This is a genomic window from Natronohydrobacter thiooxidans (assembly GCF_001884735.1).
In the GTDB taxonomy this organism is placed as follows: Bacteria; Pseudomonadota; Alphaproteobacteria; order Rhodobacterales; family Rhodobacteraceae; genus Roseinatronobacter; species Roseinatronobacter thiooxidans_A.
Map to the genome: position 1 here is coordinate 1 of NZ_MJAP01000014.1, position 56,231 is coordinate 56,231.

The window sequence follows — 56,231 nt, forward strand, 5'->3', positions numbered from 1 at the left end:
GGCGCCCCCCCGAGAGTATTTCCGGCAAGAAAATGGGGTTGGGTTGGATGGAGAGAGCCTGAGATGTTCGAGTTTTTGCGCAGGGGCAAGGCCCCGGAGACGGCGGTTCAGGCGGGGGCAGAGGCGAAGGCCTCGGCTGTCGGGCCGCTGACGGCGGGGCGGATTGCCGGGAAGGGCCTGGCTTATGGCGTGGCCGGGACGGGCTGGACGGCGCGCGACGGGGTGTCGCTGGCCCGCGCCGGGTTTCTGGGCAATCCGGTGGGGTTTCGGGCCGTGAAGCTGATTGCCGAGGCCGCATCTGCGTTGCCTTTGGTGCTGCAGGATTGCGAGCGGCGCTATGAGAGCCATCCGGTGCTGGATCTGATCACCAGGCCCAATCCGGCGCAGGGGCGGAGCGAATTGTTCGAGGCACTTTATGCGCAGCTGCTGCTGTCGGGCAATGCCTATCTGGAGGCGGTCACGGATGAGGCGGGCGCGGTGCGCGAATTGCATGTGCTGCGTTCGGACCGGATGAGCGTGGTGCCGGGCGCGGATGGCTGGCCGGTGGGCTATGACTATACGGTCGGCAACAAGGTGCATCGGTTTCATGTGCAGGGCGGCGTCGCACCGATCTGTCATATCCGCTCTTTCCATCCGCAGGATGATCATTACGGGCTGTCGCCGCTGGAAGCGGCGCGGCGGGCGGTGGATGTGCATAATTCGGCGTCGAACTGGTCGAAGGCGCTTCTCGACAATGCCGCGCGGCCCTCTGGCGCGATTGTCTATCGCGGCGCGGATGGGCAGGGCGCGCTGAGCCCCGAGCAGTTCGAGCGCTTGCAGACGGAGATGGAGGCGCATCATCAGGGCGCGCGCAATGCGGGGCGTCCGATGCTGCTGGAAGGGGGGCTCGACTGGAAGCCGATGGGGTTCTCGCCCTCTGACATGGAATTCCAGAAGACCAAGGAGGCGGCGGCGCGCGAGATCGCGATTGCTTTCGGGATTCCGCCGATGCTGCTGGGGGTGCCGGGAGAGGCCACTTACGCCAATTACCAAGAGGCCAATCGCGCCTTTTACCGGCTGACGGTGCTGCCGATGGCGATGCGGGTCACGGCGGCGGTGGCGCATTGGCTGTCGGGGTTCATTCCGGGGGCGGTCGAGTTGAGGCCGGATCTGGATCAGGTGCCGGCGCTCGCGGTTGAACGCGAACAGCAATGGCGGCGCGTGGGCGAGGCCAGCTTCCTGACCGATGCCGAAAAGCGCGTGCTGCTGGGGCTGCCGCCGCTTGTCGAGGGCGCATGAGCGCGCGGCGGGCCGTGGGTGGCTCGCGCTTTCTCTATGACAGTTTCGAGGCGGCGCAGGTGCATCTGGAGGCGCAGGAGCGGCTCTTTGAGGCGCGCAAGGAGGCGCTGGATTTTCGTCTCGGGCGGCTGGAAGGGGCGTTCGAGCGGCTGGAAAAGCGGCTGTGGCTGGCGGTTTATGGCGTGGCCGCAGGCGTGTTGATGCATGGCGCGCTGGCGCTTCTGAGCATCGTGCAGTGAAAGGATTTCGCATGGAATACAAGTATTTGCAGCGTGATGCTGGTGTGGTGCTTGAAGACGGGCACCGGATCTCGGGCTATGCCTCGGTCTTTGGGCGGCGCGACAAGGGCGGCGATACGGTGTTGCCCGGGGCCTATGCTGCGTCTTTGAAGCGTCTGGCGGCGCGGGGCGAGCGGGTGCGGATGCTCTGGCAGCATGATCCGGCGCAGCCGATCGGGATCTGGGATGAGGTTCATGAGGATGCGCACGGGCTGCATGTGACGGGGCGGTTGCTGCCAGATGTGGCCCGCGCCCGCGAGGCCAAGGCGCTTTTGCAAGCGGGGGCGGTTGACGGGTTGTCGATTGGCTATCGCACAATTCGCGCCGAGGCGGTGGCGGGGGGCGGGCGCAGGCTGGTGGAGCTGGATCTCTGGGAGGTCTCGCTGGTCACATTCCCGATGCAGGCCGAGGCGCGGATCGCGTCGAAATCGGATCTGCTGGCCCAGCTTGCGGGCCTGAGCGCCGAGATGCGGGCCGCAAGGCTGCGTGTTGCGCGGCTCTGAGCGGCGCACGCTGGCTTCACCTGATCTTGGGGGCAGCGCGCTATTCTGCCCCCTGACCTGAAATCACCCTATTCCAAGCAGGAGAGACGACCATGACAGACCCCGTGCCCATGGCACCGGGCCAGAGCGGCACGGCTTTGCCCGTCGCCGATGGCCTTGAACTCAAGAGTGCGATGCAGGGCTTCGCGCAGGACTTCGACGCCTTTCAGGCGGAAATCACCCGGAAACTTTCTCAAACAGAAGAGCGACTGACCATGCTGGATCGCAAGACTGCCTTTACCCCCGCCCGCCCGGTGCTTGCCCAGGCCGATGCGGGCCTGAGCCTGCATCACAAGGCGTTTGACGCCTATCTGCGGCGCGGCGATGAGAGCCCGATGCGGGGCCTTGAGATCGAGACCAAGGGGCTGAACACGCTGACCCCGGTTGATGGCGGCTATCTGGTCGATCCGCAGACGGCGGAGAGCATCAAATCGACGCTGGCGGCGACGGCCTCGATCCGGGCGATTGCGAGCGTTGTGACGGTTGAGGCGAGTTCCTTTGATGTGCTGGTCGATCACAGCGATGTGGCCTCTGGCTGGGCCACGGAAACCGACGATGTGCTGGAAGGGGCCACGCCCAAGATCGACCGTATTCCGATCCGCCTGCATGAATTGTCGGCGATGCCAAAGGCGAGCCAGCGGCTGCTCGATGACAGTGCGTTCGATGTCGAGGGCTGGCTGGCCGGGCGGATCGCGTCGAAATTCGCGCGGGCCGAGGCGGCGGCTTTCATCAATGGCGATGGTGTGGACAAGCCGCGCGGCTTTCTGGACCATGACGCGGTGGCGGATGCGGATTGGGACTGGGGCGAGATCGGCTATATCGCGACCGGCGAGGATGGCGATTTTGCGAGCACCAATCCGGCGGATGCGATTGTCGATCTGGTCTATGCGCTGGGGGCGTCCTACCGCGCCAATGCGGTTTTCGTGATGAACTCGAAAACCGCCGGTGCAGTGCGCAAGATGAAGGACAACGATGGCCGGTTCCTGTGGTCGGATGGTCTGGCGGCGGGCGAGCCTGCGCGGCTGATGGGATATCCGGTGCTGGTGGCTGAGGATATGCCCGATATCGCGACGGATGCTTATGCGATTGCCTTTGGCGATTTTGCCGCTGGCTACACGATTGCCGAGCGCCCGGATCTGCGGGTGCTGCGCGATCCGTTCAGCGCGAAACCGCATGTGCTGTTCTATGCCACCAAGCGCGTGGGCGGCGATGTGTCGGATTTCAAGGCGATCAAGCTGCTGAAATTCGGCGAGGAATGATCCTGCCGGTCCTGCCCTGTGCCGGTCGCGGCATGGGGCAGGGCACCCCGTTGTTTTCCTGAATCTCTGCACGAGGCCCCGAGATGGATCTGAGAGAGACCAGCCCTGTTCCTGCTGCTGCCCTGCCTCTGGCAGAGTTTCGCGCGCATCTGCGCCTGGGATCGGGGTTTTCCGATGAGGTGACGCCGGATGCCACGCTGGAGCAATATCTGCGCGCGGCGCTGGCCTCGGTCGAGGGGCGCGTGGCGCGGGCCTTGTTCCGGCGCGACTATCTGCTGGTGCTGACGCGCTGGCGCGAGGACTATGCCCAGCGTCTGCCGGTGGCGCCGGTGGTGGCTGTGGCCTCGGTCACGCTGGTCAATGCGGGCGGGGTGGAGATGGTGGTCTCGCCCACGCGCTACCGGCTGGACGGCGATGGCACGCGGCCAAGGCTGGAAGCGGCGGGAACGGCGCTGCCGATGATCCCGACGGGGGGGCGGGTCGAGATTGGCTTTACCGCCGGGTTCGGCCCGGCCTGGGAGGATATCCCGGCGGATCTGCGGCAGGCGGTGCTGCTTCTGGCCGCGCAATATTACGAAGGGCGCGACGGCACCGGCGATAGTGATGCGGCTTTCGGCATCCGGTCGCTGCTGGAACGCTGGCGCGATCTGCGCATGGGAGGGGGCGCATGAACCGCGCGCCCAATCTGAGCCGCGCGCTGGTGCTGGAGACGCCGGTGACGGTGCCGGATGGTGCCGGGGGTTTTGCTGTGAGCTGGCAGGGTCTGGGCACGCTCTGGGCCGAGATCCGGGCCGGAGCCGGGCGGGAGCGCTTTGCCGCGCTGGGGCCTGCGGGCGAGGTGAGCCTGCGCATTCTGGTGCGTGCTGCGCCTGTGGGATCGGATCAGCGCCCGCGCCCGGAGCAACGCTTTCGTGAGGGGGCGCGGCTGTTTCGAATTCTGGCTGTGGCCGAGGCGGATGTGCAGGGGCGCTATCTGATCTGCACGGCGCGAGAGGAGATGCCCGCATGAGCTATGTGATTGCACCCGCGCTGCAGGCGGCGATCTATGCGCGGATGGTAGGGGATGCGGCACTGCAGGCGCTTGTGGGAGACGCCATTTTTGACGCGATCCCGCCTGCGACGCCGCCTGCGAGCTATGTGTTGATCGGCCCCGAAGAGGTGTTCGACCGCTCTGACAAGACCGGGCACGGGGCCGAGCACCGGCTGGTGATCAGCGTGGTGAGCAATGCCATGGGGTTTCTGGCCGCCAAGGAGATTGCCGCGCGGATCAGTGAGCTTCTGGACGCGCCAGCGTTGGTGCTTTCGCGCGGGCGGCTGGTCGGGCTGTGGTTCGAGCGGGCCGAGGCGCGCAAGATCGAGGGCGACCAGACCCGGCGGATCGACCTGCGGTTCCGTGCGCGGGTCGAAGACAACTGAGTTCACGCAACATAAGGGGGCGCAGATGGGCGCACAGAATGGCAAGGATCTGCTGGTCAAGGTCGATATGACCGGGACCGGACAGTTCGAGACTGTCGCGGGGCTGCGCGCGACGCGGCTGAGTTTCAATGCCGAGTCGGTCGATGTGACCTCGGTCTCGTCGCAACAGGGCTGGCGCGAGTTGCTGGGCGGCGCGGGGGTGAAATCGGCGAGCATCTCGGGCTCGGGCGTGTTTCGCGATGCGGCGACCGATGAGCGCGCGCGGGCGATCTTTTTCAATGGCGAGACGCCGGAGTTTCAGATCATCATTCCCGATTTCGGGGTGGTCGAGGGGCCGTTCCTGATTACGGGCCTTGATTATGCGGGCAGTCATAATGGTGAGGCGACGTTTGAATTGTCGCTGGCCTCGGCCGGGATGCTGGAATTTCTGCCCGATATGAGCGCGGAATTTGCCCCCGGCGACCCGGCGGACCCGGAAGATCCGGGCGATCCCAGCGATCCGGTCGAGCCGCCGCACCCGGATGATGAGGGGGCGCCATGACCAACCCCCATGCAGGCGAGGTGGCGCTGGTCATTGATGGCGAGATGCATGTGCTGCGCCTGACGCTGGGCGCGCTGGCGGAGCTGGAAACCGCGCTTGGCGAGGACACGATCCTTGGGCTGGTGGAGCGGTTCGAGCAGGGGCGGTTTTCCGGTCGCGATGTGCTGGCGCTGATCGTGGCGGGGCTGCGCGGCGGCGGCTGGCAGGGGCAGGCGTCGGATCTGATGCGCGCCGAGATCGCGGGGGGCTTGCCGGGCGCGGCGCGGATCGCGGCGGAACTGCTTGCGCGTGCCTTCACGCCGCCTGCATGAGTGCGCCCGGGTTCGACTGGCCCGCGCTGATGCGGCTGGGGCTGCGCGAGTTGCGACTGCATCCGCGCGATTTCTGGGCGCTGACGCCGGCGGAACTGATGCTGATGGCGGGGCTGGAGGCCGCGCCCGGCCCCTTCACACGCGCGCGGCTGGAGGAACTGGCGGCGCGCTACCCTGACACGAAAGGCAAGCGACATGACAACGCTCAGTGACCTTGAAGCGCAGATTGCGGCGCTGGAGGCGCGGCTTGGCCAGACCACGGGGCTGGTATCCGATTTCGACAGCGAGCTGGCGGGGCTGGGGCGCAATCTGGTCTTTACCGGGCGCGAGGTTGATGCGCTGTCGCGCAATTTCTCGACCGGGCTGCGGCGGGCTTTTGACGGGGTGATCTTTGACGGGATGCGGTTGCAGGATGCGCTGCGCGGCATTGCCCAGACGATGATCAATTCGGTCTATAGTGCCGCGATGCGCCCGGTGCAGAACGCGCTGGGCGGCGCACTTGCCGGGGCCTTGCTGCCCTTTGCGCAAGGCGGTGCCTTCAGCGCGGGGCGGGTGATGCCTTTCGCCACGGGGGGCGTGATCTCGCAGGCCACGGCCTTTCCCATGCGCGGCGGCACCACGGGGCTGATGGGCGAGGCGGGGCCGGAGGCGATCCTGCCGCTCTCGCGCGGGCCGGATGGGCGGCTGGGGGTGCGCGGGGCAGGCGGCGGCGGTCCGGTCCATGTGACCTTCAATATCTCGACGCCGGATGTGGCGGGGTTCCAGCGCTCGCAGACGCAGATCGCCGCGCAGATGGGCCGCCTGCTCGCGCAGGGCGCTCGCAATCGCTGAGGGGGCAGAGCAATGGCATTTCACGAAATTCGTTTCCCGGCCAATCTGAGTTTCGGGGCGCTGGGTGGGCCGGAGCGGCGCACCGAGATTGTTGAGCTTGCCAATGGGCATGAGGAACGCAACACGCCCTGGGCCGGGTCGCGCAGGCGCTATGATGCGGGGTTTGGGCTGCGGGCGCTGGATGATCTGGAAGCGGTGATCGCGTTTTTCGAGGCGCGGCAGGGCATGCTGCACGGGTTTCGCTGGAAGGATTGGGGGGATTACCGCTCGGCCCCGGCCTCGAAACCCCTGACAGCGTTCGACCAGCTTCTGGGCTTCGGCGATGGCGAGACGCGCAGCTTTCAGCTGCGCAAGGGGTATCGGTCGGGCGAACAGGTCTGGTGGCGCGAGATCGCGAAACCTGTGGTGGGCTCGGTTCTGGCCGGGATCGGCGCAGAGGCGATGACGCTGGGCGAGGATTACGAGGTTGATGCGGCAACCGGCATTGTGAGTTTCAATTGGGCGCCTGATCTGGGGGCGGAAGTCAGCGCGGGGTTTGAGTTTGACGTGCCGGTGCGGTTCGACAGCGATCTGATCCAGATATCAGTCGCGAGTTTCAAGGCGGGCGAAGTGCCGAAAGTCCCGGTGGTGGAGGTGCGGCTGTGAGCCTGAGCGCGCATCTGGCCACAGGGGCCACGACGATCTGCCGGGCCTGGGCGTTGGAGCGGGCTGGCGGCGCGGTGCTGGGCTTCACTGATCATGACCGGGATCTGGGTTTTGAAGGTGTGGTGTTTCGCGCCGAGGCCGGGCTGACCGCGCGGGCGCTGGAGCAGGTGACGGGGCTTGCGGTGGACAACTCCGAGGCGGTGGGGGCCTTGCGCGATGCGGGGCTGCGCGAGGAGGATATTCTGGCGGGACGCTATGATGGCGCGGGGCTGCGTATCTGGGAAGTGAACTGGGCCGATGTGGCGCAGCGGCGGCTGATCTTTCGCGGCAGCTTGGGCGAGATCACGCGGGCCGGGGGCGCGTTCCGGGCCGAGTTGCGCGGGCTGTCGGAGCCGCTGGGGCAGCCGGGGGGGCGGATTTATCATGCGGCCTGTTCGGCGGTGCTGGGGGATCATGCCTGCCGGGTCGATCTGGGGGCGCCGGGGTATGTCGCGGAAGTGCCGGTGGTCTTCGCGGGTGAGGGCGTGGAGATAGGTTTTGCGCCGGTCGGGACGGTCGGGCCGGGCTGGTTTGCCGCGGGGCGGCTTTTGGTGCTGTCGGGCGCGGCGGAAGGGCTGGTCGGGCATATCCGCGATGACCGGATGCGCGACGGCGCGCGCGTGCTGACGCTCTGGGACAGTCTGCGCGCGCCGCTTGCGCCCGGCGATATGGTGCGGCTGGAGGTGGGCTGCGACAGGCAGGCTGCGACCTGTCGGCTGAAATTCGACAATATGCTGAATTTTCAGGGCTTCCCGCATATTCCGGGCGAGGATTGGATGAGTGCCTATCCCAAGGCGGGGGCGCCCAATTCCGGCGGCGCGCGGCGGGGCTCGGGATGAGCGCGCGCGGCGTTCTGGACGAAGCCGCGCTCTGGATCGGCACGCCCTATCACCACCGCGCCAGCCTGCGCGGGGTGGGGGCGGATTGTCTGGGGCTGATCTGCGGGCTGTGGCGCGCGCGGCATGGTCCCTTGCCCGAAGCCCTGCCGGATTACAGCCCGCGCTGGGATGAGGCGGGGGCGGAGGAGCGGCTCTGGGCCGCGCTCGCGCGGCATCTGGTCCCGGCGCTTGTGCCTGCCGATGGGCAGGTGCTGCTGTTCCGGCTGCAGCCGCGGGCGCTGGCCAAGCATCTGGGCGTGCAATGCGAGGCGGGGCGGGGGTTCATCCATGCCTGCCCGCGCGCGGGCGTGGTGCGGGCCCCGCTGTCGCAGCCTTGGGCGCGGCGCATCGTGGCGCGCTTTGATTTTCCGCCGATTTCTGACTGAACTGGAGTAACCCATGGCAACCTTGGTCCTGTCTGCGGTCGGCGCGGCGATCGGCTCTGGCGTCAGCGGCACGTTTCTGGGCCTGACGGGCATGGTCGTGGGCCGCGCGATTGGCGCGACTGTCGGGCGCATGATCGACCAGCGGCTGCTGGGCGGGGGCTCTCAGGTGATCGAGGCGGGCCGGATCGAGCGGCTGCGGATGACCGGGGCGAGCGAGGGCGCGCCGGTGCCGCTGGTCTGGGGGCGCGTGCGGCTGGGCGGGCAGGTGATCTGGTCGTCCGAGTTCCGCGAGACTGTCACGACCTCGGGCGGGGGCGGCAAGATCGTCAGGAAACCGAAGGTGCGGGAATATTCCTATTCGATCTCGGTGGCGGTCGCACTGTGCGAGGGGCCGGTCTTGGGCGTGGGGCGCATCTGGGCCGACGGGCAGGAGCTTGCACCGGCGGATCTGAATATCCGGCTCTATTCCGGCGGCGACGATCAACTGCCTGATCCGCTGATCGAGGCTATCGAGGGGGCAGGGCAGGTGCCTGCCTATCGCGGAATTGCCTATCTGGTGATCGAGGATCTGGAACTGGGCGCGTTTGGCAATCGCGTGCCGCAACTGAGTTTCGAGGTGATCCGCGCGGTGCAGTCGGACGCGCGGCAAAGCCTGTCGGATCATGTGCAGGCGGTGGCGCTGATGCCGGGATCGGGGGATTTCGCGCTGGCGACGACGCCGGTTTATGCGCGGGGCGGGGGCGCGGGTGGCGATGGTTTTTCGGGGGCGCTGAGCGGTTTTTCCAGCACCCCCGCCGATGTGCCGATGAACCTGAATGCGCCTTCCGGGCTGAGCGATCTGGACAGCTCGCTTGATGCCTTGATGCGCGAATTGCCTAATTGCGGCTCGACGTTGCTGATTGTGTCGTGGTTCGGATCGGACCTGCGGGCGGGGGTCTGCACAGTGGAGCCGAAGGTCGAGTATTCCGACCGGATGGCGCCTGCGCAGCCCTGGTCCGTGGCCGGGCGCGCGGCGAGTGCCACGCCGGAAGTGCCGCGCGTGGAAGGGCGCCCGGTCTATGGCGGCACGCCCTCGGATGCCTCGGTGATCGAGGCGATTGCCGCGCTGAATGCGCGCGGGCAGAAGGTTGTCTATTACCCGTTCATGCTGATGGAAGTGCTTGCCGGAAATAGCCTGCCGGACCCGTGGTCAGATGCCGAGGATCAGCCGGTTCTGCCCTGGCGGGGGCGGATCACCACGGTGAAGGCACCGGGGCTGGCGGGCAGCACGGATGGCACGGCGGAGGCGGAAGCCGAGGTTGCGGCGTTTTTCGGGACCGCGCAGGCGAGTCATTTCAGCATTTCCGGCGGGGTGGTCAGCTATTCCGGGCCGCAGGACTGGCGCTACCGGCGCTTCATCCTGCATCAGGCGGCGCTCTGTGCAGCGGCGGGGGGCGTGGATGCCTTCTGCATCGGATCCGAGATGCGCGGGCTGACGCAGATCCGGGGCGCGGGCAACAGCTTTCCGGCAGTGGCGGCGCTGCGGGCGCTGGCGGCGGAGGTGCGCGCGATCCTCGGGCCGCAGGTGAAGCTGACCTATGCCGCCGACTGGTCGGAATATTTCGGCTATATCACGGGCGAGGGCGACCGGTTCTTCCATCTTGATCCGCTCTGGGCGGATGAGAATATCGACCTGATCGGGATCGACAATTACATGCCGCTCTCGGATTGGCGCGATGGGGCGGATCATGCGGATGCCGCTTTCGGGACTGTGCATGATCTGGGCTATCTGACCGGCAATGTTGCGGGGGGCGAGGGCTATGACTGGTTCTATGCCTCGGATCCGGATCGCGCGGCGCAGATCCGTACGCCGATTGAGGACACAAGCGAATGGGGCGAGCATTGGATCTGGCGCTATAAGGATTTGCGCGGCTGGTGGGAGAATGACCATCATGACCGGGTGGGGGGCGTGCGTGCGGCCCTGAAAACCGACTGGGAGCCGCGTTCCAAGCCCTTCTGGTTCACCGAATATGGCTGCGCGGCGATAGACCGGGGCACGAACCAGCCGAATGTGTTTCTGGACCCGAAATCCTCTGAGAGTTTCGCGCCCCATTTCTCGCGCGGTTGGCGCGATGATGCGATCCAGATGCAATATATCCGCGCGGTCAATGCCTATTGGGCGGAGCCTGCGCATAACCCGGTCTCGGAGATTTACGAGGGGCCGATGGTGGATATGTCGCGCGCCCATCTCTGGGCCTGGGATGCGCGGCCCTATCCGTGGTTTCCGGGCAATGCGGCAATGTGGTCGGACGGGGCCAACTGGGCGCGCGGGCATTGGATCACCGGGCGCGCGACGGGCCAGCCGCTGGATGCGCTGATCGCCGAGATTTGCGCGCGGGCGGGTGTCGCGGATGTGGATGTCTTGCGCGTGCATGGGGTGGTGCGCGGCTTTGCTGCGGCATCGACCGAGGCGCCGCGCGCGATGCTGCAATCTCTGATGCTGGCCTACGGGGTCGAGGCCGTCGAACGCGAGGGGCGGCTGATTTTTCAGATGCGCAACGGGCGGGCACTGGCGAGCCTTGGCCGCGATGATCTGGCGCGCAGTGATGAAGGGGATGTGACGCTGATCCGCGCGCCCGAGGCGGAACTCTCGGGCCGGGTGCGGCTGGGCTATGTCGAGGAAGGCGCGGATTTCGAGATGCGGGTGGCGGAAGCGGTCTATCCCGACGCAACGGCCTTGCGGGCGAGCGGGTCTGATCTGCCGCTGGTGTTGTCCGAGGGCGAGGCGGTGTTGATCGCAGAGCGCTGGCTGGCACAGGCGCGGGTGGCGCGCGACACGTTGCGGCTGCGGCTGCCGCCCTCGCGCGATTTGGGCGCGGGGGATGTGGTGGCGCTGGATCTGGGCACAGGTGTGGGGCTGTGGCGGATCGACCGCGCGACGCTCTCGGGCGGGCGGATGATCGAGGCCACGCGGGTCGAGGACAAGCTCTATGACTGGGGCGAGACCGGGCGCGCGGGTTTGGGGCTGCTGAATTTCCAGCCGCCGGGGCCGGTGCAGCCGGTGTTTCTGGACCTGCCGCTGATCACCGGCGAGGAAGAGGCGCATCATCCCTGGCTGGGGATCACGGCGCGGGTCTGGCCGGGGCTGGTGGCGGTGCATCATCGCGCGGGGGGCGAGCAATTCGATCTGGAGGTGCTGGTCGGTGCCCCTGCGGTGGTGGGGGTGACGGAAACCGCGCTTGCCGCCAGTGCGCCGGGGCTGTGGGATCGTGGCCCTGCGCTGCGGGTGCGGATGCTGAGCGGCACGCTGGCGAGCGCGGCGCCCTTGGCGGTGCTGAGCGGGGCCAATCTGATGGCGATTGGTCTGGGCGAGGACTGGGAGCTGTTCCAGTTCGCCGAGGCCGAGCTGGTCGCGCCGGGTGTCTATGATCTGCGGATGCGGCTGCGGGGGCAGCAGGGGACCGACGGGATCATGCCCGAGACCTGGCCTGCGGGGGCGCTGGTGGTCATGGTCGATGCGCGGCTGGAGCAATTGCCGGTGCCGTCGGGTGCGCTGGGTCTGCCGCGCGGCTACCGGATCGGGCCTGCCTCGCGGCCCCTGAGCGACCCGAGCCAGCGCGATTTCGAGGCGGTGTTCCGGGGGGTCGGGCTGCGGCCCTACCGGCCTGCGCATCTGCGGGCGCGGCCGGATGGGGCGGGCGCGCTGGTGGTGCGTTGGGTGCGGCGTACGCGGATTGGCGGTGATGGCTGGGGAATGGTGGAGGTGCCGCTCTCCGAGGTGGCGGAAGCCTATCTGCTGCGCGTGCGTCAGGGCGGGGCAGTGCTGCGCGAGGTGACGCTGAGCGCGCCGGAATGGCTCTATTCCGCCGCGATGCAGGCGCAGGACGGGGGCGGGGTGGTGATCGAGGTGGCGCAGGTCTCGGATCTGTTCGGCCCCGGTCCTTTTGCGAGTGTTGAGGTCAGTGCATGACGCCCCCTGCGCAGACGGCCCGCCCGCCCAACCCCGCAAATCCGCTACGCGGCTTTGCTTGCCGCCTGCGCAGGGCGCTGGGCTGATGCGGGAAATCACGCATGGGGATATCCGTGTGGCGGCGCGTGTGCTGATTGCGCGGCCAGAGCCGGAGTGGCCTGCGCTGATGGCGCGACTGCTGGAGGACGCCCATCACGCCGACCGCTACCGCAAGGCGCAGGGCCGGCATCATCCGCGTCTGGGCAATGGCACTTTGATGAGTGCGGCTTTCGGCATCGGGGTGGCGCCGGAACCGCTGCCCTCGGACAGCCGCTATCTGGCGGCGATCCGTGCCGTGATCGAGGCGGTGCTGGACTGGCGGTTGCGCCAGATCTAGCGTGCATTCCGACCAGCTTGGGCAGGCTGCGCGGCAAGCGCGGTTGACGGGGGGCGGGCCTTGCGGCCCGCGGCCTCTCAGTGAGAGTATTTTTCGGCAAGATGAAGTTGGGCAAGATGAAGTCCGGGGGCATGAAAACGGGCTGCGGCGCAGGCTGATCGGGAAGGGCGCCAGCGCGGAAAGCCCTTTCACTGGCGCAGGGCGCAGTCTATATGCGCGGCCATGGCACAGGCACCCCTTCTGCAACTTTCGAACATCTCGCTGACTTTCGGCGGCAATCCGGTTTTTGACGGGCTTGATCTGGTGATCCAGCCCGGCGACCGCGTGGCGCTGGTGGGGCGCAATGGCTCGGGCAAATCCACGCTGATGAAGGTCATGGCGGGGCTGGTCGAGGCCGATTCCGGCGCGCGCTCGCTCTCGCCCGGCACGACGGTCGGCTATATGGAGCAAGACCCGGATTTCGCGGGTTTCGCGACTCTGGGCGAATTTGCGGCGCAGAACCTTGATCCGTCAGAGGTGTATCGCATCGAGATGGCCGCCGAGGGGCTGGATTTTGACCCTGATCTTGCGCCCGAGCGGGCCTCTGGCGGCGAGCGGCGGCGGGCGGCGCTCGCGAAGCTTCTGGCCGAAGCGCCGGAATTGATGCTCCTGGACGAGCCGACCAACCATCTGGATATCAATGCGATTGGCTGGCTGGAAGCGCGGCTGCGCGAGACGCGGGCGGCGTTTGTGCTGATCAGCCATGACCGCGCCTTCCTGCGGGCGCTGACGCGGGCGACGCTCTGGGTGGATCGCGGACAGGTGCGGCGCCGCGAATCGGGGTTTGACGGGTTCGAGGAATGGCGCGACACGATCTGGGCCGCCGAGGATGAGGCCCGCCACAAGCTGAACCGCAAGATCAAGGCCGAGGCGCGCTGGGCGGTTGAGGGGATTTCGGCACGGCGCAAGCGCAATCAGGGCAGGGTGCGGGCTTTGGCCGCGCTGCGGGCCGAGCGGGCAAGCCAGATCAAGCGGCAGGGCACAGCGGCGATGGCGCTGGAAGCGGCCCCGCCCTCGGGCAAGCTGGTCGCCGAGCTGGAGCATGTGAGCAAGAGCTTCGGCGACCGCCCCATTCTGCGCGATTTCTCGCTGCGGGTGCTGCGCGGCGAGCGCGTGGCCTTTGTCGGCCCGAATGGCGCGGGCAAGACCACGCTGCTGAAGCTGATCACCGGGCAGATGGAGCCGGATAGCGGCATGATCCGGCGCGGCACCAATCTGGAAATGGCGGTCTTTGATCAGACCCGCGCGCAGCTTGATCCCAATGCCACGCTCTGGGAGAACCTGACCGGCGATCCGCTGATGCGGGTGCCGGGGCAGGCTGATCAGGTCATGGTGCGCGGCACGCCCAAACATGTCGTGGGCTATCTGAAAGAATTCCTGTTTGACGAGGCGCAGGCGCGCGCGCCGGTGCGCTCGCTTTCGGGGGGCGAGAAGGCGCGGCTGCTTTTGGCGCGGATCATGGCGCAGCCTGCCAATCTGCTGGTGCTGGACGAGCCGACCAATGATCTGGATGTGGAAACGCTGGATCTGTTGCAGGATATCTTGGGCGAGTTTGATGGCACAGTGCTGCTGGTCAGCCATGACCGGGATTTCATCGACCGGATCGCCTCGACTACGCTGGTTTTTGAGGGCGAGGGACGGGTGACGGCCTATGCGGGCGGCTGGAGCGATTATCTGGCGCAGCGGCCCGAGGTGAAGGCGCCGGTCGAGAAAACACCGGCGGCTACTGCTGCCCCGGCCAAGGGCAAGCCCAAGGCTGCGGCCAGATCGGGGCTGAGTTTCACTGAATCCCACCGGCTGGAGGCACTGCCTGCGGAAATTGCGCGGCTGGAAGCGGAGATCGCGAAACTGGCCGATTTGCTGTCGGATGCAGAACTGTTCACCCGCGAGCCGGTGAAATTCCGCAAGGCGACCGAGGCGCTGAGCACAAGGCAGGCCGCATTGGAGGCGGCTGAGGAAGAATGGCTGATGCTGGCGGAAAAGGCGGAAGGCTAGGAGTCGCCGCCTGAGGTGAGCATTTCAAAAGCCGTGTCAGGTGATCAGCCCCGTTCCGGTCGCGGTGGAACCTACGTCCAGCCCGTCGATCAGTTTGTCCGGCTTGACCAGCGCTGTCAGTTTGGCGCGGTCAGTGATGATGACCCGCGCGCCGTCGATCTTTATGCCATTGCTCTCCAGGGATTTCAGCGTGCGCGACAGGTTCTCGGGCGTCATCCCCAGGTAAGAGGCCAGCAGGCGTTTCTCGACCGCCAGCGTATAGCTGGCTGCGCCGCCCGCGATGATGGAATGGCGCAGCAGATACGCCGCGACACGTTCACGCGAGTTGCGCAGTTTCATCGATTTCGCACTGCGCACCACCGAGCGGTAACAGGCGGCAAGCTCGTTGATCACGGCGACCGCGAATTCCGGGTCGCGCCGGAACATTGAGCGCAGATCCGAGGCGGGGACCAGTACGATGCGCGTGCGCTCCAGCGTCCGGGCGGTCATCAGATAGGGGGCGTCGCGGATACAGGCGGCCAGAATGAAGGTGGAGACCGGGCGCACCACGGCCATGGTGCATTCGCGCCCGGCCCATTGTCCGACCAGTTCGACCGAGCCTTCCATCACGATATGCAGAAAATCGGCCGGATCGCCCTGCCGGATCATTTCCAGACCCGGCGGGAAGATCTGGTCGTAAGAGGCGGTCATCAGTTCGGTGAAATTGGCCTGTACCATGTCGCGGAACAGGGGAAGGTGCCGAATCTGGGGGTCTGTATCGGGGCGCATCGGTTCTCGCTTTTGGTCGGTTAACAATTATCAATTGAAGTGACCCATAAAGTCAACGCTTCAATTCGCGTTTTTCGGATGACGAATTGTGCTTCCGTGAAGGCAACCACGACAGGCGGCAATTCCGGCGTGTTTTCGTGCAGGCCAGCCGCTCAGATTGACATGCATCAAGTTTTCTGACCCGGCGCTATGTCCCTGTCGCGCCAGAGCAGGTGCGTTCTCGTGCGCCTGCACCCTTCAGGAGACGCCCATGCATGTGATGCTGGCCTATGACAATTCCCGCAATTCGCGGATCGCACTTGATGCGGTGCGCGGATTGTTCAACCCGATCAAACCCCGGATAACGCTCATTTCCGTGGTCGAGGATGTGGGCAGCACGACCGCTGGCGCCGATGACATGTTCAGGGCCCAGTATGAGGAGCAGAAATCGGGGACCGAAGCGGCGGCGCATGGTCTGGCCGCGGATGGTTTCGAGACCTCTGTTCTGATCGCCGAGGGGGATGCGCGCAAGATGATCCTGCGCGCGGTCGAAGAGAAGCAGCCGGATTTGCTGGTTCTCGCCCGACACAGCCACAAGCCCGACCCCGGCCCGCTGAGCTTCATCACCCGCAAGCTGGATGCGCTGGTCGAGGAGTTCGACCACATGACCTTTGGTTCGACCAGCGCCTTTCTCGCGCGGCGCGCGCCCTGTCCGCTTCTGATCATTCCGACCCACGCCGAATGATTCCGCTTCACATCTGATTTCGAGGTCTGACATGCAGATCAGCGATCTTTTCCGCTACAAGAATGCCGAGATCAAGGCGCTCCACCTGACATGGATTGCCTTTTTCATGTCGTTTTATGTCTGGTTCAACATGGCCCCGCTGGCTAGTTCCATGCTTGCCTCGGTGGACTGGCTGACGCGGGATGATATCCGCCTCTTTGCCATTGCGAATGTGGCCCTGACCATTCCCGCCCGCATCATCGTCGGCATGGCGCTGGACCGCTATGGCCCGCGCCGGGTGTTTTCCGTGCTGATGGTGCTGATGGCGATCCCGACCTGGGTCTTTGCCTTTGGCGATACGCGCGAAGTGCTGTTCATGTCGCGGCTTGTGTTGTCCTCGATCGGGGCGTCATTCGTTGTGACCATTCATATGGTGGCGCTGTGGTTCCCGCCGCGCAGCATCGGCTTTGCCGAAGGGTTTGCTGCGGGCTGGGGGAATTTCGGCTCGGCTGCCGCCGCGATGACGCTGCCGGTGATCGCGCTGCAGATCTTTGGCGGCCCGGAGGGCTGGCGCTGGGCCATCGCGACTTCGGGGCTGGTGATCGCCGCCTATGGTGTCTTCTACTGGTTCGCCATCACCGACGGGCCGACCAAGGACACGCATAAGAAACCGCGCAAGGCCTCGGCTCTGGAAGTGTCGAGCTGGGGCGATCTGGTGATGCTGTGCATCTTCACGGTGCCGCTGGTCGGGATCCTGTCGATCCTTGTCTATCGCGTGCAACTGATGGGCTATATCGACGCGATGACGGCTGTCATCTGCTACGCGGCCATCGCCGTGATCGTGACCTGGCAGGTCTGGCAGGCGATCCGCGTCAATGTTCCGATCCTGCGCAAGGGCGTGCCGGAGGATGACAGATATCCGTTCAAGTCGGTTGCGGCGCTGAACATCACCTATTTCGCCAATTTCGGCGCGGAACTGGCCGTGGTGTCGATGCTGCCGATGTTCTTTCAGGAAACCTGGGGTCTGACGGCTGTGGCCGCCGGTCTGATCGCGGCGAGTTTTGCCTTCGTGAACCTGTTCGCGCGGCCCATGGGCGGGCTGGTCTCTGACCGTTTCGGCAACCGCCGCTTCGTGATGATGGCCTATATGTTCGGCATTGCGCTTGGCTTCGTGATGATGGGGCTTCTGAACTCCAGCTGGCCGCTGGTGATCGCGATTGCCATCACCATCCTGTGCTCCTTCTTCGTGCAGGGTGCGGAGGGTGCAACCTTCGGGATTGTCCCCTCGATCAAGCGCCGGGTCACGGGCCAGATTTCGGGCATGGCGGGCGCCTACGGCAATGTCGGCGCGGTATTCTACCTCTTCGTCTTCATGTTCGTCGATGCCTCGACCTTTTTCTTCATCATCGCGGCAGGGGCGGCGATCAGCTGGGTCGTGTGCTGGTTCTGGCTGAAAGAGCCCGAGGGCGGGTTCGGGGATGAATATGTCATCTCTTCCGTAGACCGCGAGATCGCGCGTGAGGCGGCCGAGAAGAAAGCCCTCGATCAGGAATTGGCCGCGATTTTCGTGACATCCGAGAAGGTCGAACTGACCGAGCGCGGCACGGGGCTGCAACTGAAAGCCCAGTTCCGCTCGGTCGAGGAGCTGCGCGCAGCGCTTGCGCAGATCGGGCGCAGCAGAGCGCAGCCCGCCGAGTGATCCACCGAGTATTGCGGGCCCGCAAGGGTGTGGGTCCGCCACAAGTTCAGCCAGGAAAGGCGAGACACCAATGACGGTACAACAGACAAATCAGATCCCGTCGTCGCGGACGTGGTTGCAGAATTGGGAGCCTGAAAATCAGGCTTTCTGGGAGGCGGGCGGCAAGCGGCAGGCATGGGTCACGCTGATCCTGACCACGGCGGCGCTGACCATGGCCTTCATCACCTGGTTTCTGGTTTCGGCGCTGGTGGTGCGTCTGCCGCAGATCGGGTTCCAGTTCACCGCAAGCCAGCTCTTCTGGCTGGCGGCGATGCCGGGCCTTGCGGGCGGCAGCTTGCGGCTGATCCATATGTTTCTGGTGCCGATCTATGGCACGCGGCATGTGATCTCGCTCTCCACGCTGTCGCTGCTGATCCCGCTGGTGGGCTGGTTCTATGCCGTGCAGGATCCGACCACGCCCTATTGGGTGCTGATGCTGCTCGCGTTTCTGGCGGGCTTGGGCGGGGGTAATTTCTCCAGCTTCATGCCCTCGACCAGCATGTTCTTTCCCAAGCGCCTGCAAGGCACGGCGCTGGCCATTCAGGCGGGGGTCGGCAATTTCGGGGTGTCGGTCGTGCAATTCGTCACGCCCTGGGTGATCGGATTCGCGCTTCTGGGCGGCATGGCCTGGATTGGCGAGCCGCAGACGATGACGCGCGCGGGCGTTGACTCACAGATCTATCTGCAGAATGCGCCTCTGGTGATGATCCCCTTTGTCGCGGTCTTCGGCATCACGGCCTGGATCTTTCTCAAATCGATCCCCATCACCTCGAATTTTCGCGAACAGTTCGACATCTTCAAATCGGGCAATACCTGGGCGCAGACCTCGCTTTATATCATGACCTTCGGGGCGTTTTCCGGGCTGGCCGCGACTTTCCCGCTGCTGATCCGCCTGATCTATGGCGAGTATGAGGGCGCCCCCGATCCGCTGGCATGGGCGTTCTACGGGCCGCTGATCGGCTCGGCCAGCCGCGTGATCGCAGGCCCGGTTTCCGACAAGCTGGGGGGCGCGCGGGTGACGCATTGGGCCGGGCTTGGCATGCTGGTCTGTGCCGGTCTGGTGGCCTGGATCGTGACCGGCGCGGACAGTCTGGCCTCTTTCCCCATGTTCGTGACCGGGATGCTGGCGCTCTTCTTCTTTGCCGGTGTCGGCAATGCCTCGACCTTCAAACAGATGCCGATGCTGTTTGCGCCGCGTCAGGCGGGGGGCGTGATCGGCTTCACGGCGGCGATTGCGGCTTACGGGCCTTTCCTTTTCGGGATGCTGTTTGCCTGGTCCTTCGCGGCCTTCCAGTCCGCTGCACCGGTGTTCTGGGGGCTGGCCGCCTTCTTTGCCTTCAATGTGGCGCTGAACTGGGTGCTCTATGCCCGCAAGAACGCGCCTTATCCCTGCTGAATTCGCCTGTGGGCGCGCGCGCCCACCCTATCCAACACAAGAACGGAGACAGCCATGAGCCATCTTCTTGACCGGCTGAACTTTCTGAAATCGACCCGCAAGGATACGTTCTCGGACGGGCACGGCCAGACCACGACTGAGAACCGCGACTGGGAGGATACCTATCGCAACCGCTGGCGCCATGACAAGATCGTGCGCTCGACGCATGGGGTGAACTGCACCGGATCCTGTTCGTGGAAGATCTATGTCAAATCGGGGATCGTGACCTGGGAAACCCAGCAGACCGATTACCCGCGCACGCGGCCAGATCTGCCCAATCATGAGCCGCGCGGCTGTGCGCGGGGGGCGTCTTATAGCTGGTATCTCTATTCCGCGAACCGTGTGAAAACGCCGCTGGTGCGCGGTGCGCTGATGCGGCTGTGGCGCGAGAAGCGGCGCAGCATGACGCCGGTGCAGGCCTGGGAGGCGATCCAGAAAGACCCCGCCGCCCGCGCCAGCTACACCCGCAAGCGCGGCACGGGCGGGTTCGTGCGCGCATCCTGGGATGAAGTGACCGAGATGACGGCGGCGGCGAATGCCTGGACCGCCAAGACCTATGGCCCGGACCGGGTGTTCGGCTTCTCGCCGATCCCGGCCATGTCGATGGTCAGCTATGCGGCGGGCTCGCGCTACCTGTCGCTTCTGGGCGGCACCTGCATGAGCTTTTATGACTGGTATTGCGACCTGCCGCCGGCCTCGCCCATGACATGGGGCGAGCAGACGGATGTGCCGGAATCGGCGGATTGGTACAATGCGGGCTATCTGCTGCTCTGGGGGTCGAATGTGCCGCAGACGCGCACGCCGGATGCGCATTTCTACACTGAGGCGCGCTATCGCGGCACCAAATCCGCGGTGATCTGCCCGGATTATTCGGAAGCGGCGAAATTCGGCGATGTCTGGCTGAATGCCAAGCAAGGCACCGATGCCGCGCTGGGGATGGCCTTTGGCCATGTGATCCTGCGCGAGTTCCATCTGGACCGGCAGGTGCCCTATTTCGAGGAATATTGCCGCAAATACAGCGACATGCCGATGCTGGTCCGGCTGGACAGGAAAGGCGAGCGCTATATTCCCGGTCGGCAGTTGCGGGCCGCTGATCTTGATGGCGCCTTGGGCGAGGCCAACAATCCCGAATGGAAAACCATCTGCATTGACGAGACCTCTGGCCAGTTGGTCGCGCCCAATGGCTCGATCGGGTTCCGCTGGGGCGAGCAGGGCAAGTGGAATCTGGAGGAGAAGGCGAAAGAGGCTGCGATCTCGCCCAAACTGTCGCTGATCCTTGATGAGGACCGCGACGATGTGGTGGGCGTGGATTTCCCCTATTTCGGCGGCATGGCCAGCGGGCAGTGGGAGAACGATGCGCGTGGCGATGTGCTGACGCGCAATGTGCCGGTGAAGAAGATCACACTGGCGGATGGATCCGAGGCACTGGTGACAACGGTGTTCGATCTCTTCTGCGCGAATTATTCGCTCGACCGGGGTCTGGGCGGCGATCACGTCGCGAATGACTATAACGCCGATGTGCCCTTCACGCCTGCATGGGCCGAGCGCATCACTGGTGTCAGCCGCGACAAGATCATTCAGGTGGCCCGCGAATTTGCCGACAACGCTGAAAAGACCGGCGGCAAATCCATGGTGATCATCGGCGCGGCGATGAACCACTGGTATCATATGGACATGAATTACCGCGCTGTCATCAATATGCTGGTGATGTGCGGCTGTGTCGGTCAGTCGGGCGGTGGCTGGGCGCATTATGTGGGGCAGGAAAAGCTGCGCCCGCAGACGGGCTGGACGGCCTTGGCCTTTGCGCTCGACTGGGCGCGCCCGCCACGGCATATGAATTCGACCTCTGCCTGGTATGCCCATACCGACCAGTGGCGCTATGAGACGGTGACGGCCAAGGACATCCTGTCGCCCACCGCGCCCGAGGGCGATTACGAGAAGCTCTCGCTCATTGACTACAATATCCGCTCCGAGCGGATGGGCTGGCTTCCTTCGGCGCCGCAGCTCAAGACTAACCCGCTGAAAGTGGGGGCGGCGGCGAAAGCGGCGGGGATGGGAATCCCGGCCTATGTGGCGCAGGAACTGTCATCGGGCCGGTTGGAAATGTCCTGCGAAGACCCGGATGCACCGGAAAACTGGCCGCGCAACCTGTTTGTGTGGCGCTCGAACCTGCTGGGCTCTTCGGGCAAGGGGCATGAGTATTTCCTCAAGCACCTTCTGGGTACGGATCACGGGGTTCTGGGCAAGGATCTGGGGGAGGAGGGGCGGCAGAAGCCGGTCGAGGCCAAATGGCACAAGGACGCGCCCGAGGGCAAACTTGACCTGCTGGTGACGATTGATTTCCGCATGTCCACGACGGCGGTCTATGCCGATATCGTGCTGCCCACGGCCAGCTGGTATGAGAAGGACGACCTGAACACATCCGACATGCACCCGTTCATCCACCCGCTGCAGGCGGCAGTGGACCCGGCTTATGAGTCGAAAACCGACTGGGAGATCTTCAAGGCGATTGCCAAGAAATTCTCCGAAGTCGCGCCGGAAATCCTCGGTGTGGAAACCGATATCGTGCAACTGCCGATGCAGCATGACAGCCCCGGCGAACTGGCGCAGCCTTTCGTCAAGGACTGGAAGAAGGGCGAATGCGAGTTGATCCCCGGCAAGACCGCGCCGGCCTATATCGCGGTGGAACGGGATTACCCGAACCTCTATGCGCGTTTCACTGCGCTGGGGCCGTTGATGGAGAAGGTCGGCAACGGCGGCAAGGGGATTGCCTGGGATACCAAGACCGAGGTGCACCATCTGAAAGCGCTGAACGGCACCCATACGGAGGGGCCGACCAAGGGGATGGCGAAGATCGACACTGCGATTGATGCTGCCGAGGTCGTGCTGATGCTTGCGCCCGAAACCAATGGCGAGGTCGCGGTCAAGGCATGGAAGGCGCTGGAAAAGGCCACGGGGCAAAACCACGCCCATCTGGCCGAGGTCAAGGAAGACGAGAAAATCCGCTTCCGCGACATTGCCGTGCAGCCGCGCAAGATCATTTCCTCGCCCACATGGTCGGGGATCGAGTCCGAGGAAGTCTGCTACAATGCGGGCTGGACCAATGTGCATGAGCTGATCCCTTGGCGCACCCTCTCGGGACGCCAGCAGATGTATCAGGATCATGAATGGATGCTGGCCTTTGGCGAGTTTTTCGTCACATGGCGGCCGCCGGTCGATCTGAAAACCATCACGGTTGACGCCACCCGCGCGCTGAAATCGGCGGAAAAGCATGTGGTGCTGAACTTCATCACGCCGCACCAGAAATGGGGCATCCATTCGACCTATTCGGACAACCTCTTGATGCTGACGCTCAACCGTGGCGGGCCGGTGATCTGGATTTCCGAGAATGACGCCAGAACCGCAGGGATTGTCGATAATGACTGGGTGGAGCTGTTCAACGCGAACGGGGTGATTGCCGCGCGTGCGGTGGTCAGCCAGCGGATGAAGGACGGGACAACCTTCATGTATCACGCGCAGGAAAAGATCGTGAATACGCCGGGCAGCCAGATCACCGGCAAGCGGGGCGGGATCCATAACTCGGTCACGCGGGCGATCCCGAAGCCCACGCATATGATCGGGGCCTATGCGCAATTCTCTTACGGCTTCAACTATTACGGAACCGTTGGGGCGAACCGCGACGAGATGGTGATCGTTCGCAAGATGGAAAATGTGGACTGGCTCGACCGTCCCGCGAAAACGGAGGCAGCGGAATGAAAGTACGTGCCCAGATCGGAATGGTGCTGAATCTCGATAAATGCATCGGGTGTCACACCTGCTCCGTGACCTGCAAGAATGTCTGGACCTCGCGCGAGGGCGTTGAATATGCGTGGTTCAACAATGTCGAAACCAAACCCGGCATCGGCTACCCCAAGGATTGGGAAAACCAGAAACGCTGGAATGGCGGCTGGAAGCGCGACCCTTCGGGTCAGCTTGTGCCCAAGCAGGGCGGCAAATGGCGGATCCTGGCAAATATCTTCGCCAATCCCGACCTGCCGGAGATCGACGATTTCTACGAGCCGTTTGATTTCGACTATGATCATCTGAAATCGGCGCCGGAAATGGAGGCATTTCCGACCGCGCGGCCCCGGTCGAAAATCTCGGGCGAGCGGTTGGAGAAGATCGAATGGGGCCCCAACTGGGAGGAAATTCTGGGCGGGGAGTTCTCGAAGCGCTCGCAGGATTACAATTTCGAGGGCATTCAGAAGGACATCTATGGGGAATATGAAAACACCTTCATGATGTATCTGCCGCGGCTGTGCGAGCATTGCCTGAACCCGGCTTGCGTGGCCTCTTGCCCATCCGGTGCGATCTACAAGCGCGAGGATGATGGTGTTGTCCTGATCGATCAGGAGAAATGCCGTGGCTGGCGGATGTGCGTCTCGGGCTGCCCCTATAAGAAGATCTATTACAACTGGTCTTCGGGCAAATCCGAGAAATGCACGCTCTGCTATCCGCGTCTGGAATCGGGACAGCCCACGGTTTGTTCGGAAACCTGCGTGGGGCGCATCCGTTACTTAGGGGTGATGCTCTATGATGCCGACAAGATCAGTCAGGCGGCGGGCGTGGCGGATGAAAAGCAGCTTTATGACGCGCAGCTTGACGTCTTCCTTGATCCTAACGACCCGGCAGTGATCGAGGCCGCACGGGTCGAAGGCATCCCCGAGGACTGGATCAAGGGCGCGCAGAACTCGCCGATCTGGAAGATGGCGATGGAATGGAAGATCGCCTTTCCGCTGCACCCGGAATACCGCACCCTGCCGATGGTCTGGTACATTCCGCCGCTCTCGCCGATTCAGAACGCGGCCGAAGCGGGCAAGATCAGCGCGCAGGACCAGATGCCGGATGTGAAGAGCTTGCGCATTCCGGTGCGCTATCTGGCCAATATGCTGACGGCGGGCGATGAAGCCCCGATTGTCAGCGCGCTGGAGCGGATGCTGGCAATGCGCTCCTACATGCGGTCGAAAACCGTGGATGGGGTGATCAATCTGGGCGTGGCCAAGCGCGTCGGCATGACGCCCGACCAGATCGACGAGATGTATCAGCTGATGGCGATCGCCAATTACGAGGATCGTTTCGTCATCCCGACCACGCATCGCGAGTTGGTAGAGGATGCCTATGACCTGAAAGGCGGCTGCGGCTTTACCGATGGCAATGGCTGCTCCAGCGGGTCGTCGGGCGGCACGCTCTTCGAGGGCAAGAAATTTCGCAGCCCGCAGGAGTTCATCGCATGAAAACCTTTCGCGCATTCTCGGCGCTGCTGAGCTATCCGACACCGGATCTGCAGGCCGCCATTCCGACAATCGGCCAGACCCTCGCATGCGAGGGGCTGCTGCGCCAAGAGCAGATTGCGGCGCTGGTGCCGCTGCTGGCGTCGCTGGAGATGGATGATCTCTATGATCTGCAGGAACGCTATGTGCTGCTGTTTGATCGCTCGCGCACGCTGTCTCTGAACCTGTTCGAGCATATCCACGGCGAAAGCCGGGATCGGGGCGGGGCGATGGTGGACCTTTTGGACACCTATCGCGCGGGGGGCTTCGATCTGGTGGGGCCGGAACTGCCCGATCACCTGCCGGTGCTGCTGGAATTCCTGTCCACGCAAGGCCCCGATCAGGCGCGCGCCATTCTCGCGGATGCAGGCCATATCCTGCTGGCGCTCTCCGAGCGGCTGGCGCGGCGCGAGAGCATCTATGCGCCGGTTCTGGCAGCACTTGTGGCACTGGGGCAGATCGAAGTGACCCCCGAGGCCGAGGCGCTGCTCTCCGAGCGCGATGATGACCCCGAAGATCTGGCCGCGCTCGATGCGGTCTGGGAGGAAGCGCAGGTCACTTTCGGCCCCGATCCGAATGCGGGCTGCCCGGTCTCGCGCGACATCCTTGCCCGCATGCATGAACCCGCCCCGGCGCGCCCGCGCGCCGCAAGCCGTTAACGGAGGCCCCAATGCACAATTTCGTCTTCGGGATATTTCCCTATATCGCCCTCACGATCATGATCCTCGGCTCCATCGCCCGCTATGAGCGTGACCCTTTCACCTGGAAAACCAAATCCAGCCAGATGCTGCGCACAAGGCAATTCGTGATCGGCTCGGTGCTGTTTCATGTCGGTGTGCTGGCCATCTTTGCCGGGCATGTCGTGGGGCTGCTGACCCCCAAGGAGCTTTGGTATGCTTTCGGCATCTCCTCGGGGACCAAGCAGATGATTGCCATCGTCGCGGGCGGTGCCGCGGGCATCGCGGCGCTTGCCGGGGGGGCGATCCTCTTGCATCGGCGCCTGACGGACCCGCGCATCAAGGCCAATTCCAGTTTTGGCGACAATGCCGTGATGATCATCCTGATCGTGCAGCTTGTGCTGGGGCTGGCCACGATCCCGCTGGCGCTGGGCCATCTGGATGGTTCCGAGATGCTGAAATTCATGGCCTGGGCGCAGGGGATCCTGAGCTTCAAGGCCGGATCGGCAGGCTATATCAGTGATGTGCATCCGATCTTCAAGCTGCATATCTTCCTTGGGCTGGTGATCTTCGTGATGGTGCCCTTCACGCGGCTTGCGCATGTTATCTCTGGGGTGGCGGTGCCCTTCCGCTATCTGCTTGGCCGGACGGGCTATCAGATCGTGCGCTCGCGGCGCGGTGTCAGGGCGGCCCCGAAAGACGTGGCGCCCGTGCGTGCCACTCGTCAGCCGGTTGCCGCCAGATCTGTCGCCTCGGCCCCTGCGGAATAAGTGAAAGGACCAGACCGATGAAACCGCTTCTGCCGCCTGTCTTTGTCAATGGCGTTGAAATCCCGGCGGAACGTATCGCGAATGAGGCCCAGAACCACCCAGCCCCGAAGAACAAGCCGGGGCTGGCCTGGCAGGCTGCGGCGCGGGCTTTGGTGCTGCGCGAGGTGATGCTGCAAGAGGCCCGCGCGCGTGGGCTGTCCCCTGACCCGGCGGAAATCGCGCCGGGTCAGTTCGAAACCGGTGACGAGGCGCTGATCCGCCAGCTTTGCGAGAGTGCGATCACACCGGGCGCTGTCACTGATGCGGGGCTGCATGACCACTATCTCGCGCATCCCGAGCGTTTCCGCGCGCCGTCGCTTTATGAGGCCGCGCATATCCTGTTCCCGCGCGAGATGGACATGGCCGGTCCACGCGCCCGCGCGCAGGCCGTGCTGGTGGAGCTGCGCGCCAATCCGCGCCGCTTTGCCGAACTGGCACGCGCGCATTCCGCCTGTTCGTCGAAAGAGAATGGCGGTGTGCTGGGCCAGCTTTCGGCGGGCGATACCGTGCCCGAATTCGAAACCGCGCTGGAGGCGCTGGCGGAAGGGCAGATCAGCGATCCGGTGGAAACGCGCTTCGGGCTGCATCTGATCCGGCTGGACGCGCGTGCGCGCGGCGATGTTCTGCCCTTCGAGGTGGTCCTGCCGCGCCTGCGCGATGCGCGTGCAAAAGCGGCCTGGGCACAGGCTGCGGCGCGTTTCGCGTCGGATCTGCTGATGAAAGCCACGATTGACGGGATTCGCCTGCGGGCGGCCTGAGGCAGAAAGGGTCGGTGATGCATGAGAGGATGCAGGGCGGTGCGGGCTCGCCGGACGGTATGGGTTCGGTCCGGGCACGCTCCGAAACAACCACGCCCTGCGCGAAGGCGCTGGCGCGTTTTCAGCAGCAGTAAAGCGAGAAGAACCCCATGACCCTGCACCAGACAGTTCACACACCGGACCGGGCCGCCTGCGGATGCGACGCCGCTCCAGGGTTACTGCCGGTGGATGACGCCATCGCTATCGGACTGGCGTTGCTACGACCGCTCGCGGAAACCGAGCATCTGCCGCTGGCGCGGGCCACGGGCCGGGTGCTGGCGCGGGATATCGCCGCGCCGGTGGCCTTGCCGCTCTTCGACAATGCCGGGATGGATGGCTATGCGCTGCGGTTGTCAGATCTGGCGGGGCAGGGGCCGTGGTTCCTGCCCGTTGCGGGGCGCATCCGCGCCGGTGATGCGGCGAGCCCGCTGCCGCAAGGCGCAGCAATGCGTATTCTGACCGGCGCGCCGGTGCCCGCAGGGGCGGATGCGGTGATCGCGCAGGAACAGGTCGCGCGCAGGGCTGCGCGGATCGAGATTGCGCAGCGCCCCCGGAACGGCCAGCATATCCGCCGCGCAGGCGAGGATGTGGCGCTTGGCGCCCCGCTGCTGGAGGCCGGGCGCCTGCTGGGCGCGCGCGAGATCGCAGCCCTGGCAGGCTCGGGCGTGGGGCAGGTGCCTGTTACGCGGCGCTTGCGGGTGAGTGTGCTCTGCTCTGGCAGCGAACTGGTGCCGCCGGGTGCGCCGCTGGGACCGGGCCAGATATGGAACGCCAATCAGGCCATGCTGGGCGCGGCGCTGGCGCAGCCCTGGATCGCGCTGCGGCTCCGGCCCGCGCTGGCCGATACTCCGGCGCTATTGCAAAAGCACATCGCCAAGACCCTGCGCGACACCGATATCCTGATCACCACGGGCGGGGTGTCGGTTGGGGATGAGGATCACATGGCGCGCGTGATTCAAAACCTTGGCGGGCAGATCCATGCGATGAAACTGGCGATGAAACCGGGCAAGCCGCTTTCCATCGGGCAGGTCGGGCAGACGCTGTGGCTGGGGCTGCCGGGCAATCCGGTGGCGGCTTTCGTGACCTGGCATGTTGTGGGGCAGGTGCTGGCGCAGGCGCTGGCCGGCATGGCGCGGCCCGGTCCGGTCAAGTCCCTCGCGGCACTTGCCGCGCCGCTGCGCCACAGTCCGGGGCGGTGCGAATTTCGCCCCGCACGGCTGCTGGGGCATGATGCGCGCGGCCTGCAGCAGGTCGCCTGTCTTGAGGGCACCGGCTCGCACCGGCTGGCGCAATTTCCTCAGGCCGATGCGTTGGTGATGATCCCGGCGGATATGGATGCCCTGCCCAAGGGCGCGCTGGTTGAGGTGCTGCCGCTGTAGCGCGGTCCGTTTCGGGCGGTCTTGCGTCCCCTTGCCGCCCGCAACCTGCCCCGGCCCTGCGCGAGGGTCGGGGCCTTTTTATACGAAAGCCGATGGGGCAGGGCCGGTATTTCAGAGGGTGGCGCGCTGCCAGTCCATTCGGAATTCGCGACCGCCAGCGGTGTGAGGGTGCTTTGCCGGGTCATGTGATGGTTGATAATTGTCAATCAAAGTATTGATTTTTATGCCGTGGATTCTTTAGGAATCTGAGAATTAATCTCATGCCGCGACTCTTGGTTGATTTGTGTCAATGTTTGATCGGCCCGTTTCTGCCATTCAGGATCGAAACAGTCAGGGAGTGTTGCGTCGTGAAACTCGGATATGTCTCGCTGCCCGGACGCGGGGCCAATGACCTTTTTCTGGCGCAGATCGCCGATGCCCTGCGCGGTCAGCTCAAACTCTGCGGCACGGTGCAGACCAATATCACCCGCGCGGACCGGCGCAAATGCGACATGGATTTGCGGCTTCTGGCCACGGGCGAGGTGCTGCGCATATCCGAAGATCGCGGCGCTTTCGCGCGTGGCTGCACGCTGGACACACAGGTGCTGACCGAGGCTGTGGCGCGCAGCGAGGCCGCTCTGGCCGGTGCGGATCTGCTGATCGTCAACAAATTCGGCAAGACCGAGGCCGAGGGGCAAGGCTTCGCGCCGCTGATCGCCGAGGCGCTTTTTGCGGGCATTCCTGTTCTGGTGGGCGTCAATGCCCTGAACCTGCCTGCGTTTGAGGGATTCACTGAGGGCATCGCGCAGCCCTTGCCGGAAGATGCGCAGCATGTGATCGCCTGGTGCCTGAGCGCGCGGCTCATCCATGCCGCGTGAGTCTGCCAGTATTGCGATTGTCACGGTGTCGGACCGCGCGGCGCGGGGCGTCTACGAGGACAGGGGCGGCCCTGCGGCCGAGGACTGGATCCGCAGGAGTGTGACCTCGCCCATCCGCGTTTCCCGCCAGATCGTGCCGGATGAGCGCGATCTTGTCGCAGGAAGGCTGCGCAGGCTGGCCGAAGACGGGGCAGATCTTGTGCTGATCACCGGGGGGACCGGGCCCGCGCCGCGCGACCGGACGCCTGAAGCGCTGGCCGATGTGATCGATTTCGATCTGCCGGGGTTTGGCGAAGAAATGCGCCGCGCCTCGCTGCGGGAGGTGCCGACGGCGATCCTGTCGCGTCAGGGCGCGGGGGTGCGGGGGCAGACGCTGTTCATCACCCTGCCGGGCAAGCCTGCGGCCATCGCAACCTGCCTTGATGCGGTCTTTGCATCGGTTCCCTATTGCCTCGATCTGATCGGGGCGGCGCGGATCGAGACTGATCCTGCCCATTGCCCGGCCTTCAGGCCCCGGCGATAGTAATTGCAAATCAGTCTCTTAAATCTTTTCCCTTCTGTCGCGCTGTAATGCAGTCGCAGAAACTTGCGCGTGCCCGTCAGTCTGGTCTTTCATTCGCGCGCGAAACTTTTAAGGTAGCGGGAAAGAGAGAGGACACATGAGTCGCGGAATTGATTACGGCAATCTGATGCATGACGCCATGCGGGGACTGATCCGCAAGGTCATGGAAGGCGTTGCGCGTGACGGTCTGCCCGGTGATCATCATTTCTTCATCACCATCGACACCACCCATCCCGATATGCAGATGGCCGGGTGGCTGCGCGAGCGCTACCCCGAAGAGATCACGCTGGTGGTGCAGCACTGGTTCGAGAATCTGAGCGTCGAAGAGGATGGATTCGCGATCACGCTCAATTTCGGCAATGCGCCCGAGCCGCTCTATATCCCCTTCGATTCGATCTCGACCTTCGTCGATCCCTTCGTGGAATTCGGGCTGCGGTTTGAGCTGCATCACGAAGAGGATGACGAGGATGAGGATGATGAAGAGGCGCCCATGCTTGAGGATGCGCCGCAGGAGCCGAAATCCGGCGAAGTCGTGAGCCTCGACCGGTTTCGGAAGTAAGGCTTGGTATGCGACAGCATACCGATTGATTTTCCTGCATCCTGCCGCTAAGCACTGCACGACCATTTGTTGCAAGGAGCTTTGCGCATGACTGCCACCCGCCGCGAGACTGACAGTTTCGGCCCTCTCGATGTTCCTGCCGATAAATACTGGGGCGCACAGACGCAACGCTCGATCCTGAATTTCCCGATTGGCTGGGAGCGCCAGCCAGTGCCGATCATCCGGGCGCTGGGGGCGATCAAATGGGCCTGCGCGCTGATCAATATGGAGCAGGGCGATCTGGATGAGACCCGCGGCAAGGCGATTGTCGCGGCGGCGTCGGAAGTGTTTGAAGGCAAGTTCGACGATAATTTCCCGCTGGTCGTCTGGCAGACCGGTTCGGGCACGCAATCGAACATGAACGCGAATGAAGTGATCTCGAATCGCGCGATCGAGATGCTGGGCGGCGTGATGGGCTCGAAAGACCCGGTGCATCCGAATGACCATTGCAATATGGGCCAGTCCAGCAATGACACTTTCCCCACGGCGATGCATGTCGCCATCGGCATGCTGGCGCGCGATGTGCTGCTGCCGGGGCTGGCAAAGCTGCAAGCGGCGCTGGAGGCGAAATCCGAAGAGTTCAAGGATATCATCAAGATCGGCCGCACCCATACGCAGGATGCCACGCCGCTGACACTGGGGCAGGAATTCGGCGGCTATGCGCATCAGGTCAAGATGGGGATTGCGCGGGTCGAGATGTGCCTGCCGCATATTTATGAGCTGGCGCAGGGCGGCACAGCGGTCGGCACCGGGCTGAACACCCGCAAGGGCTGGGACGTGAAGGTCGCGGCGCAACTGGCGGAAATCACAGGGCTTCCCTTCCGCACCGCCCCTAATAAATTCGAGGCACTGGCCGCGCATGACGCGATGGTGATGTTCTCGGGCGCGCTCAAGACCGTTGCGGCCTCGCTCTTCAAGATCGCCAATGACATGCGGCTTCTGGGCTCTGGCCCGCGTTCGGGTCTGGGCGAATTGATCCTGCCCGAGAATGAGCCGGGCTCTTCGATCATGCCGGGCAAGGTGAACCCGACCCAGGCCGAGGCGCTGACCATGGTCTGCGCGCATGTGATGGGCAATGACGCGGCGGTGGGGTTCGCGGGCAGTCAGGGGCATTTCGAGTTGAATGTCTATAACCCGATGATGAGCTACAATGTGCTGCAATCGATGCAGCTTCTGGGCGATGCGGCTTCCAGCTTCACCGATAATATGGTTGCGGGCACGCAGGCCAATGTCGAGCGGATCGACCGGCTGATGAAGGAATCGCTGATGCTGGTGACAGCACTTGCGCCGACCATCGGCTATGACAATGCCACCAAGGTCGCCAAGACCGCGCATAAGAACGGCACGACCCTGCGCGAGGAAGCGATCGCCTTGGGCTTTGTCGATGGCGAGACCTTTGACCGTGTGGTGCGGCCCGAGGATATGATCGGCCCCAAGGGCTGATCTGCCGCGCGAGAGACGCAAAAACCCGGCCAGATGGCCGGGTTTTTTCATGTTTCGGGCTGACAGGGCGGGCTGCGATCAGCCTGCGCTGGCCGCTGTTTTCTTGGCATCGGCATAGATGATCAGCGGCTTCGCAGCCGAGATCGCGGCTTCCTCATTCACCACGACTTCGCTGACATTTTCCAGCCCCGGCAGGTCGAACATCGTATCGAGCAGGATATCTTCAAGGATCGAGCGCAACCCGCGTGCCCCGGTCTTGCGGGCAATCGCGCGTTTGGCGATGGCTTTCAGCGCCTCTTCGGTAAAGGTCAGGTCTGCCCCTTCGATATCGAACAGCTTCTGATACTGCTTGACCAGTGCGTTCTTGGGTTGGGTCAGGATCGTGACCAAGGCATCCTCGTCCAGATCCATCAGCGTTGCCACCACTGGCAGACGGCCCACGAATTCCGGGATCAGACCGAATTTCAGCAGGTCTTCCGGCTCAAGCTGTTTCAGCGACTGGCCGATGGTGATCTGGCTTTCATCCTTCACATCTGCACCGAAGCCGATGGCCGTGCCCTTGCCGCGCTGGTTGATGATGCGGTCCAGCCCGGCAAAGGCGCCGCCGCAGATGAACAGGATATTGGTCGTGTCCACCTGCAGGAATTCCTGCTGCGGATGCTTGCGGCCACCTTGCGGGGGCACGCTTGCGACAGTGCCTTCCATCAGTTTCAAGAGCGCCTGCTGCACCCCTTCGCCCGAGACATCGCGGGTGATCGAGGGATTGTCGGACTTGCGGGTGATCTTGTCCACCTCGTCGATATAGACGATGCCGCGCTGCGCGCGCTCGACATTGTACTCGCTCGCCTGCAACAGTTTGAGAATGATGTTTTCCACATCCTCGCCGACATAGCCGGCTTCGGTCAGCGTGGTGGCATCAGCCATGGTAAACGGCACATCAAGGATCCGCGCCAGCGTCTGCGCCAGGAGCGTCTTGCCGCAGCCGGTGGGGCCGATCAGCAGGATGTTCGATTTCGACAGCTCGACATCGCCCGCCTTGCCGGAATGATTGAGCCGCTTGTAATGGTTGTGCACGGCGACCGAGAGCACGCGCTTAGCCTGTTCCTGCCCGATCACATAGTCATCAAGCACATTGCAGATCTCGCGCGGGGTGGGCACGCCATCGGTGGATTTCAGCCCGCCGGATTTGGTTTCCTCGCGGATGATATCCATGCACAATTCGACACATTCGTCGCAGATAAAGACCGTCGGCCCCGCGATCAGCTTGCGCACTTCATGTTGGCTCTTGCCGCAGAAAGAGCAGTAAAGCGTGTTCTTGCTGTCTGAATCGGATGTCGGCATTTCAAACCTCTGTGGTCTCTACTGCGATAGGCATCGGCGCGTGGCGGGCGATTGTCGCCTTCTTGTCCTCTAGGGTAGGCGAGAGCGGGGGGCGGGACAATGCAAAACTGCGCCGCCCACCTGATTTCCCGCCCTTGCCCGGATCACGTTTTATCATGCGCTGCCGGAATCCGCGCGTGAGGTCACGATCTCATCGATCAAACCCCAATCCTTCGCCATTTCCGCCGTCATGAAATTGTCGCGCTCCAGTGCATCCTCGACCTTTTTCAGGGTCTGGCCGGTATGTTTGACATAGATCTTGTTCAGACGCTCTTTCAGTTCCAGAATCTCGCGCGCATGGATCGAGATATCGGTGGCCTGACCCTGAAACCCGCCCGAAGGCTGGTGCACCATGATCCGCGAATTGGGCAGCGAGAAGCGCATGCCTTTCTCGCCGGCACAGAGCAGAAGCGAGCCCATCGAGGCCGCCTGACCCACAACCAGCGTCGAGACCTTGGGCTTGATATATTGCATCGTGTCATAGATCGACAGGCCCGAGGTGACGACGCCGCCGGGCGAGTTGATATACATCGAGATGTCTTTCGACGGATTTTCGGCTTCCAGATGCAGAAGCTGGGCCACGATCAGGCTGGCCATGCCGTCATGCACCGGGCCGGTGACGAAGATGATGCGCTCTTTCAGCAGGCGCGAGAAGATATCATAGGCCCGCTCGCCACGGCTGGTCTGTTCGACGACCATGGGAACAAGGTTCATGTAGGTTTCAATCGGATCGCGCATCTGCCTGCCTTTGTGACTGTGACCGCTCGGGTCGCGTGGTGATATCGGAACTCTGTTGACAGAATCTTAGTGCTGCGCTTTCCCAGCCGCAAGGGGAGGCGGGGATTTTGTGGTTCTGCGTCGCGCTCATCCCAAGGCCTTGCCCAGTCTGGGCAATCTTGCCCGTTTGAGGAGGGCGCGCAATGGCTGCTCGCGCCCCGAGAGGGATTCGGTTCTGGCATGCACCGAGCGGATCACAGATTCGACGGCGGCGCTGTCCATGAGCCAGCGTTCCATCAGGAAATCATCGGGGCTTTGCGCCTGCACGCCTTCGGGGGCCAATGCGCGGTTCGGAAAATCGCGCAGATTCAACGTGATGATCAGCGCAGCGCCCCCGGCAATGGCGGTGGCCAGCACATGCGCATCGGCCGGATCGGGCAGCCAGAGGCGTTTTTCCAGATCCGGGTTGGCGAGGATTTCGGCCTCGGGCCATGCCGCGCGCAGGGTCGCGATTTCGCCCGAGGCGATGGCCGCGCCCTCTGGCCCCAGCCGGGCAGCGGCGCGCTGCCATTCGCCAAGGATGCGGGCCGACCAGAGCGGCCCGTAGACGCCCTGAGCGGCAGTGCCGATCAGGATTTCGCGCAAGACGTTGGGATAGAGCACACAGGCGTCAAGAACGGCCTTCATGCCTCCAGCCGGAAGAACACGGCCTTGAGATAGCCGCTTTCGGCCAGTTGCGGCAATTGCGGATGGTCGGGACCGGCAAAGCCGGTATGGATCAGCTGCCCGCGCCGCCCGGCACGCCCGATCCCGCGTGCGCTCGCGTTGCGGAAGCTTGTCAGATCCGCCGCATGCGAACAGGAACAGAGCCCCAGATAGCCCCCCGGCGCGACAAGGGGGGCCGCAAGTTTCGCCACCCGTTCATAGGCGCGCAGACCGGCGGTCAGGGCGTCCTTGTTGGGGGCGAAGGCGGGCGGATCGCAGACCACCAGATCAAATTGCGCGCCCTCATTGGCAAGGGCCTCCATGACCGCGAAAGCGTCGCCCTGCCGGGTGGTGAAGCGCGCGGCGCTGCCAGAGGCTTCTGCGCCTTGTTCCGCCAGTGCAAGGGCCGGGGCGGAACTGTCGACGGCCAGCGCGGCGTCCGCACCAGCGGCCAATGCAGCAAGGGAAAACCCGCCGACATGGCTGAACACATCGAGCACGCGCGCCCCTTTCGCCAGCGCTGCGGCAAAGGCATGGTTGGGGCGCTGGTCGAAGAACAGACCGGTTTTCTGCCCGCCTAAGAGATCGGCCATATAGGTCGCGCCATTCATCGGCACCGGCACCGGCCCGTCAAGCGTGCCAAGGTGGAGCGCGGTTTCCTCGGGCAGACCTTCGAGCACACGCGCGCGGCCAGAGCCGTTCTTGACGATGGTGGAAACACCGGTGACAGCGCGAAGCGCCTCGGCCAGCATGTCAAAATGCGTCTCGGCCCAAGCCGCATTGGGCTGGATCACGGCGGCATCGCCGAAGCGGTCGATCACGACGCCGGGCAGGCCATCGGCCTCGGCATGGATCAGGCGGTAGAAGGGGGCATCGAACAGCCGGTCGCGATGGGCGGCCGCATGGCGCAACCGGTCGGTCAGCCAATGCACATCGATCACCGCATCGGGGTTGCGGTCGAGCATCCGGGCGATGATCTTGGAATTTGGATTGACCGTTGCCACGCCCATCGGACGGCGCTCGGCATCTTCCAGCCGCGCGAATGTGCCCGGGGCCAGCGCGCGGGTGCGCCGGTCGGTCACCAGTTCATTGGCAAAGACCCAGGGAAAGCCGTGGCGGATGGCGCGGGCTTCGGCTTTGGGCATCAGGCGGATGATGGGCAGGTCGGGCATGGGGGCGGTCCTTTGTCGTCTCGCCCCCGTGCCATAGGGCAGAGCCGGAGCTTTGGAAAGCCCCGGTCCCTGCCAGATCAGGATCAGGCCGTGGCCTTGCCTGCGGTCGCATGCTGGAGGGCTGCGACGATTTTCGCTTTCAGGCTGGCGAAAGCGGCGGCGATGAACTCGGCGCGCAACCGGCGGGCCTCGGCTTCGATTTGCAGGGCGTCAAGGATGACGGGGCGGGTGGTTTTGGGATCAAACATGGCTCTCATGCCTCGGGTTTTCATTACGCGGCTCAGATAGTCGCCGCAGTGCAGCATTGCGAGAGGCAAATGCGGAACCCCGCCATGCGCCGGTTGCATGGCTTGGCAGGGCGAACTGGGAATTGAATTGTTAGCGCTAACTGCCTATATGTCCCTAAACCGATTCCCGCATGCCGGATGATGGAGACCCCGATGCCCCTCAATCCCCGCCTAGAAGCTGTCACCGACCGGATCAAGACCCGCTCGCACAAGCGCCGTTCCACCTATCTCGACCGGATGCAGGCGGCGGTGGACGCAGGACCGGCGCGGGCGCATCTTGCCTGCGGCAATCAGGCCCATGCCTATGCCGCGATGGGGGGCGACAAGGACGCGCTTGCCGCAGGGCGGGCGCCCAATCTCGGCATCGTGACGGCCTATAATGACATGCTCTCGGCGCATCAGCCGTTCGAGACCTATCCCGAGATCATCCGCCGCGCCGCGCGCGCGGCAGGGGGCACGGCGCAGGTGGCGGGCGGTGTGCCTGCCATGTGCGACGGGGTGACACAGGGCCAGCCGGGGATGGAGCTGTCGCTGTTTTCGCGCGATGTGATCGCGCTCTCGGCGGGGGTCGCGATGTCGCATAACTGTTTCGATGCGGCGGTCTGGCTTGGGGTCTGCGACAAGATCGTGCCGGGGCTGATCATGGCGGCGGCGAGTTTCGGGCATGTGCCCGCGGTGTTTGTGCCCGCAGGGCCGATGACCAGCGGCTTGCCCAATGACGAGAAAGCCAAGGTGCGCCAGAAATTCGCCCAGGGCGAGATCGGGCGCGAGGAACTGATGGCCGCCGAAATGGCCAGCTATCACGGCCCCGGCACCTGCACTTTCTACGGCACCGCGAATACCAATCAGATGCTGATGGAATTCATGGGGTTGCACATGCCGGGGGCTGCTTTCGTCAATCCCGGCACGCCCCTGCGCGAGGCGCTGACCGTGGCCGCGACCGAACGCGCGCTGGCGATCACGGCGCAGGGCAATGATTTCCGGCCCGCCGGACAAGTGCTGGATGAGCGCGCTTTCGTCAACGGGATCGTCGGGCTGATGGCCACGGGCGGCTCGACCAATCTGGTGCTGCATCTGCCCGCCATGGCGCGCGCCGCCGGGATCGAACTGACGCTGGAGGATTTCGCTGATATCTCGGAACTGGTGCCGCTGATGGCCAAGGTCTATCCCAATGGTCTGGCCGATGTGAACCATTTCCATGCCGCCGGTGGTCTGGGCTATATGATCGGCGAGTTGCTGGATGCGGGGCTTCTGCATGAGGATGCCTGCACTGTCGCGGGCGACGGTCTGAGGCGCTATGCGCAGGAACCCAAGCTGAAAGACGGGGTACTGGTCTGGGAAGATGGCGCGGGCGAGAGCCTGAATGACCGTATTCTGCGGCCTGCGGGGGATCCGTTCCAGTCCACCGGGGGCTTGCGGCAATTGGCGGGCAATCTGGGGCAGGGGGTGATCAAGACCTCGGCGGTGGACCCTTCGCGCCATGTGATCGAGGCCCGCGCGCGGGTGTTCCACGATCAGGCGAGCGTCAAGGCTGCGTTTCAGGCCGGGGAATTTACCGAAGATACGATTGTGGTGGTGCGCTTTCAGGGGCCGGCGGCCAATGGGATGCCTGAACTGCATTCGCTGACGCCGATCCTGGCGGTGTTGCAGGATCGCGGGCTGAAAATGGCGCTGGTGACGGACGGGCGGATGTCGGGGGCATCGGGCAAGGTGCCTGCAGCGATCCATGTGGCCCCGGAAGCCGCGAAAGGCGGGCCGCTGGCAAAACTGCGCGACGGGGATCTGGTCCGGCTCGATGCGGTCGTGGGACGGCTGGATGTGCTGGAAGAGGGGTTTGAGGCGCGCGAAGCCGTGACCGCCGATCTGAGCGCGAATGAATTCGGGATCGGGCGCGAGCTTTTCGCGGCGTTCCGCGCGAGCGTGGGGGATTCGACCGAAGGCGCTGCGGTCGTGGTCTGAGGTAAGGTGCGTGCTACAGCACGCACCCTACGCTTCACCCGTCCGGCGCGCGTTTCCAGCGCGCCTCATTCTCCTCGATGGCGCGGATGCGCTCTTCGCTCTTGGGGTGGCTCAGCATCCATGCGGGCGCCCCGCCGCCCATGCCCACCAGCCCTTCGAGCTTGCGAAAGAGCGATTTCTGCGGCTCCAGCCCGATCCCGGCCTTGACCAAGAGGGCCGACGCATAGGCATCAGCCTCGTATTCATCATCGCGCGACAGCCGCGCCATCAGAAGCGTGGTCAACAGATTCGCCACGATGACCCCCAGCCCCGGCAGGAAGCGGTTGAACACTGTGGCCAGCGCCATGCGGATCGCATTCGTGCCGGAAAAATCGATCATCCGCTTGCGGGTATGGCCAAGCGCCACATGGCCCAGTTCATGCGCAATGACACTGGCCATTTCTTCGGCAGACACCTCGCCCGCGCGATATTTGTTGTAAAAGCCGCGCGTGATGAAGATACGCCCGTCGGGGGCGGCCAGCCCGTTCACCGGATCGATCTCGTAGATATGCACCATCACCCGGTCGATCCCGATGGCCTGCGCCATGCGTTCGGTCAGGGCTTTCAGCCTGGCATCGGCCAGCGGCGTCGAGCGCTCATCCAGCTCGCGCGAGGTGCGCCAGGCCGAGAAGAGATACATGATCAGCCCATAGCCGAGGATCAGAAGGATCGGGAGCAGTTTGGTCATGGTTCAGATATGGGGCAGGGGCCGGGGCGGGGCAAGTGGGATCAGCCCAGAACCAGCGTCAGCGCCATCATCAGCGTGAAGGCGAGTGTCACGATCACCCCCAGCAGGGAATGATCGACCTCTGCCCCGGCCTCTGGCAGAAGTTCCGAGAAGATCATCCACAGCATTGCCCCTGCGGCCAGTCCCAGCCCCACGGGCAGGACCGGGGCGAACCACAGCACGAAGAGAAAGGCAGGCACCGCCAGCAGCGGTTGCGGCAGCGAGGACAGGATCGCCCACCAGCCCGCCTTGGCGACCGAGGCGCCGCGCGGGACCATGATCAGCGCAATGGCGAGCCCCTCGGGCACATTATGCAGCGCAATCGCCACAGTGATGAAATTGCCCAGATCGCTGCCGCCGCCATAGGCGACGCCCACACCCACGCCTTCGGCCGCCGAATGCGCGGTCATCACCCCCATGATCAGCAGGATCTTCAGCGCATCCGCGCCCCTGGTGTCGGCAATGCTGATATCCGAGCGGCCATTGAGCCATCTATGCGCCAGCCAGATGCCGCCCAGCCCGAGGAGCAGGCCAAGAAGGGTGCGCGGTTGCGAAATCTCGAACCCTTCGAGCACAAGCTGGAAGGTGGCGGCCAGCATCAGCCCTGCAGCGACAGCATTGCCGATCGCCAGCGCGCGGGGGGTCACGTTGCGCATAGCGAGCAGTGGCAAGGCCCCAAGACCCGTGGCGAGGGCGGTGATGGCGGCGGCAATGAAAACCAAAAGGACGGTCGGATCAGACATGAGGCACCAAATTAGAATGGTTCTAAATTAAGTGTCTGCAGCCATCTGTCAACCCTTTCCCTCAGCCGCGCCCGACAAAGCGCATATCGGTCGCCATGATGGTCGTGAACAGGACATTCGCCTCCGGTGGCAGGGCCGCCATCTGGGCGACCATCCGCGCCACATGGGCCACATCCATCAGCGGTTCCGCATCCCCTTTCGCGGCGGTCGGCATATTGGCCAGCAATTCGGTCGCGGCATTGCCGATATCGACCTGTCCGACCGCGATCCTATGACCGCGCCCCTCCAGGGCTGCGGCTTTGGTCAGGCCGGTGATGGCGTGTTTCGTGGCCGTATAGGCGGCAGAATTGGGCCGGGGCACCTGCGCGGAAATCGAGCCATTATTGATGATCCGCCCGCCTTTGGGCGACTGCGCCTTCATGGCGCGAAACGCCGATTGCAGGCAGTAGAACATGCCGCTGAGATTCACATCGACCACCTCGCGCCAGATGGCGGGGGGCATGTCCTCAAGCGGCAGGGCCGGCGGGAAGATACCGGCATTGTTGAACAGCAGATCCACCCGGCCCCACTTTTCCGTGACGGCGCGGAACAAGTTGTCCACCGCTTGCGGCTCGGTCACATCGGTCGGCACCACCAGCGCCGCCCCCGGCGCTTTGGCTGCGGTCTCGCGCAGCGGATCAGGGCGACGCCCGGCAAGGGCCACGGCCCAGCCTTGTGCTGCAAGCTCCAGCGCGACAGCGCGGCCAATCCCGCTGCCTGCCCCGGTGATGATGGCGGTTTTCTGCATCTTCCCCTCCGCAGTCCGGTTCGGTGCGAGACTGCGCCGACCCGCCCGAAAGGGCAAGCCTGCTCAGCGCACGCCAATGCCCATCTGCATCAGGGCACGGCGCATGGGGGCGGCGGAATACATCGCGTCGAGGAGCTTCGCGCGCGCGTCGCGCAGTGGCTGGGCATGAATCATCGAAGCCCGGTTGAGTATCCCCACACCCGCCACACGCAGCGCCACATCCGGGTAGCGGCGGCGCTGATAGGCGGCGAGCATCGGCCGGGTGCCCAGTGTTTCAGGCGTAGCCAGATCCATCAGCGCGGTCAGATCGGCCAGCGACATGTTCAGCCCCTGCGCACCGATGGGGGGCACGACATGCGCAGCCTCGGCCATCAGGGCGGTGCGTTCGCCATAGAAACACTCGGCGATCTGGCTGATGATCGGCCAGATGGTCAGGCGCGAGGCCAGCGTCAGGGGGCCGAACAGCCCGCAGGAGCGGGTGTTCATCTCGGCCTCGAACTCCGGCACGGGCAGGGCGCTCAGGCGCGCAACCTCTGGCCCGGTCTCCATCCAGACAATCGCGGAACAGGGCTGACCATCGCGGTCGGGCAGGGGAACAAAGGTGAAAGGGCCGCCCGAGCGGTGGATCTCGGTCGAGACATTCTCATGCGGGACGGGATGCGTGACCGCGAAAGCGAGCGCCTTCTGACCGAAACGCGTGGTGCGCACGCCGATGCCCAGCGCCTGCCGCATGGGCGAATTGCGCCCGTCCGCAGCGATCAGAAGCTTTGCCTCGACGCTGGTGCCATCAGAGAGGCCGATCAGGGCGGCACTTTCGCGCGTGGTCAGGCGGGTCGTGGCGATGCCGGGGCGGAAGGTGACTTGGGGCAGTTCGGCAAGCCGCGCCGCGATCTCGCGCTTCAGCAGCCAGTTGGGCAGGTTCCAGCCAAAGGGCTGGTCAGAGATATCGGCGGCATTGAAATCATGGCTGACGCGCGGTTCGGCCGCTTCGCCGCCCGCATCGACAATGCGCATCACCTGCAGGGGCATGGCATGGGCGCTGAAGCGTTCCCACAGCCCTGCCTGTTCCAGTACCCTGACCGATGGGTGCAGAAAGGCCGTGCTGCGCAGGTCAGAGCCGGGGTCGCCCTCGGCGATGACCGGGGGCGCCGGATCCACGCAAAGCGTGCGATAGCCCGCGCTGCCAAAAGCGGCGGCAGCGGTCATGCCTGCGATGCCGCCGCCGGAAATCACGATATCGAATTGCGCGCGCATGGCTTGCCCCCGGTAATGCCTGCCGCAGATCATAGCGCGGCAGGCACGGGGCGCAATGCGGCAAGCTGGCCAAAGCGTTTCGACTTTTCGTTGAATCGCCGAGACGCTTTGGCTTCGTGTTCTGTCGCAATTTCGAAGCGAAAAAGTCTATCAACTTTTTCTGAAATTGCTTTAGCCTTTGACGATCAGCAAAAGCACGATCAGCATGCCGATGGCGGCGGGCACCATCACGCTTACCAGACCGGCAAGGCCCCAGACCTTGGCAGAGATTACCAGAATGTTCAGAAAGACCATGATTGCGGCCCAGATCGGCCAGGGTTCATCAGCCTCGCGCCAGTTGCGGCGGGTTTGCGGGGCGGTGCTGGTGTCGAATGTCGCGGTCATGGGCTGTCCTGTCATAAACATGCGCCCTGTATCTAGAATATAAAATGCCGCAGTGCAGCATGGCAAAATGTCGCGCGGCAGATGCGCGCAGATATATCGCTGTCATTCGATCCGGTAGGGCAGCAATTCGCGCCGGTCGTGATCGATGCGCAGCCGCCGTTCCAGCGGCGGGACCGAACGCTGGTGGCAATTGTCGCGCTCGCAGATGCGGCAGGAAATCCCGATCGGATCGAAAGCGGCGGTGCGGCTGATATCCATGCCATCGGCATAGACCAGACGGCTGGCGTGATCGACCTCGCAGCCCAGACAGATCGCATAGCGCCGGACAGGCGCATGAAATGCCCCGCCGCCCTTGGTCACGGCCAGCGCGAGGCAGAAATAGCGCATCCCGTCCGGGGTCTCGGCCAGCTGGCGCAGGAAGCGGCCCGGCGTCTCGAAAGCCTGATGTACATTCCACAGCGGACAAGCCCCGCCGAAGCGCGCAAATTGCAACCGCGTGGCCGAATGGCGTTTGGTGATTGTACCCGCGTGATCGATGCGCACGAAGAAGAATGGCACGCCCTTGGCGCCGGGGCGTTGCAGCGTCGACAGACGATGCGCCACCTGCTCAATGGAGGCGCCGAACTGATCGGCCAATGTCTCCAGATCATGCCGCGTGGCGATGGCCGCATCCTGAAAGCGGCGATAGGGCATGAGTGCTGCGCCCGCGAAGTAATTGGCAAGGCCGATCTTGGCGATGGCGCGCGCCTCGTCGGACTGGAAACGGGCCAGATCCAGCGTGGCCTCCAGCAGATCGGCCTGTGTGATCAGCGCGACCTGATGCAGCACCTGAAAGGTTTGCGTGGCGCGCGTGGCCTTGGCCGAGATTTCCAGCACACCGCTCTCCAGATCCAGCTGGCGCAGGCTGCTTGTATTGGTCAGGCGCAGCGTGATCTTGCGCCGCGCCAGCGCCTCGCTTGCAAGCTGCATAGGGTCGCGCCCGCTGGCGGCGAAATGTTCGGCAGCGCGGTCCACGGCGTCGATGTAATTGTCGCAATAATGGAAGAAATCGCGCACTTCCTCCCAGGGCGACAGACGCAGGGTGGTGTCCTCGCGCCCCAGCGCCTCATCGAGCGAGGCAAGCTGTTCCTGTGCCTGCCGGTAAGCGCGGTGCAGGTCGAGAAAGGCGCGGGCAAATCCGGGTGCATTGGCGCCCACCAGCCGCAGATCGGGCAGGGCGGGGGTCGTCTTGGCGAAAAGCGGATCGGCAAAGGCTTCGCGCAGATCCGAGACCAGCCTCTCGCTATCCCCGGCTGACAACTCGGTCACATCCATTCCGAATTCGCGCGCGAGCGCCAGAACCACCGCCGTCGAAAGCGGGCGGTTATTATTCTCCATCTGGTTGAGATAGGGCAGCGACACGCCCAGCCGCGCGGCGAAATCCTTTTGCGTCAGGGCCAGATGGCTGCGCGTTTCGCGCAGCTTGGCACCGGCATAGAGCTTTTGCGGCGGCATTTCACCTCGGATGGGTTAGCAGGCTTTGCCGATGGAGTTTGCAAAGTCCTGCGGATCCGTCAAGCGGAAATCTGCGTCTCGCGCCGGATCACATAGAGAAGCGGCAGAAAGCCCAGCCCGGTGGTCGTGACCATGACCCAGATCAGCGGGGCCGCGCCCGACTCTGGCGTCAGCACCGCACCCGCCAGCGCCGACAGTCCTGCGCCGCCGCCGATCATGATCGCGCCGCCGATGCCGCTCGCGGTCCCCGCCAGATGCGGACGCACTGACATCATGCCCGATGTGGCCGAGGGCAGGAGCATCCCGTTGCCCAAGCCCACTGTCACGAAGAGGCCGAAGAACAGGATCGGGCTCAGGGGGATGATCAGCGATAACAGCAGCAAAGACAGCATGCCGCCGAAGGCGACAGTGCAGCCCAACAGGATCATGCGATTGATCCCGATATGGCCCGCATAGCGCCCCGACAGGAAATTCCCCAGCGCATAGCCCACCGCAGGCGCACCAAAGAACACGCCGAGCATGGCAGGCGACATGCCGAAAACCGTTGCCCCCACGAAGGGCGCACCGCCCAGATAGGCAAAGAACGCGCCAGAGGCGAGCGTGGCCGTGCCGCAATAGCCCCAGAAGCGCCGCGCGCGCATCAGTTCGGGCAATTCGCGCAGCACCCCGAACATGCTGGTGCTGCGCGTGAGTTTGGTCTCGCCCATATCGCGCCATGTCAGCGCCAGCACGCCAATCCCGGCCAGCAGCATCAGCCCGAAACTGCCGCGCCAGCCGAAGACCTCATCCAAGAGCCCGCCAATGGCCGGGGCGATCATCGGCACGATGGCCATGCCCATGGTGACATAGCCGATGCGCGAGGCCGATTGCGCCTCGTCCAGCACATCGCGGATCGAGGCCCGGCTGACCACCATGGCGGTCACGACGACAGCCTGCCCCATGCGAAACAGCAAAAACACCGCAGCCGATGTCGCGAGCAAGGTGCCGATCGTGGCAAGGATAAACCCGATCAGCGCCGCGATCATCACCGGCCTGCGCCCATAGCGGTCAGAAATCGCGCCGACAAACAGTTGCAGCACTGCATTGACCAGCAGATATAGCGAGACGGAAAGCTGCATCACCGCATAATCCGTATCGAAATAGGCGGTCATGGTCGGCAGCGAGGGCAGAAAGACATTCATCGCCAGCGCCGCGATGGACGCCTGCGCAACCAGTGTCATCACATGCGGGGCCGTCGTCGGGTCCAGAAAGCGCACGGTCGGGCTGGTCATGCGGCCCCCCATTTGTGAAAGATGAAAAACGCCCCCAGCGCGATGAAGGCAAAGCCCAGCAGGTGGTTCCAGTGCAGCGGTTCCTTCAGATACCAGACCGAAAAGATCGCGAAGATCGACAGCGTCAGCACTTCCTGAATGGTTTTCAGTTCCGCGGCACTGAAATATCCGTGTCCGATCCGGTTGGCGGGCACCTGAAACAGGTATTCGAACAGCGCAATCCCCCATGCGATCAGGATCACGGCCAGCAGTGGTGCGGATTTGAACTTCAGATGCCCATACCAGGCGAAGGTCATGAAGACATTGGAGATGGTCAAAAGCAGGATCGTGGTGACAGGGATGGGCATGAGCGACTCGGGGTTGCGCCGGAAAATTGAACTTGTGCACTAATGCGGAAATAGCCGCGAATGGCAAGTCTGCTATGGTTTGCAAATTTGCGGCGCAATCTGTTGCTGGGTTTGCAAATTTTCTCCATTTTCCTTTCGCCCTCCGGCTGTCCCGCGTATGGTCCGGCGAAATTCGGCTGCGGTGCGGAGGGGCGCGTATGAAAGATATCCTGCAACAACTCGATGACCGGCGCAAAACGGCCCGTATGGGCGGCGGAAAGCGCCGGGTTGCAGCGCAGCATGCGAAGGGCAAGCTCACCGCCCGCGAACGGATTGAATTGCTGCTGGATGAGGGCAGCTTTGAGGAATTCGACATGTTCGTCGCGCATCGCTGCATCGATTTCGGCATGCAGGCCGAGCGCCCGGCGGGCGATGGCGTCGTGACCGGCTGGGGCACGGTAAACGGGCGTCAGGTCTATGTCTTTGCGCAGGATTTCACGGTCATGGGCGGGTCTGTGTCCGAAACCCATGGCAAGAAGATCTGCAAGATCATGGATATGGCGCTGCAGAACGGGGCGCCGGTCATCGGGCTGAACGATTCGGGCGGGGCGCGCATTCAGGAAGGTGTGGCCTCGCTTGCCGCCTATGGCGATGTGTTTGACCGCAATATCCGCGCCTCGGGCGTGATCCCGCAGATCAGTGTCATCATGGGGCCCTGCGCGGGCGGCGCGGTCTACAGCCCGGCCATGACCGATTTCATCTTCATGGTGAAGGATTCGTCCTACATGTTCGTGACCGGTCCCGATGTGGTGAAGACCGTGACCAATGAGGTTGTGACCGCCGAGGAATTGGGCGGCGCCACGACGCATACGCGCAAATCCTCGGTCGCGGACGGGGCTTTCGAGAATGATGTCGAGGCGATGATCGAAATACGTCGCCTGATCGATTTCCTGCCGCTCAACAATCGCGAGAAACCGCCGGTGCGGCCCTTCTTCGACGATCCTGCGCGGATCGAGCCGAGCCTCGACACGCTGATCCCCGACAATCCGAACACGCCCTATGATATGAAGGAACTGATCCTGAAACTGGCGGATGAGGGTGACTTCTACGAGATTCAGGCCGATTACGCGAAGAATATCATCACCGGCTTTATCCGCCTTGAAGGTCGTACCGTGGGCGTGGTGGCCAACCAGCCGATGGTTCTGGCTGGCTGTCTGGATATCGACAGCTCGCGCAAAGCCGCGCGTTTCGTGCGCTTCTGCGATGCGTTCGAGATCCCGATCCTGACGCTTGTCGATGTGCCGGGCTTCCTGCCCGGTGTCGGGCAGGAATATGCGGGCGTGATCAAGCATGGCGCGAAACTGCTCTATGCTTACGGCGAGGCCACAGTGCCGAAAGTGACCCTGATCACCCGCAAGGCCTATGGCGGGGCCTATGTGGTGATGGCCTCGAAACATATGGGGGCGGATTTCAACTATGCCTGGCCCACGGCGGAAATTGCGGTGATGGGGTCGAAGGGGGCGGTCGAGATCCTCTATCGCTCGGAACTGAATGATGCGGAGAAGACCGCCGCGCGGATCAATGAATATGAAGAGCGCTTCGCCAATCCGTTTGTGGCCGCCGAGAAAGGCTTTATTGACGAGGTGATCATGCCGCAATCGACCCGCAAGCGTGTTGCCCGCGCATTCGCGGCGCTGCGCAACAAGGCGTTGCAAACGCCCTGGAAGAAACACGACAATATCCCGCTGTAAGGAATGGCCATGCGCGCCACTGCCCTGATCATTGCAACCGGTCTTGCCGCAATCGTGCCCGCGATGGCCTCGGCGGAGTTGCTGCTGCCTTCGGGCGAAGAGGCGCAACGGCTGCCAGTTGTCTGGGACGAGGGCGAGTCGGTGATTCGCCTGCGCTTCATCGTGGAGCGTCTGCGCGAGCCGCAAAGCCTGTATGCCGGTGATCCGCAAAGGGTGCTCGATGACATGCACTGGCTATGTGAAACTCAGCTTGCCGGGCTTTTCGAGGCGGATATGGACCCGCGCGATGATGGCTGGACCGGAGTCGTCGTGACCCTGATGGACCGGGAAGTTGATTTCGGCACTGTCGACACCGAGTCCTTCCAGCTTTTTGAATGGTTCGTCATTGGAATGGACGGATGCGAACTTGACCTTGGAGACCATTATGAGTGACCAGCGCCGCCCCGGCCAAGATGATGCAAGCGCGCCACAAGCCAGTGGCATGATAAGTTTTTCATGGTCAGGATTCTGCAAAGCCGATATGATGCGCGAGTATGCGTCCGTTCTGGCGCATATATGTGAAAAACAAAGGGCGCGTGAAAACAAAACAACGCGCTCAGGCAATACGAGCAGGAGAATATTATGGCGAAACTCGCTCTTGTGTCTGCGTTCCTGGTGTCGCTCATCCCGGCTACCTGCGCGCGGAAGGCTCCCGAGCCGACCTTCGAGCCGATCAGCGCACCGATCTATGTCGAGCCCGCATCGACCAAAGGCAAATACCGCTGATCTGATTTCGGGGCAGGGCCTTTGCTCTGTCCCGACCTCCGGAAAACCTGGCGCGCGAGATGCGCGGGCGGGCTTTTCGCTATCCCTTGAAAATTTCCTGTGGCCAGCCAGCACGGCTTCCGCTAGCCTTCGGGGCAGGCGCCGTGATCATCACGGCGCTTCGGCACGTTTCTGGCAGACCTTGTTTGTCAGCGCTGAGTTCGACCCCGTGAACAGGAGGTTTCTATGTCCAAGATCACCATCATGCTGGCCATCGGTGCAACCCTCGCGCTTTCGGCCTGTGCCCGCAAGGCCCCCGCACCCGAGCCCGTCATGGCCCAGCCGATCATGGTCGAGCCTGTCGCTGGCAAAGGCAAATATCGCTGAGATATATGCAGGCCCGGTTTTCCGGTCTGACGCAGTAATCGCAGCGGTGGCGTCCCGTTCGGAGGGGCGCCCATGCTGAAACATCGTGGGTTTCCGGGCCGTCTGCCCGGCAGTGATTTCCAGTTCACCATCCGTCGCGCCAATCCCAAGGGCGTGACGCCCTTGCAGCCGCGCAAACGCTTTGCGGATCGCAAGCTGATCGACCGGCGCGCGGATGAGGCGTTCCTCGGCGCGCTGATCGCGCATTTCGCCGACGCCCCTTTCGAGCGCGGCAATCTTGATGCTGGCCGCCTGTCCTGGCTTCTGGGGCGCGAGGTGGTGGCGGCATCCGATCCTTTTGATCCTGTCAGCTATGACCAGCTTCTGCGCGTCGACATGCGTGCGGCAGAGGCCAGTTTCCCGCAGCTTTTCGACGGATCGTCCGAATTTGCCTTTGATACTTGGGAAGACTGAGCCCTCAGTCCCCGACCTGCCCTGGAGAGGAGCCAGTATGTTCTCGAAAATCCTGATCGCCAATCGCGGTGAAATCGCCTGCCGCGTGATCAAGACCGCCCGCAAGATGGGGATCAAGACAGTCGCGGTCTATTCGGATGCCGACCGCAACGCGCTGCATGTCAAGATGGCCGATGAGGCGGTCCATATCGGCCCGCCGCCTGCGAACCAGTCCTATATCGTGATCGACAAGATCATGGAGGCCATTCGCCAGACCGGGGCCGAAGCCGTGCATCCGGGCTATGGGTTCCTGTCCGAGAACATGAAATTCGCCGAGGCGCTGGCGAAGGCCGGGGTGGCCTTCATCGGCCCGCCTGCTGGCGCCATCGAGGCGATGGGCGACAAGATCACCTCGAAAAAACTCGCGGCCGAAGCGGGTGTCAGCACCGTTCCCGGCTATATGGGCCTGATCGCCGATGCTGACGAGGCGGTGAAGATCTCGGGCGAGATCGGCTATCCGGTGATGATCAAGGCCAGCGCCGGGGGCGGCGGCAAGGGGATGCGGATCGCCTGGAATGATGACGAGGCGCGCGAGGGTTTCCAGTCGTCCAAGAACGAGGCCGCGAACAGTTTCGGCGATGACCGGATCTTCATCGAGAAGTTCGTGACCCAGCCGCGCCATATCGAGATTCAGGTGCTGGCCGATGCGCATGGCAATTGCGTCTATCTGCATGAGCGCGAATGCTCGATCCAGCGCCGCAACCAGAAGGTCATCGAGGAAGCCCCCTCGCCGTTTCTCGATGAAGCAACCCGCAAGGCGATGGGCGAGCAGGCTTGCGCGCTGGCGCAGGCGGTGGGCTATACTTCGGCGGGTACGGTGGAATTCATCGTCGACGGCGCGCGCAATTTCTACTTCCTGGAGATGAACACCCGGCTACAGGTGGAACACCCTGTGACCGAACTGATCACCGGGGTTGATCTGGTGGAGCAGATGATCCGCGTCGCCGCAGGTGAAAAGCTGCCCTTCGCGCAGTCTGACCTCAAGATCAACGGCTGGGCGATGGAAAGCCGCCTCTATGCCGAAGACCCCTACCGCAATTTCCTGCCTTCGATTGGCCGACTGACGCGCTACCGCCCGCCTGCGGAACTGGCCGAATCCGGCCGCGCTGTGCGCAATGATACCGGCGTCTTCGAGGGCGGCGAGATCAGCATGTATTACGACCCGATGATCGCAAAACTCTGCACATGGGCGCCCACGCGCGGGCAGGCAATCGAGGAAATGCGTCTTGCGCTCGACGAATTCGAGCTGGAGGGCATCGGCCATAACCTGCCGTTTCTCTCGGCGGTGATGGACCATCCGCGCTTCGTCTCGGGCGAGATCACCACGGCCTTCATCGCCGAGGAATATCCCGACGGGTTCGAGGGCGCCACGCTTGCGGATGATCTGATCCACCGCGTCGCCGCCAGTGCCTGCGCGATGAACCGCGTGGCCGAGATCCGGCGCGCGCGGATCTCGGGGCGGATGGACAATCACGAACGTGTCGTGGGCACCGATTGGGTGGTGGTGGTCGCGGGCCAGAGCCTGAATGCCGCGATCAGGGCCGACCGCGAAGGCGCCACCGTCACGCTGGCGGGGCAGGAGTATCGCATCACCTCGGACTGGCAGCCCGGCCAGCCGCTGGCGCGGCTGATGGTGAACGGCACGGCGCTGGTGATGAAAGTCGCCAAACTGCCCGGCGGCTACCGCATGCGGTTGCGCGGGGCCGATCTCAAGGTGCAGGTTTTCGCGCCCCGTCAGGCGGAACTGGCGCAGCTCATGCCCGAGAAACTGCCGCCCGACACTTCGAAACTGCTTCTGTGCCCGATGCCGGGAATGGTCGTCTCGATCGCGGTCGAGGAAGGGCAGGAGGTGTTCGAAGGTCAGGCACTGGCGACGGTTGAGGCGATGAAGATGGAAAACATCCTGCGCGCCGAACGCAAGGGCAAGGTCACGAAGATCAATGCCGCGCCGGGGGCCTCGCTCGCCGTGGATGACGTGATCATGGAGTTCGAATGATGAAACGCACGCCGCTGCGCCTCTTCGCCATTTATTTCCTGTGTTTCTGCGCCGGGCTTGTCCTCGCCTGGGTAATCCTGACCCAGCTGATCGAGGGCGTGCGCGAGGGCTATCCGGTCCTGCTGCTCTTGCCCCCGCTCGGCGGAATGGCGCTGTTCCACGGTCTTTTCCCGATGCTCAGCCGCCTCCGGCTGGGTCTGGAATTCGTCGCTGTGGGGGGCGGGCTGGTCTATGGTCTGGGCGCGCTGATGACGGGCGTGGTCTGGCTCGGTCTGCTTGATCCGGGCACTGCCTTTGTCTTCTGGCTGGCCGGTGTCTTCGGGCCGGGCTGGTGGCTGATGTCAGGCTGGGCAGAGAAGAACGGGTATTACCAATGAGCCCATTTTCTTGCCGCAAATACTCGCGGGGGAACCAGCCCGCCAGGGCTGGTGGGGGCGGCAGCCCCGTGACCGATAAACCTGGCGCCAGCCGCAATCCGGAAATGGCAGGTCAGCGCCCCGAGGGCAGCCGTTCCAGCACTTCCTGCCGCCGGGTCGGAAAACGGTCGATCACCGCCATCAATTCGCGCCCCGACCGTACCGCGGGCCTGCGCGCCTTGACCTCGCCATCCTTGTCGATGATCGCGGTCACGAAGCCGCGCGGGCGCAGCACCTGGCGCAGCGGGCTGCGGTCAGCGGGATGGGCGTCGAAAATCACCACCGCGTCGCGGGCGACAAATTCCATGTCGCGCTCGCGCAGCGCCGCAAGCTGGCGGGTGAATTGCGGATCCTCGGGCGTGTCGGCCATGACCACGATCAGCCGCCGCGTCCAGATGAAATCGCGCACGTCAATTTCGCGGGCGTCAAGGAACAGCAATTCCTCATCCGGGTTCGGAGCGACTTCGATCTCTTCAGCGGCCGTCTCGGGCGCAGCCGGGCTTCCGCCTTCGGTCGCGCCGAGGGCGAGCGGGAAAATCAGAGCGAAAACAAGCGTCCAGACGGGTTTCATACGGCCTCCTGCATGGGCCTTATATAGGCGCGGTTTTCCAGAAAACACCAGAGCGGGCATGCATTCTCCGCGAATTGACGACAGAAAGGACCAGCCATGAGCGATCCCAAATCCCGTTGGGCCGCCCTTGCCGCGAAGGAATTGCGCAGCCGCCCTCTGGACAGCCTGACCTGGAACACACTTGAGGGCATCCCGGTCCAGCCGCTCTATACCGAGGCCGATACCGAAGGTCTGCCGCATCTGGGCAATATCCCCGGCGAGGCCCCCTATACGCGCGGGGTCAAGGCCACGATGTATGCAGGCCGCCCCTGGACGATCCGGCAATATGCGGGTTTCTCCACCGCCGAGGAATCGAATGCCTTTTACCGCAAGGCCTTGGCCGCCGGTCAGCAAGGCGTGTCGGTCGCTTTCGATCTGGCCACCCATCGCGGCTATGACAGCGACCATCCGCGCGTTGTCGGCGATGTGGGCAAGGCCGGTGTGGCGATTGATTCGGTCGAGGATATGAAGATCCTCTTCGACGGGATCCCGCTCGAAAAGGTCTCGGTCTCGATGACGATGAACGGGGCGGTGATCCCGGTTCTGGCGAATTTCATCGTCACCGGCGAGGAGCAGGGGGTGGATCGCAGGCAGCTTTCGGGCACGATTCAGAATGACATTCTGAAGGAATTCATGGTCCGCAACACCTATATTTTCCCGCCCGAGCCCTCGATGCGGATCATTGCGGATATCATCGAATACACCTCCGCCGAGATGCCGAAATTCAACTCGATCTCGATTTCCGGCTATCACATGCAGGAAGCAGGCGCCAATCTGGTGCAGGAGCTGGGTTTCACTCTGGCCGATGGGCGCGAATATGTCCGCACCGCGATTGCGCGCGGGATGGATGTGGATCATTTCGCCGGGCGTTTGTCCTTCTTCTTTGCGATTGGCACCAATTTCTTCATGGAAATCGCCAAGCTCCGCGCCGCGCGGCTGCTGTGGTCGCGGGTGATGGAGGAATTCGCGCCCAAAGACCCCAAATCCAGCATGTTGCGCACGCATTGCCAGACGAGCGGGGTTAGCCTGCAGGAACAAGACCCCTATAACAACGTGATCCGCACTGCCTATGAGGCGATGAGCGCGGTTCTGGGGGGCACACAAAGCCTGCATACCAATGCGCTCGATGAGGCGATTGCGCTGCCGACCGAGTTCAGCGCGCGGATTGCCCGTAACACCCAGCTTGTGTTGCAGGAAGAAACTGGCGTGACACGCGTCGTCGATCCGCTGGCGGGCAGCTACTATATCGAGAAGCTGACCCATGATCTGGCCGAAGCCGCCTGGGCCTTGATGCAAGAGGTCGAGGAGATGGGGGGCATGACCAAGGCTGTCGCCTCTGGCATGCCCAAGCTGCGGATTGAAGAAACCGCAGCAAAGCGCCAGGCGATGATCGACCGGGGCGAGGAAGTGATTGTCGGGGTCAACAAGTATCGCAAGGACAAGGAAGACCCGATCGACATTCTCGATATCGACAACATGAAAGTACGCGATGCCCAGATCGCCCGGCTGGAGAAGATGCGCGCCGCCCGCGATCAGGGGGCCTGCGATGCCGCATTGGCGGAACTGACACGCCGCGCGGCGGAAGGCGGGAACCTTCTCGAAGCCGCAGTCGAAGCCGCCCGCGCGCGGGCCTCAGTCGGAGAGATCAGCATGGCGATGGAGAAAATCTTTGGCCGCCACCGGGCCGAGGTCAAGACATTGGCCGGGGTTTATGGCGCCGCCTATGAGGGTGATGACGGTTTCGCAGCCATTCAGGCCGATGTGGAGCGGTTTGCCGAAGAGGAAGGCCGCCGCCCGCGCATGCTGGTCGTCAAGATGGGGCAGGACGGGCATGACCGCGGCGCGAAAGTGATCGCGACGGCCTTTGCCGATATCGGCTTTGACGTGGATGTGGGACCGCTGTTTCAGACCCCGGCCGAAGCCGCGCAGGATGCGATCGACAATGATGTGCATATCATCGGCATCTCGTCGCAGGCGGCAGGGCACAAGACGCTGGCACCGCAACTGGTGCAGGAACTGAGAGCCGCAGGGGCCGAGGATATTCTGGTGATCTGTGGTGGCGTGATCCCGCAACAGGATTACGAGTTTCTCTATGATGCCGGGGTGAAGGCGATCTTTGGTCCCGGCACGAATATTCCCGAAGCCGCGAAAAAGATCCTCGATCTGGTGCGCGCGGCGCGGGGGATTGCGGGCTGATCCTGCCCGGCAGAGGTGAATAAGGGCGGGGATGACCCCGCCCTTCGCGCATCAGGCGGCAAGCGCGCTGTTGCGCGCGAATTTTGCGTCCAGCGACCACGCGCCAGCGCCCGTGATCCAGAGCACCAGATACCCACCGGCAAGACCAAGGTTTTTCAGAAGCTGGGTCATCTGCATCTGATCGGCCGGGTCGAAATGATAGAGCAGACCCGAGAGCACACAGAAACCGGCCAGCGCCAGCGCCACGAGGCGCGTCTGAAAACCCGCGATCAGGGCAAGGCCGCCAAGAATTTCAAAGAGCACCACCGGCCAGGCCAATGCGGCAGGGATCCCGCCCGAGGCCATATAGGCGCCGAAGCCATCCACATTGCCAAGCTTGCCGAATCCTGCGACGACGAAAAGCAGGCCGAGCAGGATACGCGCGACCAGCAGAAGCGAAGTGTTTGTCATATGAGCTGTCCTTTTGACTAAACTGCATATGACATAGCGGGTGCATGCCAGCGCAGACTATTCCGCACGCGGACACAGCAGCTGTGCAGCGATGCGCGCTCTCATCCGCCGGATTGGGCTTTCTTTTCCCAGCGGCCGCCCTCTTCGGACCAGTATTCCGCCAGAACCCCGGCCGCCGTCATGGCTTTCCAATCGCTGCGCGCGTTCTGGACCGCGGTTTCGTCCTGTCCGTCAAACAGCACCCAGAGCCGTTCCAGCCCCGCCACCTCTTCGGGTGTGATCGGCGCCCGGTCCACGGCCATGACGCCCTGAGGGGCGTTCGGGGCGGTGCTGTCCGTGGTCAGGAGCACCGGCTGGTCGGCATCATGCGGCCCACCAGCCAGACCATGCGGCAGAAACCCGGCCTTGTCATCGGTCCAGAGGGCCATATCCAGCCGTTCCAGAACCGCCCGGTCCCGTCCGCGCAAGGCGACCCGCCACCCCTGATCCAGCGCGCGCAACAGAAGCGTGCGCGCGGTCGCTTCCAGCGTGCTATGGGTCAGGTGATAGAACATGGCCTTGCCCATGGCCTCACGCGTCCTCGAACCGCGCCCGGATCAGCGCGTCAAGCGCCAGCACCCCCCAGCCAGAGGCACCTTTCGGGGCATGGGCGCTATCGGACTTGGTCAGCGCGACACCCGCGATATCAAGATGCATCCAGGGCATGTCCGGCTTGATGAAACATTGCAGGAATTGCGCCGCCGTGATCGACCCGGCAGGCCGCCCACCGGTATTCTTGATATCGGCAATGCGCGACTTGATCAGCGCATCATAGGCCGGGTCCAGCGGCATACGCCATGCGCCTTCGCCAACCTGCGCAGCGGCTTTCAGGAAGGCATCGGCGAGCTGGTCGTCATTGGCGAAAACGCCTGCCTTCTCATGCCCCAGCGCAACAATGATCGCCCCTGTCAGCGTTGCCAGATCAATCACGGCGGCGGGTTTGAACCGCTCCTGCGCATACCAGAGCACATCGGCCAGAACGAGGCGGCCTTCGGCATCGGTATTGATCACCTCGATCATGTCGCCCTTCATGGATTTCACGACATCACCGGGGCGTTGGGCGCGGGCGTCGGGCATGTTCTCGACCAGCCCCACCAGCCCCACGACATGCGCGCGGGCCTTGCGGGTGGCCAGTGCCTGCATCAGCCCGACCGTGACTGCGGCCCCGCCCATATCCATGGTCATCTCTTCCATGCCCGCGCCGGGTTTCAGCGATATGCCGCCCGTGTCGAACATCACGCCCTTGCCGACCACCGCAAGCGGCGCCCCTTCCGCCCCCTGCCACTGCATCACCGCGACCTTTGAGGGGCTGTCCGAGCCTTGCCCGACAGCGAGCAGGGCGCGCATGCCGAGTTCCTCAAGCTGCGCTTCCTCAAGGATCTCAACCTTCAGGCCAAGCGCCTCCATGCCCTTGATCTGATCCGCGAATGTGGTGGTGGTCAGCACATTGGCCGGGGCATTGACCAGATCGCGGGTCAGATGCACGGCACGGGCAAGGGCTGCGGCCTCGGTCACGCTGGCCTCTGCGGCCTCGGGTGATTTGACCATCACCTGATAGGGGCCAAAGCCCGGCTTGGGGTCGGATTTCTGTGCCTCATACTGATAGGCCCGCAGCAGCGCGGCGCGCAGCATCTCGCCCAGCGGCAGCGTATTCGCGCAAATCAGCGCCGCGCTGCGGGTCTGCGCCTTGCCAATGCTCACACCCGCTCGGCGCAGAATCGCGGCATCCGCGCGTCTGGGCATGCGGATGATCTGCACTGCTTCCGCGGCAAGCCCCGCCGGATAGGCAAGGCTCAGCCCGTCGCCGGGCTTCAGCTTGATGAAACTGTCACTGGCCACCGCGCGCGCGAGGGCGCCGCGCATCAGCTTGTCGGCACGCCGGGTCAGCGGCGGCAGGGGCGCCTCGGGATCGGCAAAGACGACCAGCCGCCCCTCATGCGCGGCAATCGCGTCGAGAGAGATCTCGCAGATTTCGGGCAGGGCTGCGTCAGACATGGGAACTCCGATCCTTGGTGTGCCCAAGACCTAGCGCGCGGGCGCGCGCTTGGCCATGCCCGAATCGACCTG

The 56,231-nt window shown here is 63.8% G+C and carries 56 protein-coding genes and 1 pseudogene; 39 read left to right on the forward strand and 18 right to left on the reverse strand.

The features are described 5' to 3' along the window. Nucleotides 1-63: 63 nt before the first annotated feature. From BG457_RS10430 to BG457_RS10510, 17 genes and pseudogenes are all read left to right on the forward strand, one after another. Nucleotides 64-1,278 carry a phage portal protein gene (locus BG457_RS10430; RefSeq protein WP_071797102.1) on the forward strand — a complete coding sequence of 405 codons (1,215 nt, stop codon included), beginning with the start codon at nt 64-66 and terminating at the stop codon, nt 1,276-1,278. After that, a complete protein-coding gene (locus tag BG457_RS10435; RefSeq protein ID WP_071797103.1) occupies nt 1,275-1,517 on the forward strand; it encodes a GTA head formation protein, RCAP_rcc01685 family in 243 nt (80 codons plus the stop codon). Before BG457_RS10430 ends, BG457_RS10435 begins: the two co-directional genes overlap by 4 nt. 11 nt (nt 1,518-1,528) lie before the next feature. Continuing rightward, complete coding sequence (locus BG457_RS10440; protein ID WP_071797104.1) at nt 1,529-2,059, forward strand: HK97 family phage prohead protease; 531 nt, start codon at nt 1,529-1,531, stop codon at nt 2,057-2,059. Between the two features lie 92 nt (nt 2,060-2,151). After that, a complete protein-coding gene (locus BG457_RS10445) occupies nt 2,152-3,357 on the forward strand; it encodes a phage major capsid protein (RefSeq protein ID WP_139257679.1) in 1,206 nt (401 codons plus the stop codon). Nucleotides 3,358-3,440: 83 nt separating this feature from the next. Continuing rightward, entirely contained in the window at nt 3,441-4,028 is a 588-nt protein-coding gene (locus tag BG457_RS10450) for a head-tail connector protein (protein ID WP_071797105.1), read from the forward strand. Then, nucleotides 4,025-4,366 carry a head-tail adaptor protein gene (locus BG457_RS10455; protein WP_071797106.1) on the forward strand — a complete coding sequence of 114 codons (342 nt, stop codon included), beginning with the start codon at nt 4,025-4,027 and terminating at the stop codon, nt 4,364-4,366. Before BG457_RS10450 ends, BG457_RS10455 begins: the two co-directional genes overlap by 4 nt. Continuing rightward, entirely contained in the window at nt 4,363-4,773 is a 411-nt protein-coding gene (locus BG457_RS10460) for a DUF3168 domain-containing protein (RefSeq protein ID WP_071797107.1), read from the forward strand. Before BG457_RS10455 ends, BG457_RS10460 begins: the two co-directional genes overlap by 4 nt. Before the next feature lie 25 nt (nt 4,774-4,798). Then, nucleotides 4,799-5,200: pseudogene (locus tag BG457_RS10465) on the forward strand (phage major tail protein, TP901-1 family); the annotation flags it as partial. A 110-nt stretch (nt 5,201-5,310) separates the two neighbouring features. Next, on the forward strand, nt 5,311-5,625 hold the full coding sequence (locus BG457_RS10470; protein WP_071797108.1) for a gene transfer agent family protein: 315 nt from the start codon (nt 5,311-5,313) through the stop codon (nt 5,623-5,625). Further along, nucleotides 5,622-5,837: a rcc01693 family protein gene (locus tag BG457_RS10475; protein ID WP_071797109.1), complete on the forward strand. Its 216-nt coding sequence runs from the start codon at nt 5,622-5,624 to the stop codon at nt 5,835-5,837. Before BG457_RS10470 ends, BG457_RS10475 begins: the two co-directional genes overlap by 4 nt. Further along, the gene (locus BG457_RS10480; RefSeq protein WP_071797110.1) at nt 5,821-6,456 is read left to right on the forward strand and encodes a phage tail tape measure protein; all 636 of its coding nucleotides are present in this window, start codon (nt 5,821-5,823) and stop codon (nt 6,454-6,456) included. Before BG457_RS10475 ends, BG457_RS10480 begins: the two co-directional genes overlap by 17 nt. A gap of 12 nt (nt 6,457-6,468) precedes the next feature. Then, nucleotides 6,469-7,101, forward strand: coding sequence for a DUF2460 domain-containing protein (locus BG457_RS10485; RefSeq protein WP_071797111.1), 633 nt, complete (start codon nt 6,469-6,471; stop codon nt 7,099-7,101). After that, a complete protein-coding gene (locus BG457_RS10490) occupies nt 7,098-7,979 on the forward strand; it encodes a DUF2163 domain-containing protein (protein ID WP_071797112.1) in 882 nt (293 codons plus the stop codon). Before BG457_RS10485 ends, BG457_RS10490 begins: the two co-directional genes overlap by 4 nt. Beyond that, nucleotides 7,976-8,404 (forward strand): C40 family peptidase, encoded by a 429-nt coding sequence (locus BG457_RS10495; protein ID WP_071797113.1) that lies wholly within the window; start codon nt 7,976-7,978, stop codon nt 8,402-8,404. The genes BG457_RS10490 and BG457_RS10495 overlap by 4 nt, the downstream gene beginning before the upstream one ends. Nucleotides 8,405-8,417: 13 nt before the next feature. Then, entirely contained in the window at nt 8,418-12,353 is a 3,936-nt protein-coding gene (locus tag BG457_RS10500; protein WP_071797114.1) for a baseplate multidomain protein megatron, read from the forward strand. 85 nt (nt 12,354-12,438) lie between these two features. Beyond that, nucleotides 12,439-12,729, forward strand: coding sequence for a DUF7742 family protein (locus BG457_RS10505; protein ID WP_071797115.1), 291 nt, complete (start codon nt 12,439-12,441; stop codon nt 12,727-12,729). Nucleotides 12,730-12,951: 222 nt separating this feature from the next. Beyond that, nucleotides 12,952-14,763 (forward strand): ABC-F family ATP-binding cassette domain-containing protein, encoded by a 1,812-nt coding sequence (locus tag BG457_RS10510; protein ID WP_071797116.1) that lies wholly within the window; start codon nt 12,952-12,954, stop codon nt 14,761-14,763. A gap of 36 nt (nt 14,764-14,799) precedes the next feature. Here BG457_RS10510 and BG457_RS10515 read toward each other — a convergent pair whose 3' ends face one another. Next, on the reverse strand, nt 14,800-15,531 hold the full coding sequence (locus tag BG457_RS10515) for a cyclic nucleotide-binding domain-containing protein (protein WP_071797117.1): 732 nt from the start codon (nt 15,529-15,531) through the stop codon (nt 14,800-14,802). A 250-nt stretch (nt 15,532-15,781) separates the two neighbouring features. Between BG457_RS10515 and BG457_RS10520 the strand changes: the two genes are divergently transcribed. From BG457_RS10520 to fumC, 13 genes are all read left to right on the forward strand, one after another. Further along, the gene (locus tag BG457_RS10520; RefSeq protein ID WP_071797118.1) at nt 15,782-16,255 is read left to right on the forward strand and encodes a universal stress protein; all 474 of its coding nucleotides are present in this window, start codon (nt 15,782-15,784) and stop codon (nt 16,253-16,255) included. A 31-nt stretch (nt 16,256-16,286) separates the two neighbouring features. Then, a complete protein-coding gene (locus BG457_RS10525; RefSeq protein ID WP_071797119.1) occupies nt 16,287-17,933 on the forward strand; it encodes an MFS transporter in 1,647 nt (548 codons plus the stop codon). A 70-nt stretch (nt 17,934-18,003) separates the two neighbouring features. After that, nucleotides 18,004-19,368, forward strand: coding sequence for an MFS transporter (locus BG457_RS10530; protein WP_071797120.1), 1,365 nt, complete (start codon nt 18,004-18,006; stop codon nt 19,366-19,368). 54 nt (nt 19,369-19,422) lie between these two features. Continuing rightward, nucleotides 19,423-23,163, forward strand: coding sequence for a nitrate reductase subunit alpha (locus BG457_RS10535; protein WP_071797121.1), 3,741 nt, complete (start codon nt 19,423-19,425; stop codon nt 23,161-23,163). After that, nucleotides 23,160-24,680 carry a nitrate reductase subunit beta gene (gene narH, locus BG457_RS10540; protein WP_071797122.1) on the forward strand — a complete coding sequence of 507 codons (1,521 nt, stop codon included), beginning with the start codon at nt 23,160-23,162 and terminating at the stop codon, nt 24,678-24,680. The genes BG457_RS10535 and narH overlap by 4 nt, the downstream gene beginning before the upstream one ends. Beyond that, entirely contained in the window at nt 24,677-25,375 is a 699-nt protein-coding gene (gene narJ / locus BG457_RS10545) for a nitrate reductase molybdenum cofactor assembly chaperone (protein ID WP_071797123.1), read from the forward strand. The genes narH and narJ overlap by 4 nt, the downstream gene beginning before the upstream one ends. 11 nt (nt 25,376-25,386) lie before the next feature. Beyond that, nucleotides 25,387-26,163 (forward strand): respiratory nitrate reductase subunit gamma, encoded by a 777-nt coding sequence (gene narI / locus BG457_RS10550; protein ID WP_071797124.1) that lies wholly within the window; start codon nt 25,387-25,389, stop codon nt 26,161-26,163. Between the two features lie 17 nt (nt 26,164-26,180). Beyond that, nucleotides 26,181-26,960 (forward strand): peptidylprolyl isomerase, encoded by a 780-nt coding sequence (locus BG457_RS10555; RefSeq protein WP_071797125.1) that lies wholly within the window; start codon nt 26,181-26,183, stop codon nt 26,958-26,960. A gap of 149 nt (nt 26,961-27,109) precedes the next feature. Then, a complete protein-coding gene (locus BG457_RS10560) occupies nt 27,110-28,378 on the forward strand; it encodes a molybdopterin molybdotransferase MoeA (RefSeq protein WP_071797126.1) in 1,269 nt (422 codons plus the stop codon). A gap of 347 nt (nt 28,379-28,725) precedes the next feature. After that, entirely contained in the window at nt 28,726-29,235 is a 510-nt protein-coding gene (locus BG457_RS10565) for a DUF2478 domain-containing protein (protein WP_071797127.1), read from the forward strand. Beyond that, nucleotides 29,225-29,758, forward strand: a complete 534-nt coding sequence (gene mog / locus BG457_RS10570; protein ID WP_071797128.1) for a molybdopterin adenylyltransferase — start codon at nt 29,225-29,227, stop codon at nt 29,756-29,758. The genes BG457_RS10565 and mog overlap by 11 nt, the downstream gene beginning before the upstream one ends. Before the next feature lie 136 nt (nt 29,759-29,894). Next, nucleotides 29,895-30,356: an SspB family protein gene (locus BG457_RS10575; protein WP_071797129.1), complete on the forward strand. Its 462-nt coding sequence runs from the start codon at nt 29,895-29,897 to the stop codon at nt 30,354-30,356. Between the two features lie 87 nt (nt 30,357-30,443). Then, the gene (gene fumC / locus BG457_RS10580) at nt 30,444-31,838 is read left to right on the forward strand and encodes a class II fumarate hydratase (RefSeq protein WP_071797130.1); all 1,395 of its coding nucleotides are present in this window, start codon (nt 30,444-30,446) and stop codon (nt 31,836-31,838) included. A gap of 78 nt (nt 31,839-31,916) precedes the next feature. On the opposite strand, the gene clpX is transcribed toward fumC, so the two are convergent. The 5 genes from clpX to BG457_RS20265 form a co-directional block, all read right to left on the reverse strand. Then, nucleotides 31,917-33,179 (reverse strand): ATP-dependent Clp protease ATP-binding subunit ClpX, encoded by a 1,263-nt coding sequence (gene clpX / locus BG457_RS10585; protein ID WP_071797131.1) that lies wholly within the window; start codon nt 33,177-33,179, stop codon nt 31,917-31,919. Between the two features lie 153 nt (nt 33,180-33,332). Then, nucleotides 33,333-33,956, reverse strand: a complete 624-nt coding sequence (clpP, locus tag BG457_RS10590) for an ATP-dependent Clp endopeptidase proteolytic subunit ClpP (protein ID WP_071797132.1) — start codon at nt 33,954-33,956, stop codon at nt 33,333-33,335. Between the two features lie 126 nt (nt 33,957-34,082). Beyond that, the gene (locus BG457_RS10595) at nt 34,083-34,622 is read right to left on the reverse strand and encodes an RSP_2648 family PIN domain-containing protein (RefSeq protein ID WP_071797133.1); all 540 of its coding nucleotides are present in this window, start codon (nt 34,620-34,622) and stop codon (nt 34,083-34,085) included. Next, nucleotides 34,619-35,812: an RSP_2647 family RNA methyltransferase gene (locus BG457_RS10600; RefSeq protein ID WP_071797134.1), complete on the reverse strand. Its 1,194-nt coding sequence runs from the start codon at nt 35,810-35,812 to the stop codon at nt 34,619-34,621. Before BG457_RS10600 ends, BG457_RS10595 begins: the two co-directional genes overlap by 4 nt. Before the next feature lie 83 nt (nt 35,813-35,895). Next, nucleotides 35,896-36,060, reverse strand: coding sequence for an RSP_7527 family protein (locus BG457_RS20265; RefSeq protein WP_175546777.1), 165 nt, complete (start codon nt 36,058-36,060; stop codon nt 35,896-35,898). 192 nt (nt 36,061-36,252) lie between these two features. On the opposite strand from BG457_RS20265, the gene edd reads away from it, so the two are divergent. Next, nucleotides 36,253-38,058: a phosphogluconate dehydratase gene (edd, locus tag BG457_RS10605; RefSeq protein ID WP_071797177.1), complete on the forward strand. Its 1,806-nt coding sequence runs from the start codon at nt 36,253-36,255 to the stop codon at nt 38,056-38,058. 34 nt (nt 38,059-38,092) lie between these two features. Here the strand turns inward: edd and BG457_RS10610 are convergent, their stop codons facing one another. From BG457_RS10610 to BG457_RS10645, 8 genes are all read right to left on the reverse strand, one after another. Then, on the reverse strand, nt 38,093-38,785 hold the full coding sequence (locus BG457_RS10610) for a M48 family metallopeptidase (protein WP_071797135.1): 693 nt from the start codon (nt 38,783-38,785) through the stop codon (nt 38,093-38,095). A gap of 41 nt (nt 38,786-38,826) precedes the next feature. Further along, complete coding sequence (locus tag BG457_RS10615) at nt 38,827-39,567, reverse strand: ZIP family metal transporter (protein ID WP_071797136.1); 741 nt, start codon at nt 39,565-39,567, stop codon at nt 38,827-38,829. Nucleotides 39,568-39,628: 61 nt separating this feature from the next. Further along, the gene (locus tag BG457_RS10620; protein WP_084657592.1) at nt 39,629-40,354 is read right to left on the reverse strand and encodes an SDR family oxidoreductase; all 726 of its coding nucleotides are present in this window, start codon (nt 40,352-40,354) and stop codon (nt 39,629-39,631) included. Nucleotides 40,355-40,417: 63 nt separating this feature from the next. Next, nucleotides 40,418-41,608, reverse strand: coding sequence for a UbiH/UbiF family hydroxylase (locus BG457_RS10625; protein WP_071797179.1), 1,191 nt, complete (start codon nt 41,606-41,608; stop codon nt 40,418-40,420). Between the two features lie 171 nt (nt 41,609-41,779). After that, a complete protein-coding gene (locus tag BG457_RS10630; RefSeq protein ID WP_139257681.1) occupies nt 41,780-41,992 on the reverse strand; it encodes a hypothetical protein in 213 nt (70 codons plus the stop codon). Nucleotides 41,993-42,094: 102 nt separating this feature from the next. After that, the gene (locus BG457_RS10635) at nt 42,095-43,486 is read right to left on the reverse strand and encodes a helix-turn-helix domain-containing protein (protein ID WP_071797138.1); all 1,392 of its coding nucleotides are present in this window, start codon (nt 43,484-43,486) and stop codon (nt 42,095-42,097) included. Nucleotides 43,487-43,545: 59 nt separating this feature from the next. Further along, entirely contained in the window at nt 43,546-44,757 is a 1,212-nt protein-coding gene (locus tag BG457_RS10640; RefSeq protein ID WP_071797180.1) for a multidrug effflux MFS transporter, read from the reverse strand. Beyond that, nucleotides 44,754-45,104: a DMT family protein gene (locus BG457_RS10645; protein WP_071797139.1), complete on the reverse strand. Its 351-nt coding sequence runs from the start codon at nt 45,102-45,104 to the stop codon at nt 44,754-44,756. Before BG457_RS10645 ends, BG457_RS10640 begins: the two co-directional genes overlap by 4 nt. Before the next feature lie 197 nt (nt 45,105-45,301). On the opposite strand from BG457_RS10645, the gene BG457_RS10650 reads away from it, so the two are divergent. The 7 genes from BG457_RS10650 (at nt 45,302) to BG457_RS10670 (ending at nt 50,830) form a co-directional block, all read left to right on the forward strand. Next, nucleotides 45,302-46,834 (forward strand): acyl-CoA carboxylase subunit beta, encoded by a 1,533-nt coding sequence (locus tag BG457_RS10650; RefSeq protein ID WP_071797140.1) that lies wholly within the window; start codon nt 45,302-45,304, stop codon nt 46,832-46,834. 9 nt (nt 46,835-46,843) lie between these two features. After that, nucleotides 46,844-47,266 carry a DUF6497 family protein gene (locus BG457_RS10655; protein ID WP_139257683.1) on the forward strand — a complete coding sequence of 141 codons (423 nt, stop codon included), beginning with the start codon at nt 46,844-46,846 and terminating at the stop codon, nt 47,264-47,266. Nucleotides 47,267-47,455: 189 nt separating this feature from the next. Continuing rightward, nucleotides 47,456-47,599 (forward strand): hypothetical protein, encoded by a 144-nt coding sequence (locus tag BG457_RS20270; RefSeq protein WP_175546778.1) that lies wholly within the window; start codon nt 47,456-47,458, stop codon nt 47,597-47,599. 225 nt (nt 47,600-47,824) lie between these two features. Then, complete coding sequence (locus BG457_RS20275) at nt 47,825-47,965, forward strand: hypothetical protein (RefSeq protein WP_175546779.1); 141 nt, start codon at nt 47,825-47,827, stop codon at nt 47,963-47,965. A gap of 72 nt (nt 47,966-48,037) precedes the next feature. Beyond that, nucleotides 48,038-48,418, forward strand: a complete 381-nt coding sequence (locus BG457_RS10660; RefSeq protein WP_071797142.1) for a hypothetical protein — start codon at nt 48,038-48,040, stop codon at nt 48,416-48,418. 37 nt (nt 48,419-48,455) lie between these two features. Next, nucleotides 48,456-50,453 (forward strand): acetyl-CoA carboxylase biotin carboxylase subunit, encoded by a 1,998-nt coding sequence (locus BG457_RS10665; RefSeq protein ID WP_071797143.1) that lies wholly within the window; start codon nt 48,456-48,458, stop codon nt 50,451-50,453. Beyond that, nucleotides 50,450-50,830: a hypothetical protein gene (locus BG457_RS10670; RefSeq protein ID WP_071797144.1), complete on the forward strand. Its 381-nt coding sequence runs from the start codon at nt 50,450-50,452 to the stop codon at nt 50,828-50,830. Before BG457_RS10665 ends, BG457_RS10670 begins: the two co-directional genes overlap by 4 nt. Nucleotides 50,831-50,942: 112 nt before the next feature. On the opposite strand, the gene BG457_RS10675 is transcribed toward BG457_RS10670, so the two are convergent. Continuing rightward, complete coding sequence (locus BG457_RS10675) at nt 50,943-51,440, reverse strand: DUF4174 domain-containing protein (RefSeq protein ID WP_071797145.1); 498 nt, start codon at nt 51,438-51,440, stop codon at nt 50,943-50,945. 96 nt (nt 51,441-51,536) lie between these two features. Between BG457_RS10675 and scpA the strand changes: the two genes are divergently transcribed. Further along, on the forward strand, nt 51,537-53,675 hold the full coding sequence (scpA, locus tag BG457_RS10680) for a methylmalonyl-CoA mutase (RefSeq protein WP_071797146.1): 2,139 nt from the start codon (nt 51,537-51,539) through the stop codon (nt 53,673-53,675). A gap of 51 nt (nt 53,676-53,726) precedes the next feature. Here scpA and BG457_RS10685 read toward each other — a convergent pair whose 3' ends face one another. From BG457_RS10685 to BG457_RS10695, 3 genes are all read right to left on the reverse strand, one after another. Next, nucleotides 53,727-54,125, reverse strand: coding sequence for a DoxX family protein (locus BG457_RS10685; protein ID WP_071797147.1), 399 nt, complete (start codon nt 54,123-54,125; stop codon nt 53,727-53,729). 101 nt (nt 54,126-54,226) lie between these two features. After that, nucleotides 54,227-54,691, reverse strand: coding sequence for a DNA polymerase III subunit chi (locus BG457_RS10690; protein WP_071797148.1), 465 nt, complete (start codon nt 54,689-54,691; stop codon nt 54,227-54,229). 4 nt (nt 54,692-54,695) lie between these two features. Further along, a complete protein-coding gene (locus BG457_RS10695; protein ID WP_071797149.1) occupies nt 54,696-56,159 on the reverse strand; it encodes a leucyl aminopeptidase in 1,464 nt (487 codons plus the stop codon). Between the last annotated feature and the right edge of the window lie 72 nt (nt 56,160-56,231).

Bases quoted from the DNA above. Each gene is read 5' to 3' on its own strand.
- scpA (WP_071797146.1), top strand. From the start codon at position 51,537: ATGAGCGATCCCAAATCCCGTTGGGCCGCCCTTGCCGCGAAGGAATTG.
- narH (WP_071797122.1), top strand. From the start codon at position 23,160: ATGAAAGTACGTGCCCAGATCGGAATGGTGCTGAATCTCGATAAATGC.
- BG457_RS10470 (WP_071797108.1), top strand. From the start codon at position 5,311: ATGACCAACCCCCATGCAGGCGAGGTGGCGCTGGTCATTGATGGCGAG.
- BG457_RS10685 (WP_071797147.1), bottom strand. From the start codon at position 54,125: ATGACAAACACTTCGCTTCTGCTGGTCGCGCGTATCCTGCTCGGCCTG.
- BG457_RS10480 (WP_071797110.1), top strand. From the start codon at position 5,821: ATGACAACGCTCAGTGACCTTGAAGCGCAGATTGCGGCGCTGGAGGCG.
- BG457_RS10615 (WP_071797136.1), bottom strand. From the start codon at position 39,567: ATGTCTGATCCGACCGTCCTTTTGGTTTTCATTGCCGCCGCCATCACC.
- BG457_RS10630 (WP_139257681.1), bottom strand. From the start codon at position 41,992: ATGACCGCGACATTCGACACCAGCACCGCCCCGCAAACCCGCCGCAAC.
- BG457_RS10595 (WP_071797133.1), bottom strand. From the start codon at position 34,622: ATGAAGGCCGTTCTTGACGCCTGTGTGCTCTATCCCAACGTCTTGCGC.
- BG457_RS10600 (WP_071797134.1), bottom strand. From the start codon at position 35,812: ATGCCCGACCTGCCCATCATCCGCCTGATGCCCAAAGCCGAAGCCCGC.
- BG457_RS20265 (WP_175546777.1), bottom strand. From the start codon at position 36,060: ATGTTTGATCCCAAAACCACCCGCCCCGTCATCCTTGACGCCCTGCAA.
- BG457_RS10575 (WP_071797129.1), top strand. From the start codon at position 29,895: ATGAGTCGCGGAATTGATTACGGCAATCTGATGCATGACGCCATGCGG.
- BG457_RS10505 (WP_071797115.1), top strand. From the start codon at position 12,439: ATGCGGGAAATCACGCATGGGGATATCCGTGTGGCGGCGCGTGTGCTG.
- BG457_RS10670 (WP_071797144.1), top strand. From the start codon at position 50,450: ATGATGAAACGCACGCCGCTGCGCCTCTTCGCCATTTATTTCCTGTGT.
- BG457_RS10560 (WP_071797126.1), top strand. From the start codon at position 27,110: ATGACCCTGCACCAGACAGTTCACACACCGGACCGGGCCGCCTGCGGA.
- BG457_RS10535 (WP_071797121.1), top strand. From the start codon at position 19,423: ATGAGCCATCTTCTTGACCGGCTGAACTTTCTGAAATCGACCCGCAAG.
- BG457_RS10665 (WP_071797143.1), top strand. From the start codon at position 48,456: ATGTTCTCGAAAATCCTGATCGCCAATCGCGGTGAAATCGCCTGCCGC.
- BG457_RS20270 (WP_175546778.1), top strand. From the start codon at position 47,456: ATGGCGAAACTCGCTCTTGTGTCTGCGTTCCTGGTGTCGCTCATCCCG.
- BG457_RS10460 (WP_071797107.1), top strand. From the start codon at position 4,363: ATGAGCTATGTGATTGCACCCGCGCTGCAGGCGGCGATCTATGCGCGG.
- BG457_RS10650 (WP_071797140.1), top strand. From the start codon at position 45,302: ATGAAAGATATCCTGCAACAACTCGATGACCGGCGCAAAACGGCCCGT.
- BG457_RS10555 (WP_071797125.1), top strand. From the start codon at position 26,181: ATGAAACCGCTTCTGCCGCCTGTCTTTGTCAATGGCGTTGAAATCCCG.
- BG457_RS10450 (WP_071797105.1), top strand. From the start codon at position 3,441: ATGGATCTGAGAGAGACCAGCCCTGTTCCTGCTGCTGCCCTGCCTCTG.
- BG457_RS10520 (WP_071797118.1), top strand. From the start codon at position 15,782: ATGCATGTGATGCTGGCCTATGACAATTCCCGCAATTCGCGGATCGCA.
- BG457_RS10455 (WP_071797106.1), top strand. From the start codon at position 4,025: ATGAACCGCGCGCCCAATCTGAGCCGCGCGCTGGTGCTGGAGACGCCG.
- BG457_RS10645 (WP_071797139.1), bottom strand. From the start codon at position 45,104: ATGCCCATCCCTGTCACCACGATCCTGCTTTTGACCATCTCCAATGTC.
- BG457_RS10660 (WP_071797142.1), top strand. From the start codon at position 48,038: ATGCTGAAACATCGTGGGTTTCCGGGCCGTCTGCCCGGCAGTGATTTC.
- BG457_RS10430 (WP_071797102.1), top strand. From the start codon at position 64: ATGTTCGAGTTTTTGCGCAGGGGCAAGGCCCCGGAGACGGCGGTTCAG.
- narJ (WP_071797123.1), top strand. From the start codon at position 24,677: ATGAAAACCTTTCGCGCATTCTCGGCGCTGCTGAGCTATCCGACACCG.
- BG457_RS10500 (WP_071797114.1), top strand. From the start codon at position 8,418: ATGGCAACCTTGGTCCTGTCTGCGGTCGGCGCGGCGATCGGCTCTGGC.
- BG457_RS10675 (WP_071797145.1), bottom strand. From the start codon at position 51,440: ATGAAACCCGTCTGGACGCTTGTTTTCGCTCTGATTTTCCCGCTCGCC.
- fumC (WP_071797130.1), top strand. From the start codon at position 30,444: ATGACTGCCACCCGCCGCGAGACTGACAGTTTCGGCCCTCTCGATGTT.
- BG457_RS10445 (WP_139257679.1), top strand. From the start codon at position 2,152: ATGACAGACCCCGTGCCCATGGCACCGGGCCAGAGCGGCACGGCTTTG.
- BG457_RS10495 (WP_071797113.1), top strand. From the start codon at position 7,976: ATGAGCGCGCGCGGCGTTCTGGACGAAGCCGCGCTCTGGATCGGCACG.
- BG457_RS10690 (WP_071797148.1), bottom strand. From the start codon at position 54,691: ATGGGCAAGGCCATGTTCTATCACCTGACCCATAGCACGCTGGAAGCG.
- BG457_RS10620 (WP_084657592.1), bottom strand. From the start codon at position 40,354: ATGCAGAAAACCGCCATCATCACCGGGGCAGGCAGCGGGATTGGCCGC.
- BG457_RS10640 (WP_071797180.1), bottom strand. From the start codon at position 44,757: ATGACCAGCCCGACCGTGCGCTTTCTGGACCCGACGACGGCCCCGCAT.
- edd (WP_071797177.1), top strand. From the start codon at position 36,253: ATGCCCCTCAATCCCCGCCTAGAAGCTGTCACCGACCGGATCAAGACC.
- BG457_RS10485 (WP_071797111.1), top strand. From the start codon at position 6,469: ATGGCATTTCACGAAATTCGTTTCCCGGCCAATCTGAGTTTCGGGGCG.
- BG457_RS10625 (WP_071797179.1), bottom strand. From the start codon at position 41,608: ATGCGCGCGCAATTCGATATCGTGATTTCCGGCGGCGGCATCGCAGGC.
- BG457_RS10440 (WP_071797104.1), top strand. From the start codon at position 1,529: ATGGAATACAAGTATTTGCAGCGTGATGCTGGTGTGGTGCTTGAAGAC.
- BG457_RS10525 (WP_071797119.1), top strand. From the start codon at position 16,287: ATGCAGATCAGCGATCTTTTCCGCTACAAGAATGCCGAGATCAAGGCG.
- BG457_RS10635 (WP_071797138.1), bottom strand. From the start codon at position 43,486: ATGCCGCCGCAAAAGCTCTATGCCGGTGCCAAGCTGCGCGAAACGCGC.
- BG457_RS10515 (WP_071797117.1), bottom strand. From the start codon at position 15,531: ATGCGCCCCGATACAGACCCCCAGATTCGGCACCTTCCCCTGTTCCGC.
- mog (WP_071797128.1), top strand. From the start codon at position 29,225: ATGCCGCGTGAGTCTGCCAGTATTGCGATTGTCACGGTGTCGGACCGC.
- BG457_RS10655 (WP_139257683.1), top strand. From the start codon at position 46,844: ATGCGCGCCACTGCCCTGATCATTGCAACCGGTCTTGCCGCAATCGTG.
- BG457_RS10435 (WP_071797103.1), top strand. From the start codon at position 1,275: ATGAGCGCGCGGCGGGCCGTGGGTGGCTCGCGCTTTCTCTATGACAGT.
- BG457_RS10530 (WP_071797120.1), top strand. From the start codon at position 18,004: ATGACGGTACAACAGACAAATCAGATCCCGTCGTCGCGGACGTGGTTG.
- clpP (WP_071797132.1), bottom strand. From the start codon at position 33,956: ATGCGCGATCCGATTGAAACCTACATGAACCTTGTTCCCATGGTCGTC.
- clpX (WP_071797131.1), bottom strand. From the start codon at position 33,179: ATGCCGACATCCGATTCAGACAGCAAGAACACGCTTTACTGCTCTTTC.
- BG457_RS10475 (WP_071797109.1), top strand. From the start codon at position 5,622: ATGAGTGCGCCCGGGTTCGACTGGCCCGCGCTGATGCGGCTGGGGCTG.
- narI (WP_071797124.1), top strand. From the start codon at position 25,387: ATGCACAATTTCGTCTTCGGGATATTTCCCTATATCGCCCTCACGATC.
- BG457_RS10610 (WP_071797135.1), bottom strand. From the start codon at position 38,785: ATGACCAAACTGCTCCCGATCCTTCTGATCCTCGGCTATGGGCTGATC.
- BG457_RS10695 (WP_071797149.1), bottom strand. From the start codon at position 56,159: ATGTCTGACGCAGCCCTGCCCGAAATCTGCGAGATCTCTCTCGACGCG.
- BG457_RS10510 (WP_071797116.1), top strand. From the start codon at position 12,952: ATGGCACAGGCACCCCTTCTGCAACTTTCGAACATCTCGCTGACTTTC.
- BG457_RS20275 (WP_175546779.1), top strand. From the start codon at position 47,825: ATGTCCAAGATCACCATCATGCTGGCCATCGGTGCAACCCTCGCGCTT.